The sequence below is a fragment of the Streptomyces sp. PsTaAH-124 genome (genome assembly GCF_000373685.1).
Lineage (GTDB): Bacteria > Actinomycetota > Actinomycetes > Streptomycetales > Streptomycetaceae > Streptomyces > Streptomyces andamanensis.
Map to the genome: position 1 here is coordinate 1 of NZ_KB892207.1, position 55,975 is coordinate 55,975.

A 55,975-nucleotide genomic window follows, 5' to 3' on the forward strand; every position below is an offset into this window, starting at 1 on the left:
GGGCGGGGCTGGCCCTTGACAACGCCCGGCTGTACGCGCTCCAGCAGTACACCGCCGAGCAGCTCCAGCTCTCGCTGCTGCCCGACCTGACCGGTCTGGCCCGCCTCCAGCTCGCCGCCCGCTACGTGGCCGCCCGCGAACGCGCCGAGGTCGGCGGGGACTGGTACGACGCCTTCCCGCTCCCCGACGGCTCGGCGGTGCTCGCCATCGGCGACGTCGTCGGCCACGACCTGGCCGCCGCCGTCCGCATGGGCCAGCTGCGCAACATGCTCCGCGCCCTCGCCTACGACAGCGGCGACGACCCCGCCGGAGTGATGAGCCGCCTCGACCGCGTCATGCAGGGCCTGACCGGCATCGAACTCGTCACCGCCGTCATCGCCCGCCTCGAAACCCCCACCACCGACACCACCCCCACCACGCCCTGGCGACTCCACTGGACCAACGCCGGTCATCCGCCGCCGCTGCTGGCCCGGCCCGACGGGCGTACCGTCCTGCTGGAGGAGGCGAGCGCCCCGGTCCTCGGCGTGGACCCGGCCCTCGTCCGCACCACCGCGACCTGTGAACTGCCTTCCGGATCCACCGTGCTCCTCTACACGGACGGCCTGGTGGAACGGCCCGGCGAGGACATCGGACGCGGGCTGACCCGGCTGCGCCAGCACGCCACCGCGCTGGCCCGCGAGCCCCTGCCGGTCTTCCTCGACGAACTGCTCACCCGGATGAGCGACCGGCAGCAGGACGACGTGGCGGCGCTGGCGCTGCGGGTGCCCTGAGCGGCGGCCCCGGCCCGCCCACCGGCAACGCACCGCGCCGGGGCACCCGTTTGCCCCATGCGCTGCCCCATTCACCTGTGCGGTCGCCACACGTGACCTTCGCTCGCGCAAGGCCGATACTGCCGGTAGGAGTGCTTCGGCCCACCACGCCCGCCAGATCACCGGGAGATGCTCATGAGGATGTTGATCAACGTAGCCGAAACCGTCGTCGCGGACGCGCTGCGCGGTATGGCGGCCGCCCATCCCGAGCTGACGGTCGATGTGGACAACCGGGTGATCGTACGGCGGGACGCCCCCGTGGCCGGGAAGGTCGCGCTGGTGTCCGGCGGCGGATCGGGGCACGAGCCGCTGCACGGCGGGTTCGTGGGTCCCGGCATGCTGTCAGCGGCCTGTCCCGGAGAGGTGTTCACCTCGCCGGTGCCCGACCAGATGGTACGGGCGGCGGCCGCCGTGGACAGCGGCGCCGGTGTGCTGTTCGTCGTGAAGAACTACACCGGCGACGTGCTCAACTTCGACATGGCCGCCGAACTCGCCGAGGACGAGGGCATCCGGATCGCGAAGGTGCTGGTCGATGACGATGTGGCGGTGACCGACAGCCTCTTCACCGCGGGCCGGCGCGGCACCGGCGCCACCCTGTTCGTGGAGAAGATCGCGGGCGCGGCGGCCGACGAGGGCCAGCCGCTGGAGCGGGTCGAGGCCGTCGCCCGGCAGGTGGACGACAGCTCCCGCAGCTTCGGTGTCGCGCTGAGCGCCGTCACCACCCCGGCCAAGGGCAGCCCCACCTTCGACCTGCCCGACGGGGAGCTGGAGCTGGGCATCGGCATCCACGGCGAGCCGGGGCGGGAGCGGCGGCCGATGATGACCTCCGGCGAGATCGCGGACTTCGCGGTGAACGCGATCCTGGAGGACATGAACCCGCGCAATCCCGTGCTGCTGCTGGTCAACGGGATGGGCGCGACCCCGCTGCTGGAGCTGTACGGGTTCAACGCCGAGGTGCACCGGGTGCTCGCCGAGCGCGGGGTGGCCGTCGCCCGCACACTGGTCGGCAACTATGTCACCTCCCTCGACATGGCGGGCGCCTCGGTCACCCTGTGCCAGATCGACGAGGAACTGCTGCGGTTGTGGGACGCTCCCGTGAACACGCCGGGCCTGCGCTGGGGCCTGTGACCCGCGCCGGCACGTCGACCGTATCCGCCACGCGTATCCACCACGCAAGGGAGTACCAGTGCTCGACGCCGATTTCTTCCGCCGCTGGATGACGGCGACCGCCGTGTCCGTCGACCGTGAGGCCCAGCGGCTCACCGACCTCGACTCGGCCATCGGGGACGCCGACCACGGCAGCAACCTCCAGCGCGGGTTCACTGCCGTCCGCCAGGAGCTGGAGCAGGAGAGGCCCGGCACTCCGGGCGAGGTGCTGGCCCTCGCCGGGAAGCAGCTCATCTCGAAGGTCGGCGGCGCGTCGGGGCCGCTGTACGGGACCCTGCTGCGCCGTACCGGCAAGGCGCTGGGCGACGCCCCCGAGGTGACGGTGGCCCAGCTCGCCGAGGCGCTGCGGTCCGGGGTCGACGGGGTGATGAAGCTGGGCGGCGCGGCGCCGGGCGACAAGACGATGATCGACGCGCTGGTACCGGCCGTGGACGCGCTCGCCGACGGGTTCGCGGCGGCGAGCGCCGCCGCCGAGCAGGGCGCCCGGGACACCATCCCGCTCCAGGCCCGCAAGGGCCGGGCCAGCTATCTCGGGGAACGCAGCATCGGGCACCAGGATCCCGGTGCCACCTCGTCGGCGTTGCTGATCGCCGCCCTCGCCGAGGCGGCCGAAGGGGCGGAGGGCTGACGTGAGCGACGACAAGCCGGTGGGGATCGTACTGGTGTCGCACAGCGCCGAGGTCGCCGCCTCGGTGGCGGAGCTGGCGCGGGGGCTCGCGGGCGGGGCGGACAACGTCCCGGTGGCTCCCGCGGGCGGCCGGGAGGGCGGTGGCCTCGGCACCAGCGCCGAACTGGTCGCCGCGGCGGCGGCGTCCGTGGACCGGGGGGCGGGGGTCGCCGTCCTGACCGACCTCGGCAGCGCCGTCCTCACCGTCAAGGCGCTGCTGGCCGAGGGCGACGAGCTGCCGGAGGACACCCGGCTGGTGGACGCCCCCTTCGTGGAGGGCGCGGTGGCCGCCGTCGTCACCGCGGCCACCGGAGCCGACCTGGACGCGGTGGAGGCGGCGGCGGCGGACGCGTACGCCTACCGGAAGGTGTGAGGCCGGGGGCGGGACGGGACCGCGGCGGGCGGGGGCTCCCCGTCCCGGATCCGTCGTGCCCGTGCGGGCGGTCCGGCCTGCCCGGGGATCATCTGACCCGCGCGCTCGCGCCCACCAGCCGCCGGACCAGGCGCTCGCCCTGCCGCACGGCCTCCGCGTGGTCCTCGATGCGGTCGACCCGGGAGTTCTCGAAGACGATGTACGTCACTCCCGAGCGCACCCCGCCGCCGCGCGGGTCCGCGGGGATGCCGAGCCGTCGCGCGGCGGCGTAGGACGCCTCGCCGATGACGTCCCGGGGGCCGGTGTCGCCGACGACCGCGTACCGCACCCGGCCCCGGTAGACGACCGCGGCGACCGATCCGCCGCGCAGTCCGTGGTCGCGGTGGTCCCAGACGCGGCTGGGGGCGGGCAGGACGATGTAGGGCAGGTGTTCGGCGTCGAGGCGCCGGCCATCGGACTGGGCGTAGGCGGCGGCCGGGGAGAACTGCGGGTCGGTGCGCCGGTTGCAGCGGCGGGTGGGCCGTCCGTCGCAGTCGATGTCCAGGTCCGCCTTCCAGTACACCGCGCCGGGCAGTGCGCAGACCGGGATCGTGGCGCGCACGCCCGCGTCGGAGCGGTAGCGGCCGTGGGAGATCTGCGCGCAGTGGCGCGTACGGGCCAGCAGCCCGGCGGCGGTGCCGCTCTCGCCGTGGGCCGCGGGTTCCGGGTGCGGCCGGTGGGACACGGGAACGACGGGCAGTGTCGTCGGAGCCAGCAGGGCGGCGCTCGCCGCGACGAGGGTCAGCGACTGGACACGCACGATGAGGAACCCTCTCCTCGGGGACATTGACAGACATTCATCTCATCAGTGATGAATTCGATCGTGCGGCACACGTTAGGGGACCGGACGGCCCACGGCCCGTAACACCTGCCGGGCGGCCGGGGGCCGGGCCGCGGGGCCTCGGATCCCCCGGCCGCCCGCACCGGCGCGGGAACAGCGACGACAGCGGTCCGCGCCGCGGCACGAACTCCCCTGGATCGACCGGGCAGTTCGGCTGGGGTGTCCCTCAGCATACGCAATCGCGCAGGGAGCAGGACCGGCCCGGCCCTCTTGATGCGGCCCCGTCAACACGGCATATTGGTCCGGACCATTGTTCACAGCGGTGTCCGGGCCCTCCGCGCCGCAGTTGACGGGGAGGCACACCTCGTGCGACGCGTTCGGCAGCCCGATTCCCGCCGGTCCCGCCTCCCCGGGCGTGTCGCCGCGGTGTGCGCGGCGCTCGCGCTCCTCGCGGCCTGCGGGCGGGGCGCCGCGGACGACGGGGAGGGCGGCGGCCCCGGGGCACCGGCCGGTGTCACCGCGGCGGCCGGCAGCGCCACCAGTGTGCACGTCATGTGGAACGCGGTGACCTCCGGCACCGGCGTCAAGGCGTACCAGGTGTTCCGCGGCACCGAGAAGGTGAAGGACGTGCCCGCCTCGGAGCACATGGTGGACGTCACCCGGCTCAGCCCGTCGACCACGTATGTGTTCACCGTGCGGGCCCTGGACACCGCCGGGCGGCTCGGACCGCGCAGCCGGGAGGTGCGGGCGACGACACCCGCGGCCGTCGCGGCGGACCGCTCCGCTCCGACCCGGCCGCTCGACCCGCGCGGCCGGGTGGTCGGCAGCCGGGCCGTCCAGCTCTCCTGGTCGGCCGCCCGGGACGACCGGCGGGTGGTCTCCTACGACGTCTACCAGGGCGGCACGAAGATCCACAGCGTGGGCGGCGGCCAGACGGCGACCGTGGTCACCGGGCTGCGGCCCGGCACCCGGTACTCCTTCACCGTGCGGGCCCGGGACGCCGCCGACAACCTCTCCCCCGCCAGCGCGTCCGTCGCCCTCACCACCCCGGGATCCGACGACGGACGGGGCACCGCGCCGACCTCTTTCCACGCCGCGACCCACCGCGCGGACGGCGCGTACTACCTCGACCTCGACTGGGTCGCGCCGCGCACCGACGGCGTGGTGACGGAGTACCAGATCCAGCTCGACGGGCAGCCGGCCACCTCCCTGGTGTGGGGCGGCGCTCCCCCGCGCGGGAAGGCCACCTACAGCTTCTACCTGGGCCGGGACGCGGGAGCGCACCACCGGGTGCGGCTGCGGGCGAAGCTCCCGGACGGCACCTGGGGCGGCTTCTCCGCCGAGCGGGCGGTGACCACGGGGACGGACGGCGGCTAGGACCTGTCACCCGAGCGGGTGCGCCGCGGGTGCGGGCGGCGCCGGGCGGGCGTTGGCTGCCCCTGAGGAGACGGCACGGGCGATCCCGCGTCTCCGGCGGCCCATGGGACGGCCCGCCGACCGTGCCGCCGGAGGACTGCCCCATGCGCCACACCCAGCCACTCGCGCACATCGCCCCGGCGGCGGCCGCCGCCGTGACGCTCGCCCTCGCCGCTCAGCCGGCCGCCGCGGGACCGGGCATCTCGGTGAGCACCAACGGCTCCACCGTGTCGGTCAGCACCAGCGCGTGCACCCTGGTCGAGGGCGGCTGGGGCACGGCGTCGCTGCTCGCCCCCGGGCAGACGAGCTTCGCCCAGGGCCGCCGGTCCGCCCTGGCCGGGACGACGGCGAGCCAGACGGCGGCCTGGCAGAGCGTACGGCCGGGCACGTACACCGTGATCGTGGTGTGCGCGAACAACATCACGGCCGGCACCCAGTCCGTCGTGGTCTCCGCCGCGTCCCGGCCGACGATCTCGGCCACCTCCGCACCGGCCGCCTCCGCCGCGCCCTCGCGCGGGGTGATGGGCGGGCTCGGCGGGGCCGTCCGGGACTACGGCACCCTCACGGTCGCGGTGGGCGGGACGCTGGTCGGGGCCGCCCTGATCGCCACCGGCTGGGTGCTGCGCCGCCGCCGCTCCGGTCCGTACCGGCTCTGACCGGCCGCGGCCGGGGGCAACCGCCCTCAGCCGCCGTCGGGCAGCTCGGCGAACTCCTCCAGGGCGTGCCCGAGCCACTGGGTCCAGAAGGTCTCCAGGTCGATCCCGGCGCGCAGCACCAGATGCCGCAGCCGGTCCTGGGAGCTGTCCCTGCCGGGCGGGAAGTCACGCTCCTCGATCTCCCGGTACTCCGCCAACTGCCGCTCGTGCAGCGCCAGATGGCGTCTGAGATCGTCCTCGACGCCCGCCGTGCCGACCACCGCGGCGGCGCGCAGCCGCAGCAGCAGGGCGTCCCGCTGCGGTCTGGGCTCCTGGGCCGCCGCCGTCCAGCGGGCCAGTTCGGCGCGGCCGGCCGGGAGCACCTCGTAGCTCTTCTTCTGCCCGCGGACCGGCTGGGCGGACGGCAGGGCGCGGATCAGGCCGTCCGCCTCCAGCTTTCCCAGTTCGCGGTAGATCTGCTGGTGCGTCGCCGACCAGAAGTAGCCGATCGACCGGTCGAAGCGGCGCGTCAGCTCCAGCCCCGACGACGGCTTCTCCAGCAGGGCGGTGAGGATGGCGTGCGGCAGTGACATGCGGTCATCCTAGGGACGCGGTACGGGCGTCCTACAGGGCCGCGGCCAGTTCGGTGCCCTGCTTGACGGCGCGCTTGGCGTCCAGTTCGGCGGCCACGTCGGCGCCGCCGATCAGGTGCGCGGCACGCCCGGCGGCGAGCAGTTCCTCGTACAGGTCGCGGCGCGGCTCCTGCCCGGTGCACAGCACGATCGTGTCGACCTCCAGGACACGGCTCGCGCCGTCGACGGTGAGATGCAGCCCGGCGTCGTCGATCCGGTCGTAGCGCACGCCCGGCACCATGGTGACGCCGCGGTGGCGCAGTTCGGTGCGGTGGATCCAGCCCGTGGTGCGCCCCAGGCCCGCGCCGACCTTGGTGGTCTTGCGCTGGAGCAGGTGGACGGTGCGCGGCGCCTTCGGCCGGGCGGGCGCGGTGAGGCCGCCGGGTGCGCGGTAGTCCGTGTCGACGCCCCAGGCACGGAAGTACGCCGCCGGGTCCTCGTGCGTCCGCTCGCCGCCGTCCGTCAGGAACTCGGCGACGTCGAAGCCGATGCCGCCGGCGCCGAGGACCGCCACCCGCTCGCCGACCGGGACGAGGCCCCGGAGCACGTCGAGGTAGCCGACCACACTGGGGTGGTCGATGCCGGGGATGTCGGGGGTGCGCGGGGTGACCCCGGTGGCCACGGCGATCTCGTCGTACCCGGCGAGGTCGGCCGCGCGCACCCGGGTGTCCAGCCGTACGTCGACGCCGAGCGCGGCGAGCCGGTGGCGGAAGTAGCGCAGGGTCTCGTCGAACTCCTGCTTGCCGGGGACCCTGCGGGCGACGTCGAGCTGGCCGCCGATCGCGCTCGCCGCGTCGAACAGGGTGACCCCGTGGCCGCGTTCGGCCGCCGCCACCGCGCAGGCCAGGCCCGCGGGTCCGGCGCCGACGACGGCGACGCGCTTGCGCAGCCGGGTCGGGGCGAGCACGAGTTCCGTCTCGTGGCAGGCGCGCGGGTTGACCAGGCAGGAGGTGATCTGCCCGCTGAAGGTGTGGTCGAGGCAGGCTTGATTGCAGCCGATGCAGGTGTTGATGGCCTCGGGCGTCCCGGCGGCGGCCTTGGCGACGAAGTCCGGGTCGGCGAGCATCGGGCGGGCCATGGACACCATGTCGGCCGTCCCCTCGGCGAGCAGCCGCTCGGCGAGTTCGGGGGTGCTGATGCGGTTGGTGGTGACGAGCGGGACGGAGACCGCGCCCATCAGCTTCTTCGTCACCCAGGTGTAGGCCCCGCGCGGCACGGAGGTGGCGATGGTGGGGATGCGGGCCTCGTGCCAGCCGATGCCGGTGTTGATGAGGGTGGCGCCGGCCGCCTCGACGGCCTTCGCCAGGGCGATCACCTCGTCCAGGGACGAGCCGTCCGGCACCAGGTCCAGCATGGACAGCCGGTAGACGACGATGAAGTCCTCGCCGACCGCCTCGCGCACCCGGCGGACGATCTCGACCGGGAAGCGCATGCGGTTCTCGTGGGTGCCGCCCCAGCGGTCGGTGCGGTGGTTGGTGCGGGCGGCGACGAACTCGTTGACGAGATAGCCCTCGGAGCCCATGATCTCCACGCCGTCGTACCCGGCCCGGCGGGCCAGGAGCGCGGTGCGGACGTAGTCGTCGACGGTCCGCTCGACGTCGGCGTCGCTCAGCTCGCGGGGCACGTACGGGCTGATGGGCGCCTGGAGGGGGCTGGGCGCGACCAGGTCGCGGTGGTAGGCGTACCGGCCGAAGTGCAGGATCTGGAGGGCGATCCGGCCGCCCTCGCGGTGCACGGCGGCGGTCACCTCGGTGTGCCGGTCGGCCTCCGCCTCGGTGGTGAGCGTGGCGCCGCCCTCGTAGGGCCGTCCCTCGTCGTTGGGCGCGATGCCGCCGGTGACGATGAGCCCGACCCCGCCGCGCGCGCGGGCGGCGTAGAACTCCGCCATCCGCGCGAAGCCGCCCTCGGCCTCCTCCAGGCCGATGTGCATGGACCCCATGAGGACGCGGTTGGGCAGAGTGGTGAAGCCCAGGTCCAGCGGGCTCAGCAGGTGCGGGTAACGGCTCATCGGGCCCTCCGTGCGTGGTGGCGTACCCGCTAGTTGTAGAGGACCCCGAGCGCTTTATGCAACTAGTTGCAAAAGGAAGCGGCGTACGGCACCCGCCGGGGCACCCTCACCCGGACGGGTGCAGGACCGTCGCCTTCTCCGCCTTGTTTCTGGTCTCTCTGGTCTCCCTGTCCTCGGACCGGGCGCCCTCAGCGGCTCTCCAGCCGCACGTGCAGCTCCCGCTCCTGGTCACCGGAGGCCGTGGCCAGGTCCTGGACCGTGAACAGGGAGTCCAGCGTCATACGGAAGTGGTCGATCGCCCGGTAGCCGCCCTGCGCGTCCGCCGTGACGGACGCATCGAGATGTGTGGGAGCGCACTCCGCCTTGGTGGTCCCGGCCACCTCGAAGGTGCCGAGCCACACCGTCGGGCGTACCTCGTGGAACTCACGGGGCACGTCGTCCGCGCACCGGTCGGACGTGTAGCAGGCGCACAGGGCGTCGAACACGGTCCGGGCGTCCTCCTTGCTGCACCCGCTCAGCTCCAGCGAGACGGATTCGGGGTGCTCTCGCTCGGTGTCCATCGTGATCGCTCCTCTCGTGGCCGCGCCGCTTCACGGCACCGGAGTTCCCCGCGAGCGGCGCTCCACCCGCCCTCCTTGCGGCGGATTCGGCGGGACGACCTGCCAGGTGTTGAGAGATGGTGGAGGGTAGCGACGGACCCTCTCGGACGGGAGCGGGAGCGCGGTACAACGGGGTGAGCCGGCACCGGGACGGCGGGCCGCGTGAACGGGCGAAGGCGGTGCGTGGGATGACGGGAGCCGGGGTCCCCCTGGCCGAGGGCGACGAGCCGGTCTCCGGCCCGGTGCAGCCGAGCGGGCTGCTGGACGTGCTGCGCGTGGCCTCGGTCGTGCTGGACGCCGAGGGGCGCATCGTGCTGTGGAGCCCGCAGGCCGAGGAGCTGTTCGGCTACTCCGCACAGGAGGCGCTGGGCCAGTACGCCGCCCGGATCATGGTCCACGAGGAGCACCTGGAGGTGGTCGTCAAGCTCTTCGCCGACGTGCTGCGCACCGGCCGGAGCTGGGCGGGTGCCTTCCCCGTCCGGCACAAGGACGGCAGCACCCGTCTGGTGGAGTTCCGCAACATGCGTCTGCTGGACGACCGGGGGGACGTCTACGCGCTGGGGCTCGCGGCCGACCAGTCGACCGTACGGCGCCTGGAGCGGGACGTGGCGCTGTCGGCGCGGATCGTCTCCCAGTCCCCGATCGGCCTGGCGGTCCTGGACACCCGGCTGCGCTATGTGTCGGTCAACCCGGCCCTGGAGCAGATCGACGGCGTCAGCGCCGAGGAGCACATCGGCCGGCGGGTCCCCGAGGTCCTGGCGGAGGTGGACGCCGAGGCGGTCGAGTCGGCGGCGCGGCAGGTGCTGGAGACGGGGCAGTCCCTCGTCGACGTCTTCGCGGTCGGCCGGACACCGGCGGACCCGGACACCGACCACGCCTGGTCGGTGTCGATGTACCGGCTGGAGGACGCGGTGGGCACCGTGCTGGGCGTGGCGGTGTCCGTGGTGGACGTCACCGAGCAGCACCGGGCCGGCATCGAGGCGGAGGCGGCCCGGCGGCGCCTCGCCCTGATCGCCGACGCCTCGGCCCGGATCGGCACCACCCTGGACCTGGACCGCACGGCACGGGAGCTGGCCGACGTCGCCGTACCGGCACTGGCGGACGTCGCCGCCGTCGACCTGCTGGAAGCGGTCGTCGCGGGCCGGCACAGCAAGCTGGGGCCCGCCGAGGCCGCGGTGATCCGCGCCCTGGCGGTGCGGGCCGATCACGCAGCGGACGCCCTGGAGGCCGCCGACCCGCCCGGCCAGATCGCCCGCTACGGCCCCGACCGCCTGGTCACCCGGTGCGTGCGCACCGGAGAGCCGGTGCTGGTGGCCGAGGTCAAGGACGAGGACCTGGCGTACATCGCCCGCTCCCCCGAGGCCGCCGTGCTGCTGAGCCGGGCCGGTGTGCACTCCTACCTGGCCGTGCCGCTGATCGCGCGCGGTGAGGTGCTGGGCGCCCTGGACCTCAAACGCACCCGCGATCCGCACCCCTTCAGCGCGGACGACGTCCTGCTGGCCCGGGAACTGGCCGCGCGTGCGGCCGTGCAGATCGACAACGCGCGCTGGTACCAGAACGCCCGCGACACCGCCCTGACTCTCCAGCGCAGCCTGCTGCCCCACCACCCGTCCGTCACCGGCGGCCTGGAGGTCGCCTCCCGCTACCAGCCGGCCGGGGCCACCACCGAGGTCGGCGGCGACTGGTTCGACGTGATCCCCCTGGAGGACGACAAGACGGCCCTGGTCGTCGGTGACGTCATGGGCAGCGGCATCGGCGCGGCGGCGACGATGGGGCGGCTGCGCACCGCCACCAAGGCCCTGGCCTCCCTCGACCTCGATCCGGCGCGCCTGCTGGAGCACCTGGACCGCATCACCGACGGCCTGGACCACTCCATCGCCACCTGTCTGTACGCCGTCCACGACCCCCGGCTGCGCCAGTGCCGGATCGCCAACGCCGGACACCTGCCGCCCGCCCGCATCCGGCCGGGCCGCGCACCGGAACTGCTGGAGCTGCCCACCGGGGTACCGCTCGGTGTCGGGGACATCGCCTTCTCCACCACCACCGTCGGCCTCGAACCCGGCGATCTCCTGGTCCTCTACACCGACGGGCTGGTCGAGACCCGCCGCCACCCCCTGGACGAGCGGCTGGACCTCCTCCTGTCCCTCCTCGACGACACCCCGCGCCCCCTGGAGGAACTGTGCGACCTCCTCCTGCGCGAACTCCGCCAGCCGGACAACCACGACGACGTGGCCCTGCTCGTCGCCCGCGCCCAGACGCCGGGGCAGGCTTGACCTGGACCCCGGATCCGGCTTCCGCGCACCGCCGGGCGCCGGGCGCCGGGTTCAGCGCTGCCGCGTGCCCACCACCACGTGGGCGTACAACTCCTCGGACGTGGCCAGGCGCGGGGTGAGGCCGGCGGTGGTGAACGCGGCCAGGGCGGCGGGGACCTGGCGTTCGCTCGTCTCGACCAGGAGGCAGCCGCCGGGGGCCAGCCAGTCCGGGGCCCCGGCGGCGACCCGGCGCAGGACGTCGAGGCCGTCGGCGCCGCCGTCGAGCGCGGCCGGGGGTTCGTGGTCACGGGCCTCGGACGGGAGCAGGGGCACCTCGCCGGTGGGGACGTAGGGCACATTGGCGGCGAGGACGTCCACACGTCCGCGCAGGTCAGCGGGGAGTGCCGCGTACAGGTCGCCGTGGTGCACCCGGCCGCCCGCCGGGCCGACGTTGCGGCGGGCGCAGCGCACCGCCGCGGGGTCGATGTCGGCGGCGTGCAGTTCGACGGGGCCGAGCAGACCGGCCAGCGCGGTGCCCACCGCGCCCGAGCCGCAGCACAGGTCCACCACGACGGACGCGTCCGGCACCTGGGCCACGGCCTCGTCGACCAGGAACTCGGTACGGCGGCGGGGCACGAAGACCCCGGGTTCCACGGCGACACGCAGACCGTGGAAGAGCGCCCAGCCCAGGACGTGTTCGAGCGGCAGTCCGGCGGCGCGCCGTTCGACGAGCGCGGCGGTCTCGCCCGGGGTGCGGGCGGCGGTGAGGATCAACTCCGCCTCGTCCTCGGCGAACACACAGCCGGCCGCGCGCAACGCGGCGACCACCGCGGCGCGTCGATGCGGCGGCGCGGGCAACGGGTCGGACGGAAGGGGAAGTTCAGGCATGGAGAGCCGAGACCTTTCGGGAGCCGAAGGGTGCTCCCGCGGTCACCTACCGGCGGTGATCCGCGCCCCGGTGGGAGGAGAGCACCCGACCTGACAGAGCGGTAATGGGTCTCACCTCCTCGGTCTCCCACGGCCGGGAACGTCCACGGCCGCAGTCACCCTACCCCACGCCTCAGACGGCGACCGTCTCCTCGGCCTCTTCCTCCGCCTCGTCCTCGGCCTCCGCCTCGACGGCGTCCGCGGCGGTCTCCCGGCCCGTGGGTGCGGCGGCCGCGGCGGCGCCGTGGGGGCCGCCGGCCGCGTGGGCGCCCCGGGAGCCGGGCGCGGTCAGCCGCTCGTACGCCGCGGCGAGCGCGGTGACCGCCAGGCCGAGCAGCAGCCAGCCCGCCAGTGTCCACAGATGGCGGCCGAGGCCGTCGCCGCCGAAGTAGAGCAGGCCGCGGGCGCCCTCCACGAATCCGGCGCCGTTCCAGAAGGCGTGCAGCGTACCGAAGAAGCCGTTCTGCAACTCGGGCCGGAACAGGCCGCCGGAGCTGGTGAAGTTGAGCATCACGAACAGCACCATCATGGTGAGCGTGGTCCAGCGCTTGAGGAACGTGTGCAGGCCGACGCCGATGAAGAGGATGCCCGCGGAGTAGAGCCAGGCCATGCCCCAGACCCCGGCGAGGCCGTGCGGCACGAGGTGGAAGACGGGGCCCGCCAGCAGGGCGCCGAGACCGGCGACCACCGCGGACACCGCGACGGTGAGCAGGGCGCGGACCCGCATCGGGAGGGCGGCGCCCGCGGCGCCGAGGGCGGCGACGGAGGCGTACGAGCCGATGCTCAGCGCGACCAGCAGGAAGAACAGGCCCTGGCCCGTGGGATCGTGCGGGGCGGGCGGCACCACGTCGGTCACCTTCAGCGGCAGTCCCTGCCGTGCGGCGACGGGAGTGAAGACCTTCTCCACGGCGGTGGCGCTCATGTCGGACCCGGCGCTCGCCACGATCAGCTCCGGGGCACCGGCGCCGCTGGTGCCGGTGCCGGGCACATAGGCGCCGTCGACGTCGCGTGACGTGAGCAGGGCGACGGCCTGTTCGCGGCTGCCGACCGTGCGGACGTCGAGCCGGTCGCCCGCCGCGTCCTTGACCGTCTGGGCGAACACCTTGGCCTGCGCGCCGGTGCCGACGACCGCGACGGGCAGGTGGTGGGGCTCCGGGGTCACGAAGGCGCCCAGGTAGGCGAGCCCCATGCCCAGGCACATCAGCAGCGGGGTGACCAGGTGGATGAGCACATGGCGCAGCGCGGGCGACCTCATCGCTCCCGTCCTCCCATGGTTGGCAATGACAACTCTTATTTCAGTTGTACTATACAACCAGAGTCGGACGGGGAGGAATTCCGTGACAGCAGCACAGGAGCCGGAGTGCGCGGTGGAGACCATCCAGCGCGAGATGACCGTGTTCGCCCGGCGGGCCAGGGCGTCGGCGGGCCGTATGCACCCGGAGCTGTCCCTGGTGTCGTACACGCTGCTCGGGCATCTGGAGGAGCGCGGCGGCTGCCGCGCCACGGATCTGGCCGCCCACTACGCCCTGGACAAGTCCACCGTCAGCCGCCAGGTCGCCGCGCTGGAACGCACCGGGCTGATCGAACGGCTCCTGGACCCCGAGGACCACCGGGTCCAGGTGCTTCAGCTCACGGACGCCGGACGGCAGCTCCTCCTCCAGGTGACCGACAGCCGCCGGGCGGCGTTCAAGGAGCGGCTGGCCGACTGGCCGGAGGAGGATCTGCGGCGGTTCGCGGACTATCTCACCCGCTACAACGACTGGACCCCGCCCGCCGCCGACTGAACCGGCGGCGGGACCACGGCGGCGGGCAGACCTAACCCACCGGCACGGCCGCCCTGCCCTCGCCCAGCCGCTCCGGGGTGCGGGCCGCGAGGAAGGCGGTGCGCCGCCGCAGCCGGAAGCCCAGGGACTCGTACAGCCGGATGGCGCCGGTGTTCTGCGCGCCCGTGTGCAGGAAGGGGATGTCGCCGCGTTCGCGGATGCCGTGGGCGACGGCCAGGACCAGCCGGCTCGCCAGGCCCTGGCCCCGGTGCGCGGGGTCCGTGCACACCGCGCTGATCTCCGTGTACCCGGGCGGGCGCAGCCGCTCCCCCGCCATCGCGACGAGCGCACCGTCCCGGCGTATGCCCAGATAGGTGCCGAGCTCGATGGTCCGCGGCAGGAACGGGCCCGGCTCGGTGCGGGCGATCAGGCCGAGCATCTCCGGTACGTCGGCGGGGCCGAGGCGGACCGCCTCCGGGTCGGGGGCGGCGGCCAGGCCGTCGTCCACCAGCTGCACGCCCTCGACCTGGAAGGTGATCTCCCAGTCGGCCGGGACCTCGCCCCGGAACCCGGGCAGCGGGACCTCGGCGCCGGGCCCGGCCAGCGCGGCGAGGTCGGCCCAGTCGGCGTCGTCGGGCTCGTCGGGCAGCGCCAGCCAGGGCGAGACGTCCACGGGATAGCGCAGCACCCGGCCGCGCCGTTCGGCCAGGTGCGCGTGCGGTCCGGTCAGGGCGGCCAGGGCCGGGTTGTCCAGGACGTGTCCGCCGCCCCCGCCGGGTGCCGCGCCGCCGTGCGCGCTCACGCGGCGACCTCGATCACGACCTTGCCGCGGGCGTGCCCGTCCTCCACGGCGCGCAGCGCCTCCTCGGCCCGCTCCAGCGGGAAGGTCCGGATGACGTGCGGGTCCAGGGTGCCGCGGACCACGAGGCCCGCCAGCTCGTCCAGGACGGTGGCGGTCCGGGCGCGCCGCACCCACTCCCCGCCCAGCGCCTCGACCTCCTGCGGCGGCGCCCCGGCGGTGATCAGCTTGCGGCGGTCGGCCAGGAGGCCCGCCGCGTCCTTGAGCACCTCGCCGCCGATCAGGTCGTAGACGGCGTCGATCCCGTCCGGCACGGCCGTCCGCGCGCGCTCGGCCCAGCCGGTACCGGAGGCCACGTGCACCGCGCCGAGCGACTCGACGAAGTCCTTCTTGCCCTCGCTCGCCACGCCCACGGCACGCAGGCCGAAGGCGCGGGCGATCTGGAGGGCCGCCGAGCCGACTCCGCCGCCCGCGCCGGTGACCAGCACGGTCGCCCCGGCAGGCAGGGCGAGCTGGCGCAGGCCGTCGTAGGCCGTGGCCGCCGCGACGGGCAGTGTGGCCGCGTCGGTGAAGGAGAGTCCGGCGGGCTTGTGCGCGGTCACCGCGGCGGACAGCAGGGTGTACTGGGCGTAGCCGCCCGCCGCCGCGTTGCCGAAGACCTCGTCCCCGGGGGCGAAGCCGGTGACGCCCTCGCCGACCTCCTCGACCACGCCGGACGCCTCACTGCCGAAGACGATCGGGAAGACCGGCTCGCCGGTGTCGCCGGGGCGGCGGAATCCGTCGCGCAGCTTCCAGTCGACCGGGTTCACCCCCGCCGCGCGCACCGCGACCAGGATCTGGCCGGGACCGGGCCGGGGCCGGTCGATGTCCACCAGCGCCTCGGTCTCCGGGCCGCCGTACCGGGTGAAGACGTACGCCTTCGCCATCGCTCCCACTCTCCTTCGCCGTCTGCACGTCCACCGGCCGCGGAGGCGACCGCGACCGGCACGCCACCTGCAAGGAGGATCACCGGACGGCTATTCCCGGCGGCGCGGGTCCGGGCGCAGAGTTCACACGGCCGTCACGATGGGCGGCGTGCTCCCGGACGGGCGGCGTGCTCCCGGTGGACGGGCGGGCCGCCCCGCGGGCACCGGGGGAGGCCGGACCCTCCCGATCCGGCCGCCGCGCCCGCCGCGGATCCGAACAGAGCACCCCCGTGAGCGAGTTCGGATCCCTGTGCGCCGATGGCGCGATCCTGCCCGCGGGGGCTTCCGGCCCGCCCCGTAGGCTGTGATCATCGTTTGTACGTCTCTTCCCCCCGGCGGCGCCGATGTCATGGTTCGACCCCCCGCTCGACGAACTCCGCACGCCCGGCCCCGGCGTCCGCCGCGGTCCGGCCGGCGCGGGGCCGGACACGGCGAGGGCGTACGGCGCCGCCTTCGTGGCGGACGCGCGCGGCCAGCACCGGAGGACCGACCCGCCGAACCGGCCGCGGACCGGCGCATGAGCGGGCCGGACACACCCGAGCGCGCCCTGCCCAGGGCCCGCCGGGGCGACGATAAAGGGTCGGCGTGGGCGGATTTCGGTCGAACTGCGCGAACCATCTTCCGACTGGTTTAGACCAATGGTAGATGTGGTGGCGCAATGAGCCCACACGGCTACCGTACGTCATCAACAGGAGGCGCGGCATGGCCCGCACCACCCCCCACCACCGGCCCACGACCGAAGGAGCGAGCGAGGGACGGCCCCTTTACTGGAGAATCGCCACCCAACTGCTCGGCGAACTGCGCGCCGGCACCATTCCGCCCGGCGAACGGCTGCCGAGCGAACGGCACTTGGCCGCGCACTTCCGGGTCAGCCGGGAGACCGTGCGCCAGGCGCTGGAGGTGCTGCGGCGCGACGGGCTCGTCAGCACCGACCGGCGCGGCACCCATGCCACCCTGACCGGACTGCCCGTCGAGTCGTCCACGTACCTGGACTTCCCGGTGGGGGCCCGTTCCGCCGCCCCCGACGCCTGTGACCGGGCCACCGTGGCCTGGGAGACCCCGCCGCCGGAGCACGCGGCGGAACTGGGCATCGCACCGCTGCGCCCGACCCTCGTGCACCGCTACCGCTCGGCGACGGCGGACGGCTCCGGACTGCGTACGGCGGTGACATCGTTTTCCGCCGTGGCGCTCGCCGAGGTGGACGAACTGGCCCGCTACCGCGACCGCGCCGACGGCTCGTGCGCCGCCCAACTGCGCCGGACCTACGACTGGATGCGCCGGGCCGGCCTGACGCTGCACCACCGGGACACGATCACCCGGCTCGCGGACGGCCCCTCGGTGCGCGTGACCCGCCGTGTGCACGACCAGTACGCCCGCATCCTGGAGATCACCGACCTCGTGGTGGACGCCCGACAGGACGCGCTCGTCTACGAGTTCACGCTGCCGGCGGCGGGCTGAGCCACCCCGGCGCCACGCCCCGCGCCGTCAGCCGTGACGCGTCCGCCCAGAGGAAACCTTCCGCCTCGGGGCAGCCGCCCGTCCCGGGGCGGCCATCCGTCTCAGGGCAGCCGACGGGCCGCGATCAACCGCGCCCGTGGGCTGCCGTCGGCGCGCCGGCCGAATCCGGGCAGCGCGTGCAGTTCCGGACGGAGCCCGGCCCGCTCCAACTCGCGCAGCACGTCGCCGAAGCGGAACGCGCGGTAGTACATCACGAACGGCGGCCGCCACACCGCGTTGCGCACCCGCATCACCGCGTCGAACCCGAGCAGCGTCCAGAACGCCCGCGAACACGGCGGGGGCGGCGCGAACACCGGCAGCGCGAAGACCCCGCCCGGCCGCAGCACGGCGCTCACCCGCCCGAAGAGCAGGGGCAGTTCGGCCGGGACGAAGTGGCCGAGCGCGCCCAGGCTGACGACGAGGTCGAAGGCCGCGGTGAACGGCAGGGCACGCGCGTCACCGCGCACCCAGGAGACCCGGGGCCCGGTGTCCCCCGCGCCGCTGTCCCCCGTGCCGGTGGCCGCTGCTTCGGTGGCCCGCCCAGGGCGCCGCCGCGCGACGTCCAGCATGCCCGCGCTGAAGTCGACGCCGGTCACCGAGGTGCGGCACACCCGCCGCAGCACGTCGAGCCCGGCGCCGGTGCCGCAGCACAGGTCCAGTCCGTCGGTGTACGGCCCGGTCCGCTCCAGTACGGATCCCACGGCGTCCAGCACCGCGTCCGGGGTGCGGAAGGGGGTGTGGTCGAACTTGGGCGCGAGCAGGTCGTAGCCCCGCTCGACGGAGGACAGCGCCTGCACGGCGAGTTCACGGACCGTGGGACCTTCCGGGCTGAACATCCACGTCAGCCTAGCCCCCCCGATCCCCGGGCCCCGAGCACGCCACCGGCCCGGCGCCGGGCAGGACCCGCACCCGGCGCCGTCATGTGTGCGGCGCAGGGGGTGGCCAGGCCGGGGCGGGCGTGTTACCTTGCGAGAAGCACCTGAGTCTCGCCCCCGTTCGTGGGCGCCGGTGCGCTCTCTCCACCTTTCTTCTCTCAGCTGATGCTCCGACGCGTGACGCCGTAGCGGCCGACGTGTCCGGCTCCTCAGCTTCCCGCCGCCATCCCGTGGGCCACCGGGCAGCGCGTAGCGCGCCGGCCGGGCCCCGCACCGGGGTGGTGGTTCCGCCCGCGGTGTCCGGGCCGTGCCCGGCATCTCCCCGCGTGGCTCTTCTCCTTCCCGCACCTCCCTTGCTTCCCGCACCTTCCGTGCCCTCAGTCCCCGTCCGTGAAAGGACCACCGCCCATGACCGTCACCCTCGACCATCCCCCGGTGGACGAGCGGCCCGCAGCGGCCGCCCGGCTCGTCACCGGTGTCCTGGACATCGAGTCCGGCGGAAAGGGCCGTCTGCGCGGCCCCGACCTCCTGCCCCTGCCCGCCGATCCCCAGCTCCCCGCCGCTCTGATCCGCCGCCACGGCCTGCGCAAGGGCGATCTGGTCGACGCCGTACAGGGGGCGCAGCACACCGTCACCGGCGTCGCCCGCGTGAACGGCCGCGCCCCCGGTGAGCTGCGCGGCCGCCGCGGATTCCACGACCTGACGCCTCTGCACCCGCGCGAGCGGCTCCGCTTCGAACACCCGGCCGCCGGTCTCACCGGGCGGGTGGCGGACCTGATCGCACCCGTGGGCAAGGGGCAGCGCGGACTGATCGTGGCCCCGCCGAAAACCGGCAAGACCGTGCTGCTCCAGCAGGTCGCCGCCGCCGTCGCCGGCAACCACCCGGAGTGCCGGCTGATGGTCCTCCTCCTGGACGAACGGCCCGAGGAGGTCACCGACATGGTGCGCTCGGTGCACGGCGAGGTCTACGCCTCCACCTTCGACCGGACGCCCAAGCAGCACATCGCGCTCGCCGAACTCGTCGTGGAGCGGGCCAAGCGCCTGGTGGAGGCCGGTGAGGACGTCGTCCTCCTGCTCGACTCCCTGACCCGGCTGTGCCGGGCCCACAACAACGCCGCCGCCTCGGGCGGCCGCACCCTCAGCGGCGGCGTGGACGCGAGCGCGCTGCACGGGCCCAAGCGGCTGTTCGGGGCCGCGCGGCTGGCGGAGGAGGGCGGTTCGCTCACCATTGTGGCCACCGCGCTGGTGGAGACGGGTTCCCGCGCCGACGAGTTCTTCTTCGAGGAGCTGAAGAGCACCGGCAACATGGAGCTGCGGCTGAACCGCGAACTCGCCTCCCGCCGGATCCATCCGGCCGTCGACATCCAGGCGTCCGGCACCCGCCGGGAGGAACTCCTCCTGAATTCGGGCGAGCTGACGGCCACCCGGGGGCTGCGCCGTGCCCTGCTGAGCCGCGAGGGGCAGTCGGGTCTGGAGACCCTGCTGGAGCGGCTGCGCCGGACACCGGACAACGCCGCGTTCCTGCGCCAGGTCCAGCCGACTCTGCCGCACGACTGAACGACTGAACGGCTGGAGGGCCCGACGACTCGTCGGCTCAGCGGCCGGACGGCCCCCGCCCGCCGTGCGGCCCCGACCCGAACGGCCGTGGCAGCTAGGGCATCCGAGTGCTCGTCGCCCCGTTCGGCCCCCGGCAAGGTCACGCCTGTGCCGAACCGTCCCTACGTTTGCGATATGACGATCGGATTCTCTCTTCGGGCTGCCGTATCGACCTGCGCTGTCTGTGCGGCGGGCATGCTCATAGTGACCTCGCCGGTCGCGGCGGAAGGCCGGTCCGGCACGGATCCCGGGGCGCAGGGGCGGCCGAGCGCGACGGTGCCGCAGCCCGCCCTGCTGCGGCGCGAGGGCACGCAGGTCCGCCTCCGCTCCGGCGCGCCGGAGACGCCCGACGTCTCCGCGCTGTCCTGGGTGGTGGCCGACGCGGGCACCGGCGAAGTCCTCGCCGCGCACAACGCCCACGAGCAACTCCCGCCCGCCAGCACGCTGAAGACGCTGTTCGCGCTGACCGTGCTGCCCTCCTTCCCCAGCGGCATCCAGCACACCGTCAGCGCCAGGGAGCTGGCCGGGATCGGCGAGGGCAGCAGCCTGGTCGGGGTGGTCGAGGGCCACACCTACCGGGTGTCCGACCTGTGGCACGGTGTCTTCCTCAACTCCGGCAACGACGCCGTGCACGTGCTCGCCGCGCTCAACGGCGGCTGGACCCAGACCGCCCGGCAGATGCAGGCCAAGGCCCGCACGCTGGGCGCCATGGACACCTATGTCGTCTCTCCCGACGGCTACGACGCCGACGGCCAGGTCTCCTCCGCGTACGACCTGGCGGTGTTCGGACGCGCCGGGCTGCGCAACCCGGACTTCGCCCGCTACTGCTCCACGGTGGAGACCGCCTTCCCCGGCAACGGCGGCAGCACCTTCGAGATCGCCAACACCAACCGGCTGCTCACCGGCGCCGACGGGGTGGAACCGTACCCCGGCCTCATCGGCGTCAAGAACGGCTACACCACCAACGCGGGCAACACCCTGGTCGCCGCGGCCCACCACGGCCGGCGCACCCTGATCGTGACGGTGATGAACTCTCAGGAGGGCGAGGGCTTCGAGGTGTACGAGGAGGCGCGCGCCCTGCTCGACTGGGGCTTCGACGCCGCCGGGCACGTCGACCCGGTCGGTTCGCTCGACGGGCTGCGCCCGGTGGCGCACGAGGCGCGGAGCGTACTCCCCCACCCGGCCGCCGCCCCGCCGCCGGCGGCCCCCGCCGCCGCCGAGGAGGACTGGGCGCGCGACGGCGCCATCGCGGGAGCCGCGGGCCTCGGCGCGGGAGCGGTCCTGCTGGGCCTGCGCCGCAGGGCCCGGCGGCTCGTACGCGGCTGACGGGGACCGGTGGAACCGGCCGGACGACCGGCCCGGCGACCGCCGGGCACGCATCCCGCCGGGCGCAACCGGGTGAGCGAGCGGCGCGGACGGACCGCCCGCGCCCACCGCGTCCCGGCGCCCTCGTGCGGCCCCCTCTTGCCGTGCCCGCGTACCGTCCCCGCAGACCTCCGGCCGGTCCGGCCGGTCCGGGTCAGGCGCAGGCCGTGAGCGGGTCGGGAGCCGGGTCCGGGTCCAGCGCCCGTACGGGGCGCACCCGGCCCACCGGCACACCGCCGCCGAGCAGGGTCTCGCCCGCGAACTCGGTGAGCAGGGCCGGGTCGACACCGGCCCGGACGAGGGCGGTGGCGGCGACCGGTATCCGGGCCCGGTTCGCGCCGTCGGCGATCTTCACGGCGACGGCCCGGCCGTCGGGCAGCGCGGCGACCTGGACGCCCTCGAAACCGTCCTTGGCGAGCAGGCCGGGCACGGCCCGCATCAGCGCGGCCACGTCCCGGCCCGAGCCCGACGCCATCTCGGCGTGCTCGCGCATCGCGTCGGCCACACGCGCCTCGGGGGTGTCCGCGACCGCGGTGGTGATCCGGGCGGCGGCGCGGGCCAGGCCCTCCAGCGAGACCGCGAACAGCGGGGCGCCGCAGCCGTCGACGGTGACCCGGGCGACGCGCTGCCCGGTCAGGTCCTCGACGATCTCGGCAATGGCCTGCTGGAGCGGGTGGGCCGGGTCCAGGTAGTCGTCGAGCGACCAGCCGTTGAGGCGGCAGGTGTAGAGCATGGCCGCGTGCTTGCCCGAGCAGTTCTGGGCGAGCCGGGAGGGCAGCCGGCCCTCGCGCACCCAGGCGTCCCGGACGACCGGGTCGAAGGGCAGGTCGGGGACGTTGCGCAGATCGTCCTCGGTGAGTCCGGCCAGTTCCAGGATCCGCCGGGTCCCGGCGAGGTGGCGTTCCTCGCCGGAGTGGCTGGCGGCGGCCAGCGAGAGCAGTTCGCCCTCCAGCGGGAGCCCGGCGCGCACCATGGCGACGGCCTGGACGGGCTTGATCGCCGAACGCGGGTAGAAGGCCGCCCCGGGATCGCCGAGCTCGAAGGAGACCCGGCCGTGGGCGTCGAGGACGACGACGGAGCCGTGGTGGACGCCCTCGATCACTCCGCCGCGCACGAGGTGGGCGACGGGGACGTGGCGGGGTTCGCGGACGAGGGGTGCCTCGGCGGGGAAGCTGCTGTACATCACTGCCTGGATCACTGGTGGGTGGAGGGCGCGGCCTGCGTGGGGTTCACGCGTCGGCCCCGGTGGGCGTGGGTGCGGAGCGCACGATGTCGGTGAGGGTCGTCTCGACGCGGTCGAGGTGGTGGGACATGGCCCGCACCGCGGCCTCCTCGCTGCCCTCGGCCAGGGCCTCGACCAGGGCGCGGTGCTCGCGGTCGGAGTGTTCGCGGCGCCCGCCCAGTTCGTTGAGGAAGGCCGACTGGCGGGCCAGGGCGTCCCGGATCTCCTCGATGACGCGCCGGAAGACGGGATTGCGGGCGGCCTGCGCGACGGACAGGTGGAACAGGGTGTCCAGCGCGACCCACGCGGTCGTGTCGGTCTCCCGCTCCATGCGCTCCAGCAGGCCGGTCAGGCGCTCGACGTCCTCGGGGGTGCGCCGCCGGGCGGCGTACCCGGCGACGGGGATCTCGATGTGCCGGCGCACCTCCATGAGGTCGCTGGCCGCGTAGTCGCCGAAGGTGGGGTCCTCCACCGAGCGGGCGACGACGAAGGTGCCCCTGCCGGTCCGTGACACGGTCAGACCCATCGTCTGCAAGGCGCGCAGGGCCTCACGCAGCACGGGCCGGGAGACGCCGAGCGTGCGGCACAGCTCCGCCTCGGAGGGGAGCTTGTCGCCGACGGCGTAGCTGCCGCGCTCGATGGCGCCGCGCAGGTGGGTGAGCACCGCCTCCATGGCGCTGACGCGCCGGGGCACCGACCCACCTGTCTGGCTGTCTGACAGGTTCACCCTGCGATGGTCCGGCGCGCGGTACGGGGCTGTCAAGCCGCCGCCCGCGCACCCGCGCCGCCGCGGACGGCTCAGGCGTTCAGGACGCCCGCGCCCAGCAGGCCGAAGAGGAGCACGCCGATGACGATGCGGTAGAGGACGAAGGCGTTGAAGGAGTGCTTGGCGACGAACTTGAGCAGCCAGGCGATGGAGGCGTAGGCGACGACGAAGGAGACGACCGTGCCGACGGCCAGCGGCGCCGCGCCCACCCCGGCGCCCAGGGCGTCCTTCAGCTCGTAGATCCCGGCGCCGGTCAGCGCGGGGATGCCCAGGAAGAAGGAGAGCCGGGTGGCGGCGACCCGGTCCAGGTCGAGGATGAGCGCGGTGGACATGGTGGCGCCGGAGCGGGAGAAGCCGGGGAAGAGCAGGGCGAGGATCTGGGAGGCGCCGACCAGCATCGCGTCCTTGAAGGAGGTGTCGTCCTCGCCGCGCTTGTGCCGTCCCATCTGGTCGGCGCACCACATCACAGCGCTGCCGGCGATCAGCGAGCCCGCGACCACCCACAGCGAGCCGAGCGGCCCGTCGATCAGCGGCTTGGCGGCCAGGCCGACCACGACGATCGGGATGGTCGCGTAGATCACCCACCAGGCGAACTTGTAGTCGTGGTGGTAGCGCTCCTCGCGGTCGGTCAGGCCGCGGAACCAGGCGGAGACGATCCGCACGATGTCCTTGAAGAAGTACACGAGCACGGCGGCGATGGCGCCGACCTGGATGACGGCCGAGAACCCGACGACGGAGCTGTCGTCCACCGGGATGTCCATGAGCCCCTCGGCGATCTTGAGGTGGCCGGTGGAGGACACGGGGAGGAACTCGGTCACCCCCTCGACGACTCCGAGGACGACGGCCTGACCGACGGAGATGGCGCTCATGGGATCCAGTTCTGGGAAAGGGTTGGTCGACAGTGCTGTAGACGCTCGCGCGTCGCAGACACTCTTACTACGCCAAGGTGAAATCCCGGTGACGTACGGCCCCGGAGCTTCCCAAATCGAGCCGTTCGCGCGCGGCGGCGGTGCGGACGGGGCCCGCACCGGCCGGAAGAGGCCGGGCCTCACCCTAGCGCCCCGGCCCGCGCGGACCCGTCAGCGTTCCGGCCCGGGCACATCCGTCCGGGACGCCGCGGTCACCAGCCCGTCTCGAACAGCCGGGCCACCTCGGCGATCCGGGCCTCGTCCCGCCGGTAGTACGTGCGGCGGCCGGCCCGCCGGGTGCACAGCAGGCCGAGGTCGGCGAGGAGGGCGAGGTGCGCCTCGGCGGTGCGCCGGGGGACACCGAGGGCGGCGGCGACCGAGCGCGCGGTCGCCCCGTGCTCCGCCGGGGCCTTCAGCCACTCCAGGACCAGCAGCCGGGTCGCCCGGCCGGCGGGAGTCCGCAGCATCTCCGCCTCCTGTCGGTCGGCCGGTCCCGTCACCGGCGTCTCCCACTGTGGCGCGGGCCCGCCCGCCGCGTCCGGGAGTCGGGGGCCCTTGGCCGGTACCGGCTGGTGCGCGGGGGGTGCGAGGACGGCGCGAGAAGGGGGGCGGGTCGCGCGGACGCGGCGTGCGGGGGCGCGGACGCGCGGATGCGGCGCATACGGCACACGCGGGGCGCGCGCGAGGTGTACAAGGCGTGACGGGAGCATGTGTGCGCGCCCGGAGCAACCGGTCAGGATCCGAGAAGTCGTGCGCGCTCCCCCGCCCTACGGTGGAACCACCGCCGCACCCGCCGGGTCCGGCCGACACCGAGGAGCACACCATGACCGAAGGACTCAGGACGATCGTCTACCCCGTCAAGGACCTCGACCGGACCAAGCCGCTGTTCCGCGCGCTGCTGGGGGTCGAGCCGTACGCCGACGAGCCCTACTACGTCGGTTTCAAGGCGGCCGGCCAGGACGTCGGTCTCGATCCGAGCGGCCACGCCAAGGGCATGACGGGTCCGGTGCCGTACTGGCACGTGGACGACATCCGGGAGCGGCTCGCGGCCCTGCTGGCGGCGGGCGGCGAGCTGCTCCAGGACGTGCAGGAGGTGGGCGGCGGCCGGAGCATCGCCTCGGTCAAGGACCCCGACGGCAATCTCGTCGGACTCGTCCAGGACGCGTGAGCGCCGGCCGCCGGGCCCCCGGGGGTCAGGCCCGGGTGCCCAGCAGGGTGCGCACCCCCTCCGAGGTGAGCGTCAGACCGTGCGGCGAGCTGGCGTCTATGGTCAGCGACAGGTCGTCGGCGGGCCACTGGGACGCGAGGGCGCCCAGGGGCACCAGCCGGTAGCGGGAGATGAAGGGCAGCAGCTCGGACATCTCCAGTTCCGAGGTGAAGACCGGGACCACGGGCACCCCGCCCGGCTGTTCCAGGACGGGCAGCGCCACCGCCGAGGGATCGGTGGCGTCCTCGTCGCTCACGTCGTCCGGCACGGGAACCAGCACGTCGCTGCCGGCCAGTGTGTCCAGTGCCCCGGTGTCCTCGGCGTTCTCGGCGAGCACGTCCAGCGCCTGCTGGGCGGGCGTGGCGGTGTTGTCGTTCGCGGGTGTCTCCATGGCGGGTTCCCTGGTCGCGGCGGTGATCGGTCGTGGGGGCCGGCGGGGCGCGGCGGCCCCGGCACGGTTCTGCTCGCGTACCCGACCACATCCCGCGCAACCGTCCCGCCCCGCCCTTCTCACCTCCCATCCGCACGGCGACTCCCGCACGGCACGCAGGAGGGCTCTCCGCGAGCTGTGGCGCGGAGAGCCCGAGGGGGCTCACTTCCGAACCCCGGAGCCTCCGGGTAACCACGCGCGGCGTGCCGATGCGCCGCGCGTTAGGCGGGGACCGGTTCCGGCGGGCGGGCCGGGCGGGTCAGCGGGTGTCGCCGCGGGGGCGGACCCAGTCGAGGGACCGCTCGACGGCCCGCTGCCAGCTCTCGTACTCAAAGGCGCGCCGCTCGGGGTCCATGGCCGGCAGCCACTGACCGGCCCGGTGCCAGTTGTCGCGCAGGACCTCCAGGTCGGACCAGTAGCCGACGGCGAGCCCGGCGGCGTAGGCCGCGCCGAGCGAGACCGTCTCGGCCACCAGGGGCCGCACCACCGGCACGTCGAGCACATCGGCGAGCAGCTGCATCAGCAGATGGTCGGAGGTCATGCCGCCGTCCACCTTGAGCCGGCGCAGCGCGAGCCCGGAGTCGGCGTTCATGGCGTCGACGACCTCCCGGGTCTGCCAGGCGGTCGCCTCCAGCACGGCGCGGGCCAGATGGCCCTTGGTGATGTACGACGTGAGGCCGACGACGACTCCCCGGGCGTCGCTGCGCCAGTGGGGTGCGAACAGGCCGGAGAACGCGGGGACGATGTAGCAGCCGCCGTTGTCCTCCACCGTGCGGGCCAGCGTCTCGATCTCGGGGGCGCTGCCGATCAGGCCGAGCCGGTCGCGGAACCACTGCACCAGGGAGCCGGTGACGGCCATGGGCCCTTCGAGGGCGTAGACGGTGGGCTCGCCCGCGATCTTGTAGGCGACGGTGGTGAGCAGGCCGTGGCGGGAGCGCACCAGGTCGGTGCCGGTGTTCATGAGCAGGAAGCTGCCGGTGCCGTAGGTGCACTTGGCCTCGCCGGGCGAGAAGCACGTCTGGCCGAACAGGGCGGCCTGCTGGTCGCCGAGCGCGGCGGTGATGCGGACGCCGGGGAGCAGCGCGCGGGCCTCGCCGTAGCTCTCGGCGGAGGAGCGGATCTCGGGCAGCAGGGCGCGCGGGACGCCGAAGAAGTCGAGCAGTTCCGGGTCCCAGGTCAGGGTGCGGATGTTGACGAGCATGGTGCGCCCGGCGTTGGTGGGGTCGGTGATGTGCAGGCCGCCGTCGGTGCCGCCGGTGAGGTTCCAGATCAGCCAGCTCTCCATCGTGCCGAACAGCACCTCGCCGCTGCGGGCGCGCTCCTCCAGGCCCTCCGTGTGGTCGAAGAGCCAGCGGATGCGGGGCGCGGAGAAGTAGGTGGAGGGGGGCAGGCCGCAGCGGTCGAGGAAGAACTCGTCGCCGGGCCGGTCGCGGAGCGCGTCGACCAGCGGTGCGGTGCGGGTGTCCTGCCAGACGACGGCCCGGCCCAGCGGCTCCCCGGTCCCGCGGTCCCACAGCACCGTCGTCTCCCGCTGGTTGGCGATGCCGATGGCGGCGATCATGCCCGCGTCCGCCCCGGCGCTCTCCAGCGCCTCGGGGACGACGCGCTGGACGTTGCGCCAGATCTCCACGGCGTCGTGCTCGACCCAGCCGGGCCGCGGGAAGTACTGCTGGTGCTCCCGCTGGGCGACCGAGCACAGCCGTCCGCGGCGGTCGAACAGGATGCACCGTGTGGACGTGGTGCCCTGGTCGATGGACATCACATACCGGTCAACCATGGTCGGGCCTGCCTTCCGATGCGTCGCGCGGGTGCGGGTCCTGCCGGGCTGTCTGCGGCGGCCTCGCACGGGAGACCTGCCCGGATCTACCAGCGGGCCGCCCCCAGGTCCCGGGAGATCGCCCGCGCGGCCTCCCGGAGCAGGGCGACCAGCGCGGGCTGCGGTGTGCCCCTGGGGTCGCAGATCCGTTCGACCGGACCGGAGAGGCAGACGGCGCCCACCACGAGGCCGCCGTGCCCGCGGATGGGCGCGGCGATCCCGGCGTCCCCCATGGCCATCTCCTGCACCTCGGCCCCCCAGCCGACCTCGCGGATCGCGGCGAGCGCCCGGTCCAGGTCCGCGCGGTCCACGAGGGTGTGCCGGGTGTAGGCGGCCGGTCCGTCCGCGGTCGGCGGGCCGAGGGTGGCCGCGCCGTAGGCCAGCAGGACCTTGCCCAGCGAGGAGGCGTGCAGCGGCAGCAGCGCGCCCACGTCCAGGGTCTGGAGGGTGTCGTCGGGCCGGAACACATGGTGGATGATCAGGACCTGGCCCTCCAGCGGGGTGCCCAGCCGGACCGCCTCGCCGCTGCGGGCGGCCAGTGCGTCGGCCCAGTTGATGGCGCGCGAGCGGAGTTCGTTGACGTCGAGGTAACTGGTACCCAGATGCAGCAGTGCCGCCCCGAGCTGGTATTTTCCGGTGGTCTCGTCCTGCTCGACGAAGTCCACGTGCTGAAGGGTGCGCAGGATGCCGTGAGCGGTTCCCTTGGCCAGCCCGAGGGAGGACGCCACTTCGCCGAGCCCCAGCCTGCGGGGCCCGCCGGCGAGGAGGCGCAGGATCGCCGCGGCTCGTTCGATCGACTGGACGGGTCCGGCCATGGGGCGATATTAGTCCTGTTTGCCCCGCTCAGGACTGTCGTTCGGCAATGCCGACCGCCGTTCATTGACCTGCGGGGCATTCGTTCCTTAGCGTGACATGTCGCGTCGGGTCGGATCGAAGCCCGGGGCAGGTCCGAGGAGGAGGGCACATGACCGTAGCGCAGCTCGACGCAGCGCCCCACGGGGAGGTCGACCACGCCTTCCCCCTGCTGCACACGCCCGGTGCCGTGTCGGCGGTACGCCGCCGTGTGCACCGGCTGCTGGGCGGCTGGAACCTGCCCGCCGAGGCCGCCGACGACGTGCTCCTGGTCGTGTCGGAGCTGGTCACCAACGCGCTCGTGCACGCCAGGCCGCCCGCGACGCTGCGGCTGTGGCGCGTCCCGGTCGACGGCCACGGCGCCGTCCACGTCGAGGTGAGCGACCTCGGCCCGGCGGCTCCGCCCACCCCCGGCGCGGCGCCCGACCCCGACGAGCACGGCCGCGGTCTCGGCATCGTCACCGCGCTCTCCGCCCGCTGCGGCGTCCGGGCCGACCGGACCGGGACCAGCCGCTGGGCCGAGGTCCTCGCCGGCTGAGGTCCGCCCGGCCCGGGACCCACTCGGTCCGAGACCCACTCGGTCCTGGACCCGCGCGCCTCCGGATCCGCACCGCCCGCACCCCGTGCCCGGCACGGGCCCGTCCCGGGTCAGCCGGCCGTCAGATCGGTCCGCGGGTCGATCACCCAGTGGTTGCCGCGCAGCACCCGGCCCGCGAACGGCACGTCGCACGCGCCGAGCAGCCTGAAGCCGAGGGAACGGCAGATGCCGTTCGAGGGCGCGTTGTCCGTCGCGGGGAACGCGTGCACCGCACCCCAGCGGTCCTCGTCGCGCGCCCGTTCGAGCAGTAGCCGGGCCGCGCGCCCGCCCAGGCCGCGCCCCTGGAACTCGGGCAGCACCATCCAGCCGATCTCGGAGACCGGGCCGTCCCCCGTGTCGTGGGACCAGATGGTCACCGACCCGGCGACCGCCTCCGGACTCCGGGAGCCGGGGACGATCATCTTGATCCACGCGGTGTCCGCCGCTGCCTCCGCGGCGTCCCGGCGCACCTTGTCCGCCATACCGGCGGCCAGCAGCGGTCCGCCGAGCCCGGCCGTCATCTCCGGGTCGCACCGCATACGGAGATACGCGCCGACGTCGTCCTCCCTCACATCGCGCAGGTACACGAAGCCCTCCCCGGTGGTGGCCGTAGCGGGGCACCCTGCCGCAGGGCGGGTACCGCCGTCCGTGTCATGCTGCCCCGTGTCCGTCCCGCGCGCACCCGGTTCCCGGTACGGGGCCGGCCGGCGCGGCGCGGAGCGAGAGCGAGGCACAGACCGAGGGAAGGCGTCCGTTGAACACCGGCAGCACGGCACCCGACAGCTACTACGTCCGCACCGACGAGCACCGTTTCAAGCCGACCGCCCACGCGAGCGGGGCCTGGGACGAGACGGAGCTGCACTTCAGTCCGCTCGGGGGCCTCGTGGTGCACGCGATCGAGGGGTATCTGGCGGACCGGGGGCCGGGCGGGCTGCTGCTGTCGCGGATCAGCTACGACATCCTGGGCCGGCTGGCCCTGGAGGAGTGCGAGATCCGGGTGGAGACCGTCCGGCCGGGGCGGACCATCGAGCTGCTGGAGGCCGTGGTGCGTGTCGCCGGGCGCCCGGTGGTTCGGGCGCGGGCCTGGCTGCTCGCGCCGCAGGACACCACGGGCGTCGAGGGCGGCGCCGACGACCGGCTCACCCCGCCCGAGCGGCTCGCCCCGTGGCCGATGGCCGACCACTGGCCCGGCGGCTACATCGCCTCCCTCGACGTCCGCCCGCTCGCCCCGCCGCGGCCGGGCCGCGCCACCGCCTGGGTCTCCACCCCGCTGGCCCTGGTGGCCGCCGAGCCCAGCTCCCCGCTCGCCTCCTACCTGGCCCTGGTCGACACGGCGAACGGCATCGCCGTACGGGAGTCGCCCAAGGAGTGGATCTTCCCCAACGTCGACCTGACCGTGCATCTGCACCGCCGTCCCGAGGGCCGCTGGACCGGTCTGGACACCACCGTCGTCTTCGGTCCCACGGGCCAGGGCGTCACCAGCACGGTCCTGCACGATGTGCACGGGCCGGTCGGGCACGCCCAGCAGATCCTGACCGTGCGGCCGGTGCCGGGCGCCTGACCATGGACCCCGGGCACGTGCCCGTCCGTCCGTCAGCGCGACGGCACGAGCGGCAGGTCGTCCGTGTAGCCGTTGACCGGCCGGTCGATCGTCCGGACCGCGCGGGCGTCGAGCGCGGCCGCGGCCGACGCGGTGCCCAGGGTGCCGCCCGGGTGCCAGGTGCCGGTCACCGAGACCCAGGTGTTCGCGGGCGGCGCGGCCCCCTGGACGCGCACCTTCACGGACTGGGCGTCCGCCGCGCAGCAGTTCAGGATGATCCGGGTGAGGTACCAGCTGTCCCGGTGTCCCTTGTCCGGCGTGACGAACCCGGTCAGCAGGACCGTACGGCCGCGGACGGCCTGGGTACGGTCCTGCTGCACCCGGCGGGTGAAGTCGCTGAGCGTCAGCGGGAGCGGTGAGGTCGCGGGCAGCGGGTCGAAGCTGCTCTGCCGGTCGACGGCCCGGGGCGCCTCGCGGGAGGCGGTGTACGCGCCGAGGGCGGGCGGGGCCCAGAAGAGCAGGCTCAGGGCGGGCAGGAACAGCAGCCAGGCGACGCGCGGCGCCCGGGAGTGGTCGTGTCCGTGCCCGCTCCCGGCCCCGTGCTCGGGCTTGTGCTCGGGCTCGTGCTCGGGCTCGTGCTCGGGCTCGTGCTCGTCGTGCGTCGCCCCGTCATGTCCCGTACGCCGCTTCGACGGCCACGCCTCCGCGACGCCCAGCAGGAGCAGCAGCACCCCGGAGGCGATCAGCAGGGGCCGCATGCCCTCCTTCACATAGCGCAGGAAGAGGTCGGTGAAGAGCGAGGCGTGCAGCAGGCCGAGGCCGCTGAGGACGAGCAGGGCCACCTGGAACGGGCGTTTCACAGCAGGAATCCTCCGACGAGCGTGCTGCACACGACGGCGACGACGGCGGTCGCGGTGGAGAAGCGCGCCGCGAACGCCTTTCCGAAGGTGCCCGCCTGAAGCGCGATCAGCTTGAGGTCGACCATCGGGCCGACCACCATGAACGTCAGCCGGGCCAGCGGCGAGAAGCCGGTGAGCGAGGCCGCGACGAACGCGTCGGCCTCCGAGCAGACCGCGAGCAGCACGGCGAGCCCGGCGAGGAACAGCACCGAGAGCCAGGGCGAGCCGGAGAACGTGTCGAGCACGGTGCGCGGCACCGCCACGTTGAAGGTGGCCGCGGCCATGGCGCCGAGCACCAGGAAGCCGCCCGCGTGCAGGAAGTCGTGCTGGAAGCCGCGCCGGAACTCCGTCCAGCGGCTGTGTCCCGGCCGGTGGCCGGTGTGCCGGGCCGTCGGCCGCAGCCACTCCTCGCGGCCCAGGAAGAGCCAGAGCCAGCCCATCGCGGCGGCGGTGACCAGGGAGGCGACCAGCCGGGCCAGCACCATGGCGGGGTTGCCGGGGAAGGCGATCGCGGTGGCGGTCAGCACGACCGGGTTGACCGCCGGGGCGGAGAGCAGGAAGGCGAAGGCGGCGGCCGGGGTCACGCCCCGGCTGATCAGGCTGCCCGCGACCGGTACGGAGGCGCATTCGCAGCCCGGCAGGACGACACCGGCGATCCCGGCCACCGGGACGGCCAGCGCGGGGCGCCGGGGCAGTACGCGGCTGAACACGCGGTCCGGCACGAAGGCGTTGATGGCACCGGACAGGACGGTGCCGAGCAGCAGGAAGGGCGTGGCCTGCACGGTGACGGCGAGGCAGACGGTCCGCCAGGCCTCCAGCGCCTGCCCGTCCGACCAGCGGCCCACGGCGAAGACCATCACACCGGGCAGGACGGCGGCGCCCAGCAGCAGGAGCGGCCAGGACCGGGGCAGGCCGCGCGCGGCCCGTTCCCCGGCGGCCGGCGGCGCCGGTGGCGCCTGCGCCTCCGCATCCCGTACGTCTGTGTTCTGCATCCCCGGCTCCGAACCTCGCTGTGTGCGCACGAACATAGCGGGCTCCGGCCCCCGCCCCGGGTGCGGGACGCGCCGGGAGACGGGTCGACGGCGGCCCGGTCGTCCGTGCGGCGAGGCCGGGCCGAAGGACGCACTCCCCCGGCGACGGGGCCGCCGTCACCCGGATCCCACCGACCGCCCCCGACCCCAGGGGCTACTTCACGGATTCTTCACTTTGCCACCATGACTCCGTCACGCCTTGTGTATGCTCCTGACGCTTCATCCGCATCACCGAGGGGGGAACCTCATGCGCATACGCTCCGTGCTGGCCGTCGCCGCCACGGCCGGCACCGTCGCCGCCGTCGTCGTCGCCGCTCCGGCACAGGCCACCGAGTACTCCTCCGCCCTGAAGATCAAGGGCGTCCAGTACGACGCCCCCGGGCGGGACTCCAACAGCTGCACCAAGGGCAACGCCAAGAATGAGTATCTGACGATCAAGAACTACTCCCGCAGCACCCGGGTCAACCTCAAGGGATACGTCGTCAAGGACGCGTCCGGCAACCGGTTCCGGTTCTCCGCCGACCACTACCTGGAGCCCGGGGACTACGTGACGCTGCGCGGCGGCAAGGGCACCGAGTCCGACGCCAGGAACGTGGCCTACCGCCAGAACTGCAACTTCATCTGGAACAACGACAAGGACACCATCTACCTGTACCTGCCCTCCGGCGCGCGGGCCGACGTGCACGCGTACACCAAGGCGCGCGACGACCGCGACGGCAACGGGTACATCACCTACCACGGCTGACCCGGGCCCCGTGGCCCGGCGCAGGCGCGGCGTCCGCGGCGGCCGGACCGCCGCGGACGCCGTGCCGCGCGCCCGGCTACTCCTCGTCCGAGGCGGAACCCCGGGTGCGGCCGACCTCGGGGAGTTCGTCCTGCTGGGCGCGGATGTGCAGGATGTCGCCGATGAACAGGTCGTAGACGAGGACGCCCACCACGCCGCCGACCAGCGGCCCGACGATGGGCACCCACCAGTAGGCGCTGTACGAGCCCGGTTCGGTGCCCGGCAGCGCCAGGTCTCCCCACCCGGCGAAGAACGTGAACAGCCGGGGCCCGAAGTCGCGGGCCGGGTTGATGGCGTAGCCGGCGTTGGCCCCGTAGGACATGCCGACCGCCGCCACGGCGAAGCCGATCACGAGCGGGCCGAGGTTCGCCTTCACCGCGGTGTTGCGCAGGTCGACGATGGCCACGATCAGCATGACCAGCAGCGACGTGCCGACGATCTGGTCCACCAGCGGCCCCCAGTAGCCGCCGTGGAAGTAGGGCGCCGGGAACGTGCCGAAGATGGAGAAGGACGCGACGGTGTGCCCGTGCGTCTTCGGCCCCTTCATGGCCTGGTCGAAGGTGTTGATGGCGTCGTGGTAGACCGCGTACACCAGGGCGGCGCCGACGAAGGCGCCCACCACCTGCGAGAGCCAGTACGGCAGCACCTTGGACCAGGGGAACTTCCGCCGGACCGCGAACGCCAGCGTCACCGCCGGGTTGAGGTGGGCGCCACTGACCCCGCCCGCCACGTACACACCGAAGACCACGGCGAACGCCCAGCCCCAGGTGATGAGGAGCCAGTCGCCCGCGCCCAGGAAGAAGGTCGTGGGCCCTTCGGTGCGGCCGGAGCCGGGCAGCGCGGCGACCGCCATCGCGACCACACCGCAGCCGAAGGCGATGAGCACCAGCGTCCCCAGGAACTCCGCCAGGCACTCGCCCCACAGGCCCCCGCGGCGCCTCAGGCGGGAGGGCGCGACCAGGGGCGGGATCTCTACGGCCATATCGGCCCCCTCGACGAACGGTCCGGCACGGTCCAGCAGCGGCCCCGACCGCGCTGCTGCCCGGTCACGGCCCCGCGTCTCCGCTCAGTCTGCGCGTCCGCACCCCCAAGGGCCACTCGACTTCCGGCGCGGCGCACGGCCCCGGCGTCCGCCACCGTCCCGGAGACCGCGCGCCGCCCCCATACGGGTGATCCTTTCGGTGCCCCACGGCGCGCCTGAGCCGCCTGAACACCGGCGCGTGGGCCGTCGGCCGGGGCATCGGCGCGCCGGATCCGAGTGGCAGGCCCGCGCCCACCGCACAAGACTGATCCATGGTTTCGTGATCAGGCGAAAACGCACGGTCTCGGGGACCGGCCATCCCTGGCCGATGGTTTTCGACCTTTCCTCAGGGAGCTCGCATGGTGGAGAAGTCTGCCGACATATTGGTGCCCGGTCCTGATGAATCCGCGCTCACCCGGCACGGAAAAGCAGAACCGGACACCGCAGACACCGCAGACACCGCAGACACCGCAGACACCGAAAGGGAACTCGCGGGCATCCTCGCGGACGTCGTGCACGCCGACCGAATACACGCCGAGAGCCACTTCTTCACCGACCTCGGCGCCAACTCGCTCGTCATGGCGCAGTTCTGCGCGCGGGTGCGGAAACACCCTCAGCTGCCGTCGGTGTCCATGAAGGACATCTACCGGCACCCCACCCTCCGCGAACTGGCCGCTGCGCTGGTCGCGGCGGCGCCCGCGCCCACCGCCACGACGGCCCCGGGCCCGGACCCGTCGTCCGCCGCACCGGCCGCGCATCCCGCGCCCGCGGCGCCCGCCGTGCCCGCGCTCCCGCGCGCACCGGGTCCCGCGCTGTGCGGCACACTCCAGACGCTGATATTCCTCGGCTATTCCTTCGTCATCGGCATGGTCACCGCCCAGGCCTACGAATGGGTGGCCGCCGCTTCGGGCCTCGCCCACATCTATCTGCGGTCGTTCCTGTGCGGCACGATCGGATTCCTCGCCCTGTGCGCCTTCCCCGTCCTGGTGAAATGGGTTCTCGTCGGCCGGTGGAAACCACAGGAGTTCCCGGTCTGGAGCATGGCGTACCTGCGTTTCTGGCTCGTCAAATCACTGCTCCACGCCAATCCGATGGTGCTCTTCGTCGGCAATCCGCTGTACGTCATGTATCTGCGGGCGCTCGGCGCGCGCATCGGGAAGGACGTCACGATCCTCTCCCGGTCCGTGCCGGTCTGCACCGACCTGCTCACCGTCGGCGCCGGCACGGTGATCCGCAACGACGCCGTCTTCCTCGGCTACCGGGCGCACGCGGGCCGCATCCGCACCGGCAGCGTCACCCTGGGCCGGGACGTCTTCGTCGGCGAGAAGACCGTGCTCGACATCGACACGGTCATGGGCGACGGCTCCCAGCTCGGCCACGCCTCCGCGCTCTACCCGGGCCAGCACGTCCCGGCCGGGGAGCGGCGGCACGGCTCCCCGGCCCAGCCGACCGACGTCGACCACATACGGGTCCCGCCCGCCCGCTGCGGCACCCTGCGCCGGGCCGGGTTCGCGACCACCACCCTGCTCCAGCTCTTCCTGCTCTATCTGCCGCTCGCGGTGGGCGGCGTCTACATGCTCTTCGCCGAGGTGCCGGTGCTCAGCAAGCGCCTGGCCGCGGAGACCCGGGGCACGACGGCCGGGGAGATCGTCGCCGACACCCTGCTCGTGTCCACGGTGCTGTACTGCGGCGGCATCGTCCTGGGCGTGCTCGCCCTGTGCACCGTGCCGCGGCTGCTGCGCCGGCTGGTCAGACCGGACCGGGTCTACCCGCTCTACGGCTTCCACTACGCGGCGCACCGGATGATGGCGACCTTCACCAACATCAGGTTCTTCACCTGGCTGTTCGGGGACAGCTCCTACATCGTCCCCTATCTGCGCGGCATCGGGTACGACCTCTCCCGGGTGGAGCAGACCGGCTCGAACTTCGGCACCGAGGTGCAGCACCAGTCGCCGTTCCTGGTGTCCGTGGGCAGCGGCACGATGGTCGCCGACGGCCTGTCCGTGCTCAACGCCGACTACTCCAGCACGTCCTTCCGGACCAGCCGGGCCACGATCGGCGCGCACAACTTCCTCGGCAACAACATCGCCTTCCCGGCCGGTGCCCGCACCGGCGACAACTGCCTGCTGGCGACGAAGGTGATGGTCCCGCTCGACGGGGAGGTCCGGGAGGGCGTCGGCCTGCTCGGCTCGCCCTGCTTCGAGATCCCGAGGACGGTGGAGCGCGACGCGCGGTTCGACCATCTGCGCACCGGTGACGCGCTGCACCGCAGCCTCGCCGCCAAGAACCGCTACAACCTGCGCTCCATGGTGCTGCACCTGGTGCTGCGCTGGGTGCAGACGGCGGTGCTCACGGCCGTCGGGCTGGTCTCGGTCGGCCTGTACGGCACGCTGGGTCACCTTGTGATCGGCGCGTACCTGGCGCTCACGCTCCTCGTCACCACCGCGCACAACATCCTGCTGGAGCGCTGCCTGACCCGGTTCCGCCCGCTGCGCCCGCAGCTGTGCTCCATCTACGACCCGTACTTCTGGTGGCACGAGCGGCTGTGGAAGGTCCCGGACCACTATCTGGAGGTGTACAACGGCACCCCCTACAAGGCGCTGGTCTGGCGGCTGACCGGGGTGCGCATCGGGCGGCGGGTCTTCGACGACGGCTGCTTCATCACCGAGCGGACGCTGACCGCCATCGGCGACGACTGCACGCTCAACGCCGGCTGCAAGATCCAGTGCCACTCGCAGGAGGACGGCACCTTCAAGTCCGAGCACACCACGCTCGGCGCGGGCGTCACCCTCGGCATCGGCGCCCATGTGCACTACGGCGTGACGCTGGGCGACGGGGCCGTGCTGGCGCCCGACTCCTTCCTGATGAAGGGCGAGGAAGTCCCCGCGCACGCGGAGTGGGGCGGGAATCCCGCCGCGCCGACGGCGAACTGAGGAAGGGTCATTCGATGGGAGCGCTCGTGGCAGCGGACAGGGACTTCTGGACCGAGGTGCTGACCGCCGGTGGGTTCACCGCCGTCCCGCGGTGGGCGCCGCGGCCCCGGCCCGGCACGGCCGGGCACGAGGAGCCGGTGCCGGACCGGGTGGCGCGCGCCGTGCACGCCCTGGCCGCCGAACTCGGCGTGCCGGTCGGCGCGGTGCTGCTGGCCGCCCACGCCAAGGTGCTGGCCGCGCTCAGCGGCGAGCAGGACGTGGTGACCGGGCGCGCCACCGGCGCGGGCGAACCGCTCCCCTGCCGGCTGACGGTCGCACCGCGGACCTGGCGCGGCGTGGTGCGCGCCGCCCGCCGGGTCGAGGCCGACCTGCTGGCCCACCGCGACTTCCCGGTGCACGGGCTGCGCAGCGAACTGGGGCTGACCGGTCCGGCGTACGAAGTGGTCTTCGACCCGGAGGACGCCCGCGGAGAGAGCCTGCCCCGGGACGCGGTGCTCGCGGTCGGCTGCGCCGACCGTGCGGGACATATGGTGCTGCGGCTGCGGTACCGCACCGAGGTGCTGGACGCGGCGGCGGCGGCCCGGATCTGCGGCTACCACCTGACGGCGCTGCGGCTGATGGCCGCCGACGCGGACGCCGAGCACGCGCGGCAGAGCCTGCTGCCGGAGGCGGAGGTGCGCGAGCAGCTCGAAGGGCTCGCGGGGGCGGAGCGCGCCCTGCCCGACGCGCGGGCGCACGAGCTGTTCGAGCAGCGGGCACGGGAGCGGCCCGAGGCCGTGGCCGCCGTGCACGGTAACGAATCGTGGACGTACGCCGAGCTGAACTCCCGCGCGAACCGGCTGGCGCGGGCCCTGCTCGCCCGCGACCCGGGGCCCGAGGGCGTGGTCGCGGTGGTCACCGAACGCACCCTGGACTGGCTGGCGTCGGTGCTCGCGGTGTTCAAGGCCGGCTGTGTCTATCTGCCCGTCGAGCCGCACTTCCCGGCCGGACGGATCGCGGCGACGCTGTCCCGGGCCGGCTGCCGGCTCGTGCTGGCCGAGCCGGGCAGCACCGCCACCCTGGACGAGGCCCTGGCCGCCCTGCCGGACCCGGCCGAGAGGCTGCTGCTGCCGGACGCGTACGCGGAGGGCCACGACGACGGCGACCCCGGCCTGGACATCGCGCCCGGCCGGCTGGCCTACATCTACTTCACCTCCGGTTCCACGGGTGAGCCGAAGGGCGCGATGTGCGAGCACGCGGGCATGCTCAACCACCTGTTCGCCAAGATCGACGACCTGGAGATCGGGCCGGACTCGGTGGTGGCGCAGACCGCCCCGCAGTGCTTCGACATCTCGCTGTGGCAGTTGCTGGCCGCGCTGCTGACCGGCGGGCGGACCCTGCTGGTGGGGCAGGAGGCGGTCCTGGACGTCGAGCGGTTCGTCGACACGCTGGAGCGCGGCCGGGTCGCGGTCGTCCAGGTCGTGCCCTCCTATCTGGAGGTGGTGGCGTCCTATCTGGAGCGGCGGCCGCGCGAACTGCCCCGCCTGGCCTATGTGTCGGTGACCGGCGAGGCGCTCAAGCGCGAACTGGTCCAGCGCTGGTTCGCCCTGAAGCCGGACATCCCACTGGTCAACGCGTACGGCCTGACCGAGACGTCGGACGACACCAACCACGAGATCCTGCGGGCGGTGCCGGAGCGGGTGCTGCTGGGCCGGCCGGTGCACAACGTGCGGGTCCTCGTCGTCGACGAGCACCTGGCGCCGGTGCCGCTGGGCGCGCCCGGCCTGATCGCCTTCTCCGGGGTGTGCGTGGGCCGCGGCTACGTCAACGATCCCGAGCGCACCCGCGAGGCGTACCACAAGGACCCGTACCGGCCCGGCGAGCGGCTCTATCTGGCCGGTGACTGGGGGCGCTGGCACCCCGGCGGCACACTGGAGTTCCTCGGCCGCCGGGACAGCCAGGTCAAGATCCGCGGTTTCCGCATCGAGATCGGGGAGATCGAGAACACACTGCTGCGCGCCCCCGGGGTGCGCGACGGCGCGGTCGTCGTCACCGAACTGCCCGGCCGGGGCACGCATCTGGTCGCCTTCTACAGCGGACAGCCGCTGGCGGCGGCGGAGTTGCGGCACACGCTCGGGGCCGCGCTGCCGGCGTACATGGTGCCCTCGGCCTTCCACTGGCAGGACGCCCTGCCGCTGACCGCCAACGGCAAGACCGACCGCAAGGCGCTCACCGCGCTGGCCGCGCGGCTGGCCGAGAAGGACACGGCGGACGGCGGACCGAAGGACGCGCCGCGCACCGCCACCGAGCGCGGACTCGCCGACACCTGGGCGCAGTTGCTGGGCCTGCCGCGCGAACGGATCGGCCGCGGCGACCACTTCTTCGACTCCGGCGGCACCTCGCTGTCGGCGGTGAAGCTGACCATCGCCCTGGACCGGGCCGTGTCCCTCAAGGACATCACCCGCCATCCCGTGCTCGCCGACCTCGCCGCGCTGCTGGACGGCGCCGGTCAGCGGCGCACGGAGCTGCTGCAACCGCTGTCGGCGGCCGGTGACACCGACGCGTGCGCGCTGGTCTGCTTCCCCTACGCGGGCGGCAACGCGGTGAACTTCCGGCCGCTGGCGAGCGCGCTGGCGGGCCGCGGTCCCGCGGTGTACGCGGTCGAGCTGCCCGGCCACGACCTGGCCGCCGCCGACGAGCCGTTCGCCCCGCTGGAGGAGGTCGCCGGGCAGGTGGCGGCGGAGATCCGCGGGCGCGGCACGCGCCGGGTCATGCTGTGGGGCCACTCCTCCGGGGCGGCCCTGGCCGTCGAGACGGCGCGGCGGCTGCACGAGGACGGCACGGTGGAGGTGGTGCGGGTGTTCCTGGGCGCGCAGTTGCCGGGCACCGCCGCCGCCCGCACCGCCGCCGTCGAGGAGCTGTCCGGACGGAGCAACGCCGAGATCGCCGCGCACCTGAGCGCGGACGGCGGCTACTCCGAGCTGGGTGAACTCGACGCGGACCACGCCGAGCACATCGGCGCGGCCTACCGGCACGACTGCGTCGCGGCGCACCGCTACTTCGCGGCCGCGCTGGACTCCCCCGAGGCCGCCCGGCTGCCCGTGCCGGTGACGGTGGTCCTCGCCGCCGACGACCCGCACACCGCCGGGCCCGCCGAACGCCACCGGGACTGGATGTTCCTGGCCGACCTGGTCGACCTGCACGAACTCCCCGACGGGGGCCACTACTTCCCGCGCACCCGGCCGGACGCGGCGGCGCGGGCCGTCCTGGGCGCCGCCGAACTGCTGGCGTCCTCCTGATCCCGGCACCAGCCCGACGAAAGGAAACCGAGATGTCGTTCTCGTCCCCGGCGTCACTGCTGGAGGTGGAGTCGCGGCCGGACCGGCCGCCGGTCCTGCGCGTGGAGCCGCCGGCCGACCCGGCCGCCTGGGCCTCCGCATACCGCGAGGCCGTGCGCGCGCAGGTCACCGAGCACGGCGCGCTCGTGGTGCGGGGTCTGGCGCTCGGGGAACCGGAGCGGGTGCGGGCGGTGTTCACCGCGCTGGCCGGTGAACCCATGGCGGAACGCGAGGCGTTCGCCCCCCGCCAGTCCTACGGAGGCGGGCTGTACTCGTCCACCGCCTGGCCGGACAACCAGCCGATGTGCATGCACCACGAGCTGAGCTACGCGCAGCGGGTCCCCTCGCTGATGCTGTTCGCCTGCCTCGCCGCGCCCGACCGGGGCGGGGCGACCGCGGTGGCGGACGCCGAGGAGGTGCTGCGGGCGCTGCCCGCCGCGCTGACCGAGCGGTTCGAGCGCGAGGGCTGGCTCCTCACCCGCAGCTACAACGACGAGATCGGGGCCTCGCTCGCCGAGTCGTTCGGCACCGAGGACCGCGAGACCGTGGAGAACTACTGCCGCGCCCACGGCATCGAGTTCGAGTGGCGCGACGACGGCTCGCTGCGCACCCGGCAGCGCCGCAGCGCCGTCGTACGGCATCCGGTCACCGGCCGCCGCTGCTGGTTCAACCAGATCGCCTTCCTCAACGAGTGGACACTCGCGCCGGAGGTGCGCGAGTACCTGGTCGACGAGTACGGCGCCGACGGGCTGCCGTTCAACACCCGCTACGGCGACGGCAGTCCGGTCGGCGAGGACGTCGTCCGGACGCTCAACGCCGTCTACGAGGAGCACACCCGCCGCGAGCCGTGGCAGGCCGGCGATCTGCTGCTCGTCGACAACATCCGCACCGCGCACAGCCGGGAGCCGTTCACCGGCGAGCGGCAGGTGCTGGTGGCGATGGCCGAGCCGCGGCTGCTGGCCGACGGCGCCCCGACCCCGGAAGGAACACGGCGATGACCTCCGTGACGTCCCCCGCCACCGACTCCCCCACCGCCCGGCCGGGCCGTGTGCCGTCCTTCGCGGTGATCTCCGGCGCCCAGGTGCGGCAGGCGCTCCAGGGCCGCGAGCAGGAGATCACGGACCTGGTCGAGGCCACCTACCGGCTGCACGGCGAAGGACAGACGGTCAACCCGCCGTCGTACTTCCTGCGCTTCCCGGACCGGCCCGCCTCCCGGATCATCGCGCTGCCCGCCTCGGTCGGCGGGCGGGTGCGGGTGGACGGGCTCAAGTGGATCTCCAGCTTCCCGGAGAACGTCGCGGCCGGGGTGCCCCGGGCATCGGCGGTGCTGATCCTCAACGACCACGACACGGGCTATCCGTTCGCGTGCCTGGAGAGCTCCATCATCAGCGCCACCCGGACGGCGGCCTCGGCGGCGCTGGCCGCGGACCGGCTCACGCGCACCAGGCCCCGGCCCGCCCGGGTCGGTTTCTTCGGCACCGGACTGATCGCCCGGTACATCCACACCTTCCTCGCGGGCACCGGCTGGAGCTTCGACACGGTCGGCGTGTACGACGTGTCGGCCGACAGCGCGGCGGGCTTCTGCGGCTATCTGCGCCAGGCCGCGGCGGACGCGCCGGGCGGACGGGACGCGCGGATCACCGTGCACGACAGCCCGGAGGAGCTGATCCGCTCCAGCGACCTGGTGGTCTTCGCGACCGTGGCGGGCGAACCGCATGTCACCGACCCGTCCTGGTTCGCGCACCATCCGGTGGTCCTGCATGTGTCGCTGCGCGACCTGGATCCCCGGATCCTGCTGGAGGCGGCCAACTTCGTCGACGACGTCGAGCACTGCCTGAAGGCGGACACCTCGCCGCATCTGGCCGAACAGCTCACCGGTGGGCGGGACTTCCTGGACGGCACGCTCGACGACGTGCTGACCGGCCGGGCGGAGCCGCCGGGCGACCGGACCGTGGTCTTCTCCCCGTTCGGTCTCGGTGTCCTCGACCTCGCCGTCGGCGGTTACGTCCACGACGAGGTGGCTCGGGCCGGGAATCTCCATGTCGTCGACGACTTCTTCCACGAGCTGCGCCGGTACGGCTGATCGCTGATCGTCCCGTCCCCCGGCCCAGGCATCAGGAGGTTAGCGTGCCCGTCATTACCGCTCCCCACGCTTTCAACGAAGGCCAGCTCTACGTCGACCTCCGGCCGATCTTCGGGCGCTCGCTCTTCCTGAAGTGCGAGGGCTTCAACTTCGCGGGCTCGATCAAGCTGAAGGCCGCGGTCGAGATGGTGGAGGCCGCGGAGCAGGACGGGCTGCTGAGCAAGGACTCGGTCCTGATCGAGTCCTCGTCCGGCAACCTGGGTGTCGCGCTCAGCATGATCGCGGCCAGCAAGGGCTACCGGTTCCTGTGCGTCACCGACTCCCGCTGCAATCTGTCGACCAGGCTGCTGATGGAGGCGCTGGGCAGCGAGGTCCATGTCATCGCCGACCTGGACGCCAACGGCGGGTTCCTGGGCGCCCGGATCGACTACGTGCGCGCCCTGTGCGCCTCGGACCAGCGGTACGTGTGGCTCAGCCAGTACACGAACCCCGGCAACTGGGGTGCGCACTACCGCCGTACGGCACCGGAGATAGCCCGTCAGTTCCCGCGCCTGGACGTGCTGTTCGTGGGCGCGGGCACGACCGGGACGCTGATGGGGTGCGCGCGCTACTTCCGCGAGTGGCACCGGCCGGTGCGGATCGTCGCGGTGGACACCGTCGGCTCGGTGGCCTTCGGCGGTGCGCCGGGCCGCCGGATGATCCCCGGTCTCGGCATGAGCATGCGTCCCCCGCTGCTGGACGAGTCCTTCGTCGACGAGGTGATCCGGGTGGAGGAGGCGGACACGATCCGCGCCTGCCACCGGCTGGCCCGGCGCGGGTTCCTGTTCGGCGGCTCCACCGGCACGGTGGTCAGCGGGGCCATGTCCTGGCTGGCCGAGCACGACGAGCGCGACCTGACGGCGGTGGCCATCGCCCCCGACCTCGGCGAGCGCTATCTCGACACGATCTACCAGTCGACCTGGCTGGAGGATCTCTACGGCGACCAGGTGCTCGATCCCAAGGCGAAGACCGCCCCCGAGGGGCTGACCACCGCCACCCGCGACGCGGAGCCGGTGCCCCGCACTCCGGACGGGCGCCGCAAGCCGTAGCCCCGGTGTGCGCGGCCCACGCGGGCCCGGCGGACGACTGTGCCGGGCCCGCGTGGACCGTCCGCTCCGCTCCGTCCTTGTCGGTCCTGTCGGTCCCGTCGGTCCCGTCAGTCCTGTCCCGCCTGCTGCCCGGCCGCGACCAGGCCCGACTCGTAGGCGGCGATGACCGCCTGCGCCCGGTCCCGGACGCCGAGTTTGTCGAAGATGCTGGTGATGTAGTTCTTGACGGTGGAGACGCTGATCTCCAGGGTCTGCGCGATCTCGGTGTTGTCCAGGCCGGTGGCCAGCAGCCGCCAGACCTCCACCTCGCGCGGGGTGAGCGCCGCGGTGCTCTCGGCGGCGGGCCGCTCCCGGCCCTGCGGCGCCGCCCGCCCGGTCCTGACGTAGGCGCGGATGAGCCGGGTCAGCAGCCGGGGCGCGACGACGGCCTCCCCCGTGCGGACGGTGCGGATCGCGGCCACCAGTTCCTCGGGTGAGCTGTCCTTGGGCAGGAAGCCGTACGCGCCGGCGCGCAGGGCGGCGACCACGTACTCGTCCATGTCGAAGGTGCTCAGGGCGAGCACCCGGCACTCGGGCAGGTCCCGGACGAGCCGCTCGGTGGCGGCCACCCCGTCGAGGACGGGCATCCGGATGTCCATGACCACGACGTCGGGGCGGTGCTTCCCGGCCAGCACGAGGGCCTGCTCGCCGTTCTCGGCCTCGGCGACCACGGTGATGTCCGGGGCGGGCCCGAGGATCAGCGCGAGACCGCGGCGCACCAGCGGCTGGTCGTCGGCGATCAACACCCGGACCGCCCGCTCCCCCGCGTCCCGCGCGGCGTCCTCGGCGGTGCCGCGCACGGCCCCGTCCACGGCGTCGGTCTCGCTCACCCGTCAGCTCTCCTCGTCCGCGCCCGCCGGCGCCTCCAGCGGCAGGCTCGCCGCGACCCGGAAGCCGCCCTCGGGCAGCGGGCCGGACTCCAGTGTGCCGCCGTGCAGGGCGACCCGTTCGCGCATGCCGATCAGACCGTATCCGCTGCCGGGGCCGGGCGCCGGGGCGGGCTCGGCGGACTCCGTCTCGGCCCGGTCGGTGACGGTCACGCGCACGCTCCCGGGCAGGCAGGTCAGGCGGACCTCCACCGGGACGGCGGGCCCGGCGTGCTTGCGGGCGTTGGTCAGCGCCTCCTGGACGATCCGGTAGAGGGTGAGGCCGACCACCTGGGGCAGCGGCGCCGGATCACCGTCCACGGTCAGCACGGCGGGCTGCCCGGCCTGCCGGGACTCCTTGATCAGACGGTCCAGGTCGTCGAGGCCGGGCTGCGGCGCCTCCGGGGTGCCGTCGGGGCCGGTCGCGGTGTCCTCGTCGGCCCGCAGCACGTCCAGGAGCTGGCGCATCTCGCGCAGCGCGAGCCGTCCCGACTCCTCCAGGGTGATCAGGGCCTCGCGGACGACACCGGTGTCGTGGTCGAGGTTGGCGCGGGCGCCGCCCGCCATCAGCTGCATGGTGGTGATGCGGTGGGCGACGATGTCGTGCAGCTCCCGGGCGATTCGGCGGCGTTCCTCGGCCACCGCCCGGTCGGCGAGCAGGCGCCGGTTGGCCTCCGTCTCGCGCTGCCAGCGGTTGACCACCAGAGCGGCGCCGACGATGAGCACGGCGGCCACACAGGCACTGGTCAGGTTCAGGACGCCGCCCGGGACGGCGGTGCCGGGGGTGAGCAGGGTGATGCCGACGGCCCCGGCGGCCGCGGCGGCCGTCGCCCAGGGGCGGCCGGTGCGGGCGGCCGTGTAGAGGGCGACCGCCAGGGTGGCGCCGAAGTGCTGCTCCATCGGCACCGACAGGTTCAGCGCCGCGCCGAGGACCAGGACGGCCGTCACGACGGTGAGCGGGAACAGCCGCCGCACCAGCAGCGGCAGTGCGGACAGCGTCAGCAGGAGGACGCCGACACCCGACACCGGTATGCCGGTGAGCTGCGGGAACGCGGTGTATCCGACGATGTCGACGGCGGCGGCGCCGACGGTCAGCAGCGCGTCGTTGCGGGTCCACGGCAGGGCGTCGGTGCCCGGCGGGAACAGGCGTCCGCGCAGGCCGCGGCGGTTCGGCGCGATGCTGCGGCGCGTCACCATGGTGGTCCTCTCCGCGCTGCTCCGCGCCGTGGTCGCCGGGTGCCCGCGGGCACCGGTGTGTGCTGTCCTCCGCCCGTCCATTGTCGCAGCGGGCCGCGCCGCCGGGCTCCGACCTGCGGCCGAGACCGGACCGGGACCAGGGTCCTGGTCCAACGCCCGGGCGGTCCCGGGGCCCCCTGCCGCTTCTCATCCCGCGCTCGGACGATCTCCGCGCATTCCGGTGATTCGCTGGAAGGGCACTGTCCGAGAACGTCCCGAACGGGAGCCCCCGTGATTCGCGCCCTGACCGGATTCTCCACGAGAAATCCATGGAAAGTCATCACCCTATGGGTACTGCTGGGAATAGGACTGACCATGGTGGGTCAGGCCCTGATGTACCGCGTCACCGAGAGTCAGCTGGGTGACTTCCTGCCCGACAAGTACGACTCGGCGGCGGCCCTGCACATCGCCGAGGACAAGTTCGGGATCAAGCCGGACGCCAACTCCGTGATCATGCTGGTCAAGCGGGACGACGGCAAGCCGCTCGGGGCGGCCGACCAGCGGCACGCCGAGTCGGTGGCCGCGGCGCTCGGCAGGCAGCGGGTGGCCATGCCGGAATCGGAGGACGCGCCGCCTTTCCTGGCGAAGGACTATTCGCAGACGCCGAAGATCACCCCGGGTACGGTCGCACCGCACCGTACTTTCGTGCTCTTCTCGGTCGGACTCTCCGGAAATTCGACCGACCCGGGTCTTCAGAATGTCTTCAAGGAATTCCGGAAGAGCGCTTCCAGCCGGTACGCGCAGGACGGTCTGCGCACCGGATTCACCGGCGGACTGGCCGACACCGTCGACAGCCAGGACGCGGAGAAGACGACGAGCACGGTGGCCGGCGTGCTCACCGTCGCGCTGATCGTGCTGCTGAACGTCCTGGTGTTCCGCAGTGTCTTCGCGGCGCTGCTGCCGCTGCTGGCGGTCGCCATCGTCGGCGGGGCCGCCTCGGGTGCCGTGGTCGGCGCGGCCCTGCTCAGCGGGATCCGGCTGGACCCGAGCACACCACAGCTGATCAGCGTGGTGCTGCTGGGCATCGGCATCGACTACTTCCTGTTCCTGCTGTTCCGCTTCCGTGAACGGCTGCGCGCCCAGCCGGACCGTGCGCCGCGCGAGATCGCGGGCGAGGTCACGGGCCGGGTGGGTTCCGCGATCACCTCGGCCGCGCTGACCATCGTGGCCGCCTTCGCCACCCTGGGCATCGCGAGCTTCGGCCAGTTCCGGGTGCTGGGCCCGGCCATCGCGATCTCCGTCCTGGTGATGCTGCTGGCCAGCCTGACCTTCATGCCCGCCCTGCTGGCGGTCACCGGCCGCAAGATGTTCTGGCCCTCACGCGCCCTGAAGCGCGCGCCGCGCGAGGGCACGGCCGGGCGCTTCGGCGCCGCCGTCGCCCGCCGCCCGCTGGCCGTCGCGGCCGGTGCCGTCGTCCTGCTGGGCGCACTGGCCGCCGGGACGATCGGCATGAAGATGGACTACGGCACCGGCAGCGGCGGCGGTGACACCCCGGCCGCCGCCACCGCGGCCGAGATCTCCCGCGCACTGCCCGCGGGCGTCTCCGACCCGACCGACGTCTACGTCACCAGGGACGGCGGCGCCCTCGACCGGCGCGGCGTGGACGCCCTGGCCACGGCGCTCGGCCGCACCAAGGGGGTGGGCCAGGTGAGCCCCGCCGTCTACGACAAGGGGGGCGATGCGGCCCGGATCAGCCTCTACCTGACCGCCGACCCGCAGAGCCAGAAGGCGCGCGACCTGGTCTCCGGCCCGGTGCGGGCGGCCGTCGCCGCGCACACGCCCGCGGGCGCCGAGGCCCATGTCGGCGGCACCGCGGCGATCTTCGCGGACATCTCCACCGCCGTCTCCGAGGACCTCGAACTGGTCTTCCCCGTGGCCGCCGCGCTCATCGCGCTGATCCTGCTCGTCCTGCTGCGCAGCGTGCTGGCGCCCGCGGTGCTGATGATCTCCGTCGGGCTCGGCTTCGCCGCCACGCTCGGCGCCTCGACGCTGGTGTTCCAGCATCTGCGCGGCGAGCCCGGTGTCGCCTTCACCCTGCCGCTGGTGCTCTTCCTGTTCGTGGTGGCGCTGGGCACCGACTACAACATCCTCATCAGCGACCGCGTACGGGAGGAGATGGAGCGGCCCGGACCGGCCCGTGCGGCGGTGGCCCGCGCCGTGCGGCACACGGCTCCGGCCGTGGCCACCGCGGGGCTGGTGCTGGCCGGTTCCTTCGGCAGCCTCGCGGTGAACCCGGACGCGGGCACCCAGCAGATCGGCTTCGCGACGGCCCTCGGCATCCTGCTGTCGGCGTTCGTCCTGTCGATCGCGCTGGTCCCGGCGCTCGCCGCACTGCTCGGCCGCTCCCTGTGGTGGCCCGTCCGCCCGCGCCGCGCCGCACGGCCGCGGCCGTCCTCCCCGTACGAGCCCGACGAGCGCCCCGGTCCGGGGGCGGGGCAGCCGTTCGGCCACCGGCCCGGGGTCCCGGGCCAGGACCCCGCACCCGGCCCGTACGACCACATCGGCACGAACTGACCGACGCGCCGCCTGCCCAGGACCGCCGCCGCTTCCCAGCGGCGGCGGTCCTCGTCGGCTTCCGCGGCCCCCGCCCCGAGACGCCGATCACTTTCCCCGGATGTGGTCTGGACTACATACCGACTAGTCAGCATGATGGTCGGGATCCGATGCCGACCCCGCCCCCAGGAGCGCTGGATGAGCCCCGACCACCCGCCCGGACTCGATCTCGACCGGCTGCGCGACCTGCTCGACCGCGAGCGCCCCGGCCTGGTACGGGGCCCCCTGACCGGCCGGCTGATCGAGGGCGGCCGGTCCAACCTGACGTACACCGTCTCCGACGGCACCGGCCGGTGGGTCGTACGGCGGCCGCCGCTCGGGCATGTGCTGGCCACCGCGCACGACATGCGGCGCGAGCACCGGGTGATCAGCGCGCTGCGGCCGACGGACGTGCCGGTGCCGGGCACCGTGCTGCTGTGCGAGGACGAGGAGGTGCTGGGCGCGCCGTTCTATGTGATGGAGTTCGTCGAGGGCACCCCGTACCGCACGGCCGGCCAGCTCGCCCCGCTCGGCCCGGAGCGCACCCGCGGCGCGGTGCTGTCCCTGGTCGACACCCTCGTCGCCCTGCACGCGGTCGACCCCGCCGAGGTGGGCCTCGCCGACTTCGGGCGGCCGGAGGGCTTCCTGGACCGGCAGCTGCGCCGCTGGGGCAAGCAGCTCGACGCCTCCCGCGACCGCGACCTGCCCGGCATCGACGAGCTGCACGCCGCCCTCGGACGCGAGCTGCCCGCCTCCCCCGCGCCCGCCGTGGTGCACGGCGACTACCGCCTGGACAATGCGCTGATCGGGCCGGACGACCGGATCCGGGCCGTGCTCGACTGGGAGATGTCCACGCTCGGCGACCCGCTCACCGACCTGGGCCTGCTGGTCATGTACTGCACTCCGCTGGGCATGCCGGACTCCCCCGTGTCCACCACCGCCGAGGCGCCGGGCCACCCCTCGCCCGCCGAGCTGATCGCGCGGTACGCCGCGCGCTCGGGACGCGATGTGTCCGCCGTCTCCTGGTACACCGCGTTCGCCTGGTTCAAGCTCGCGGTGATCCTGGAGGGCATCCACTACCGGTACACGCTCGGCCGGACGGTCGGCGGCGGCTTCGACCGCATCGGCGACCTCGTCCCCGTCTTCATCCAGCACGGCCTGACCACGTTGCACGACGGCCCCCAGGGCCTCCAGGAGGGCTGATCCCCATGGACTTCGCGTTCGACGCGCGCACCGAGGAACTGCGCGCCCGGCTCCTCGCCTTCATGGACGAGTACGTGTACCCGGCCGAGGAGACCGCGCACGAGCAGCGCGCCCGCCTCGCCTCGCCGTGGGAGAACCCCCCGGTGGTGGAGGAGCTGAAGGCCGAGGCGCGGCGGCAGGGCCTGTGGAACCTGTTCCTGCCGGACGCCGAGCACGGCGCCGGTCTGACCAACCTCCAGTACGCCCCGCTGGCCGAGATCACCGGCCGCTCGCCACAACTGGCGCCCACCGCGACCAACTGCGCCGCGCCGGACACGGGCAACATGGAGGTGCTCGCGCAGTTCGGCGACGAACGGCAGCGGAAGCAGTGGCTCCAGCCGCTGCTGGCGGGCGAGATCCGCTCGGCGTTCGCGATGACCGAGCCGGAGGTGGCCTCCTCGGACGCCACCAACATCACCACGCACATCGAGCGGGCGGACGACGGCTCGGACGAGTACGTGATCACCGGCCGCAAGTGGTACATCTCCGGGGCGATGCACCCCGACTGCAAGATCTTCATCGTGATGGGCAAGACCGACCCGGACGGCGCGGACGTGCGCCGACAGCAGTCCATGGTGCTGGTGCCGCGCGACACACCGGGCGTCACCGTGAAGCGGGCCATGCAGGTCTTCGGGTACGAGGACCACTACCACGGCGGGCACGCCGAGGTGGTCTTCGACCACGCGCGCGTGCCGGTGTCGAACCTCATCGGCGAGGAGGGCGGCGGCTTCGCCATCGCCCAGGCCCGGCTGGGTCCGGGCCGGATCCACCACTGCATGCGGCTGATCGGCATGGCCGAGCGCGCCATCGAGCTGATGTGCCGCCGGGCGGTCTCCCGTACGGCGTTCGGCAAGGCGCTGGCCCAGCAGGGCGTGGTGCAGAACTGGATCGCGGACGCCCGGGTCCAGGTCGAGCAGGTGCGGCTGCTGGTGCTGAAGACGGCCTGGCTGATGGACACGGTCGGCAACAAGGGCGCCCACACCGAGATCCAGGCCATCAAGATCGCCACCCCGCGCGCGGTGGTCGGCATCCTGGACCGGGCGATCCAGCTCTACGGCGCGGGCGGGGTCAGCCAGGACTTCCCGCTGGCCGAGCTGTACGCGGGCGCGCGCACCCTGATGCTCGCCGACGGCCCCGACGAGGTGCACCAGCGCTCGCTGGCGCGGCGGGAGCTGAAGCAGTACCTGTAGGCGCCGCCGGTGCGGGACCGCCGTCCCGCACCGGGTCCGCGCCGCTCGGTGTCCGGTCGTAGCTCGGTGTCCCGTGGCCGCTCGGCCTCGGGCCGCCGCCTCAGCGCCCGGACGGCACCGCGCCCCGTTCGCGCCGCAGCCGACGGACGACGACCGCCACATCGGCCGCGGCCAGCAGCGCGAGCACCGCGCAGACGGCGGCGGCGATGACGAGCGGGCCGCGTGCCGGGTTCTCGCCCGGCACGGCCTGCGCCGCCCACACCGCGAAGAAGGCGGCGGCCCCGGCGAACAGCGGCAGGAAGACCCCCGACAGCAGCAGCCGCAGTCCCAGGGGGCTCTGCGCGGTCATCGGCTCGGTGCCGGTCCGGGGGTGTCTGCGGCCGAACGCGCCGGAGCGCGCACGCGGCACCGGCTCCCTCCCGCGTTCCGGGTCGTTCTGGCTCATGGCACCTGTCTCCTCCGCCCCCGGCCGCCGCCTGCGCTTCGGCACGCTCACGGCCGGTTCGCGGCCGCGTCGCGGTGGGTCCGCGGGGCTCATGGCGGGTCCGCGGGGCTCGTGGTGGATCCGTCCCGGGCCGCGTAGCCCGTGTGCCCGGAGGTAAACCGCGTGCCGGGATGCCGGGGCACCGGAGTCCCGGTCCACCCGGCGGGTGCGCACCGGCCCGGTGGCGCGTCAGCCGTCGAGCAGGGCCAGATGATGGCGGACGGCGGCGCTCGCGCGGGGCTCGTCGTCGGTGGCGAGGAGATCGAGCAGGGCGCCGCGGAGCACCGCGAGCGCCAGGGTCCTGCGGGTGGTGCCGGATCCGGTGTCCCGCTCGGCGGGCGGCTGGCAGGCGGCCAGCACCGCGAGCCAGTCCTCGACGGTGGCACGGGCGAACCCGGCCCACGGCCCGTCCGGCTCGACCAGGGAGCGGGCGTACGCCTCGGCCCACAGCCGCAGCAGCGGGCGGTGCCCGGCGGCGGCGAGCCAGGCCCAGACCCGCTCGGTGGCCGCGGTCAGGCCGATGGGTCCGCCGGGGCCGCGCAGGGGGTCCAGGATCGCCAGTTCGTCCGCGCGGGCGCGCGCCAGCAGGGCCCGTACGAGACCGTCCTTGCTGCCGAAGAGGAACAGCAGGACCCGGGGGCTGGAACCGATGGCCGTGGCCAGCGGGCGCAGCGACAGATCTGCCAGACCGTGTGCGAGGACGTACCGGTAGGCGGCCTCCAGCAGCTCGGTCTGGCGTGCGGAGGGGGCTGCCGCTGACGGGGACATGGGGCTAGCCTAGCGGTACTGAAACAGTCGTGTCAGTGCCCGGCGGGGAAGCGGTGATCCGCCCTGCCGCCGGGCGCGGACGACGGAGCCACCGGAGGGACACGCCATGTCGGAGCAGCGCGGAGAGGCCGTGATCGCGCGGCCCGGGGACCGGCCGCGGATCACCGTGCGGCGCGCCGACCGCCCCGGCGACCTGGGCTGGACGGTGATGGCCCACGGTGAGATCTACGCCCGGCAGTTCGGCTGGAACACCGACTTCGAGGCCCTGGTCGCCGGGATCGTCGCCGCGTACGCGGCGGGGCACGACCCGGACCGGGAGGCGGGCTGGATCGCCGAGGCCGACGGAGAGCGGGTGGGCTGTGTCTTCCTGGTCGCCGGTGACACACCGGAGGTGGCGCGGCTGCGCATCCTGCTCGTCACCGAGGCGGCCCGGGGGCTGGGCGCGGGCGGCCGCCTGGTCGGGACCTGTCTGGAGTTCGCCCGCGAGGCCGGCTACCGGCGGGTCACGCTGTGGACCAACGACGTGCTGGAGTCCGCGCGCCGGATCTACCAGGGGTACGGTTTCACGCTCGCCGACGAGGAACCCCATCACAGCTTCGGCCGCGACCTCGTCGGGCAGAACTGGACGCTCGACCTGGCCCCGGGCCCGCATACGGCCCCTCCGGGCACACGGTAGGCTGGCCGTGCGACGCACCCGGAGTGCGTCGTGCGGCGGTGGGGCCCGCCGCACCCAACCGCGGCGACGGCGCCGACAACGGTCCCTGCTTGCGACTTCAGTGTGCCCGGGGACGTACCGGGCGCCGTGCGAGTAGGAGAACCCGCGTATGGAAGAGGCTCGACCTCAGGTGCTTGGTGAACCCATCGACCCCGATGTCGAACTGCACGGGCCCACCCCGCGGCGCGAGCCGTTCGCCGGGCAGGGCCCCGTCGTGGCGGTGGTCGCGGCGGGCGGCGCGATCGGCGCGGTGGCCCGTTACGGCGCGGGGCTGCTGTGGCCCACGGGCGACGGCACCTTTCCCTTGACGACGTTCCTGGTCAATGTGATCGGCTGCGGTGTCATCGGCGTCTTCATGGTGCTGATCACCGATGTGTGGGCCGCGCACCGGCTCGTCCGGCCGTTCTTCGGCACCGGTGTGCTGGGCGGTTTCACCACCTTCTCCACCTATGCGGTCGACATCCAGCGGCTCGTCGACCAGGGCCGCGCCGCCACGGGACTCGTGTACCTGGCCGCGACCATGCTGGCGGCGCTGGCGTCGGTGTGGACCACGGCGAACCTGACCCGCCGGGTGATCGAGTGGAGGACGCGATGAACGCCCCGGCCGTCACTTCGCCCGCCGTCCGCTCCGAGGGGGAGAACGCGTGAACTGGCTTCTCGTCGTGCTCGGCGCCGTGGTCGGCGCCCCGATGCGCTATCTGACCGACCGCGCGGTGCAGTCCCGGCACGACACCGTGTTCCCCTGGGGCACCTTCACCGTCAACATGGTCGGCTGCCTCACCCTCGGCCTGATCACCGGCGCGGTCCTCGCGGGCGGTGCCTCCTCGCAGGTCCAGCTCCTGCTGGGCACCGGACTGTGCGGGGCGCTCACCACCTACTCGACCCTGTCGTACGAGACCCTGCGGCTGGCGGAGGAGGGCGCGCGCTTCTTCGCCGCGGCCAACGCGGTCGCGAGCATCGTCGGCGGTCTCGGCGCGGCCTTCACCGGGGCGGCGCTCGCCCAGGCGATCTGGGCCTGACCTCGTCCGCTGCCCGCTGTCCCCTGAGGGCCCGCGCCGGTCCGGCCTCGCCGGTCTGACCTCGCGGGCCCGGTCTCGTCGGACCGGTCTCAGCGGACCGGTCTCGTCGGACCGGTCTCAGCGGTCGTCGTCGGTCAGGAGGATGCGGCAGGTCTCGCCCGGTTCGACGCCGAGGGCGCGGTCGGGCAGGCGTACGTCGATCGGGGCGCAGACGGAACGGGGCACGGCGATCTCCATGCGGCCGTGCTCCATCCGCAGCCGTACGCCCCAGTGGCCCCGGTAGCGCAGGGTGAGACCGTAGGAGGACAGCTCGGGCAGCGGGACCGGGTCGAGCCACAGCGCGTCCTCGCGGGTCTCCAGGCCGGTCAGTCCGCGCTGCACGAGATCCAGGGTGCCCGCCATGGCGCCCAGGTGGATGCCCTCGCCGGTGGTGCCGCCCTGCACATCGGCGATGTCGCCGCGCAGCGCCTCGCGGACGAACCCCCACGCGTCGGCGCGGCGGGCGCGGGCCAGGATCCAGCCGTGCACCAGACCGCTGAGGGTGGAGCCGTGGCTGGTGCGGGCCAGGTAGTAGTCGACGGTACGGGCCCACTGGTCCTCGTCGAGCCGGTGCCCCAGCCGGCCGAACAGGGACCGCAGTTCGGCGGGGGCGAAGAGATGGCCGAGCATCAGCGCGTCGGCCTGCTTGGACGCCTTGTAGCGGTTGGCGGTGTCGCCCTCGGCCTCCAGGATCCGGTCCAGGCGGCGGATGTCGCCGTAGCGGCGGCGGTAGCCGGCCCAGTCGAGTTCGGCGAGGTCCGCGTACCCCTCGAACTGGCTGATGACGCCGTCGTGGAAGGGCACGTGCAGGGTGCGGGACACCTCCTCCCACCGCTCGGGCTCGCCGTCCTCCACCCGCAGGTGCGCGAGGAGTTCACGGCGGCGCGGTTCGGGCAGGGTGCGCAGGGTGTCCAGGGCGCGGGCGAGGACCCAGGCGGCGGTGACATTGGTGTAGGCGTTGTCGTCCAGGCCCGGCCGGTCCGCGTCCGGGTAGGCGTCGTGGTACTCGTCGGGGCCCATCACGCCGAGGATGCGGTGCCGTCCCAGCCGGGCGTCCCAGGTGGCCGAGTCCGCCCAGAACCGGGCGATCTGGAGCAGCGTCTCGGCGCCCTCGGTGTGCAGGAACTCGGTGTCGCCGCTGGCCTGGGCGTACTGCCACACGTTGTAGGCGACGGCGGAGCCGACATGCCGCTGGAGGTGCGAGTGGTCGGGCAGCCAGCGCCCCGAACGGGGGTTGAGGTGCAGGCGCTGGGTCTCCTCCCGGCCGTCGCTGCCGCTCTGCCACGGGTACATCGCCCCGCGGCGGCCCACCGCGCGCGCCGCCGCGCAGGCCGGTCCGAGCCGCCGGTGGCGGTAGCGCAGCAGGGCCCGGGAGACCTCGGGGAAGTGCAGGTTCAGGAAGGGCAGCACGAACAGTTCGTCCCAGAAGACATGGCCGCGGTAGGCCTCGCCGTGCAGCCCCCGGGCGGGCACGCCGACGTCCAGGTCGGCGGTGTGCGGGGAGAGGGTCTGGAGGACGTGGAAGAGGTGCAGGCGCAGGATGCGTCCGGCCTCCGCGGGCACGTCGATGTCGGCGCGGCGCCACACCTGCTCCCAGGCCGCGCGGTGTTCCTCCAGCAGCGCGGCGAAGCCGGGTGCCGCGCGCACCCGGTCGACGGCGGCGTGCACCGGGTCGCCGATGGCCGGGTCGCGGGAGGTGTGCAGCGCGGCGGTCTTGTCGACGGTGACGGTGCGGCCGGGCGCCAGCCGCAGCCGCAGTTCCTGCACCGCGCGCAGGTGCTCGTGCCGGCCGGGGACCGGAGCGGCGGGCCCGTCGCAGGCCAGCCGGGTCGCCGTGCCGATACGGATGTCCGAGGTGCGGGTGCGGCAGCGCAGCCAGACGGTGTCCGGCGCCGCCGTGCCGGTGTGCACATGGGTGAGGTGCCGACCGGCCAGGTCCCGGTAGCGGGGTACGCCCGCGTTGGTGACACCGCCGTCGATGGCCGCCTCGATCTCGACGTCCGCCGTGAACCCCTCGGCGGTGAACTCGGTGCGCAGGGCGGCGAGACAAGGGTCCCCCATGTGCACGATGCGCTGCTGGCGCACGGTCAGCGAGCGCCCGGACCCGAGCCCGTACCGGGTACGGCGTTCCAGCAGCCCGGCGTCGAGACGGAGGACCTGCCGGTGGTCGAGGACCGTGGCGGTGTCCGGGGTCAGCCAGGAGCCG

At 73.8% G+C, this 55,975-nt stretch carries 51 protein-coding genes (1 of these 51 cut by a window edge); 26 read left to right on the forward strand and 25 right to left on the reverse strand.

What is annotated here, in order from left to right; translation table 11 throughout:
* From B086_RS0133655 to B086_RS0133670, 4 genes are all read left to right on the forward strand, one after another.
* The coding region (locus B086_RS0133655; protein WP_018570838.1) for a PP2C family protein-serine/threonine phosphatase at positions 1–770 on the forward strand (770 nt) is incomplete at its 5' end.
* Positions 771–944: 174 nt separating this feature from the next.
* Positions 945–1,937 (forward strand): dihydroxyacetone kinase subunit DhaK, encoded by a 993-nt coding sequence (dhaK, locus tag B086_RS0133660; RefSeq protein WP_018570839.1) that lies wholly within the window; start codon positions 945–947, stop codon positions 1,935–1,937.
* 58 nt (positions 1,938–1,995) lie between these two features.
* Positions 1,996–2,604 (forward strand): dihydroxyacetone kinase subunit DhaL, encoded by a 609-nt coding sequence (gene dhaL / locus B086_RS0133665; RefSeq protein ID WP_018570840.1) that lies wholly within the window; start codon positions 1,996–1,998, stop codon positions 2,602–2,604.
* A 1-nt stretch (position 2,605) separates the two neighbouring features.
* On the forward strand, positions 2,606–3,016 hold the full coding sequence (locus tag B086_RS0133670; protein WP_018570841.1) for a PTS-dependent dihydroxyacetone kinase phosphotransferase subunit DhaM: 411 nt from the start codon (positions 2,606–2,608) through the stop codon (positions 3,014–3,016).
* Between the two features lie 88 nt (positions 3,017–3,104).
* Here B086_RS0133670 and B086_RS0133675 read toward each other — a convergent pair whose 3' ends face one another.
* Positions 3,105–3,815, reverse strand: coding sequence for a glycoside hydrolase family 75 protein (locus B086_RS0133675; RefSeq protein WP_018570842.1), 711 nt, complete (start codon positions 3,813–3,815; stop codon positions 3,105–3,107).
* A gap of 447 nt (positions 3,816–4,262) precedes the next feature.
* Here B086_RS0133675 and B086_RS0133680 point away from each other — a divergent pair, with 447 nt between their 5' ends.
* A complete protein-coding gene (locus B086_RS0133680; RefSeq protein WP_018570843.1) occupies positions 4,263–5,213 on the forward strand; it encodes a fibronectin type III domain-containing protein in 951 nt (316 codons plus the stop codon).
* A 143-nt stretch (positions 5,214–5,356) separates the two neighbouring features.
* Positions 5,357–5,908, forward strand: coding sequence for a hypothetical protein (locus B086_RS0133685; protein ID WP_018570844.1), 552 nt, complete (start codon positions 5,357–5,359; stop codon positions 5,906–5,908).
* Between the two features lie 26 nt (positions 5,909–5,934).
* Here the strand turns inward: B086_RS0133685 and B086_RS0133690 are convergent, their stop codons facing one another.
* The 3 genes from B086_RS0133690 to B086_RS0133700 form a co-directional block, all read right to left on the reverse strand.
* Positions 5,935–6,480 carry a PadR family transcriptional regulator gene (locus B086_RS0133690; RefSeq protein ID WP_018570845.1) on the reverse strand — a complete coding sequence of 182 codons (546 nt, stop codon included), beginning with the start codon at positions 6,478–6,480 and terminating at the stop codon, positions 5,935–5,937.
* Between the two features lie 31 nt (positions 6,481–6,511).
* Positions 6,512–8,527: an NADPH-dependent 2,4-dienoyl-CoA reductase gene (locus B086_RS0133695; protein ID WP_018570846.1), complete on the reverse strand. Its 2,016-nt coding sequence runs from the start codon at positions 8,525–8,527 to the stop codon at positions 6,512–6,514.
* Positions 8,528–8,715: 188 nt separating this feature from the next.
* The gene (locus tag B086_RS0133700; protein ID WP_018570847.1) at positions 8,716–9,087 is read right to left on the reverse strand and encodes a hypothetical protein; all 372 of its coding nucleotides are present in this window, start codon (positions 9,085–9,087) and stop codon (positions 8,716–8,718) included.
* A 227-nt stretch (positions 9,088–9,314) separates the two neighbouring features.
* On the opposite strand from B086_RS0133700, the gene B086_RS0133705 reads away from it, so the two are divergent.
* Positions 9,315–11,399, forward strand: coding sequence for a SpoIIE family protein phosphatase (locus B086_RS0133705; RefSeq protein WP_018570848.1), 2,085 nt, complete (start codon positions 9,315–9,317; stop codon positions 11,397–11,399).
* Between the two features lie 51 nt (positions 11,400–11,450).
* Here the strand turns inward: B086_RS0133705 and B086_RS0133710 are convergent, their stop codons facing one another.
* Together B086_RS0133710 and B086_RS0133715 are read right to left on the reverse strand one after the other, a co-directional pair.
* The gene (locus B086_RS0133710) at positions 11,451–12,266 is read right to left on the reverse strand and encodes a putative protein N(5)-glutamine methyltransferase (RefSeq protein ID WP_086024360.1); all 816 of its coding nucleotides are present in this window, start codon (positions 12,264–12,266) and stop codon (positions 11,451–11,453) included.
* Between the two features lie 172 nt (positions 12,267–12,438).
* Positions 12,439–13,560: a hypothetical protein gene (locus B086_RS0133715; RefSeq protein WP_018570850.1), complete on the reverse strand. Its 1,122-nt coding sequence runs from the start codon at positions 13,558–13,560 to the stop codon at positions 12,439–12,441.
* A 133-nt stretch (positions 13,561–13,693) separates the two neighbouring features.
* Between B086_RS0133715 and B086_RS0133720 the strand changes: the two genes are divergently transcribed.
* Positions 13,694–14,089, forward strand: coding sequence for a MarR family winged helix-turn-helix transcriptional regulator (locus tag B086_RS0133720; RefSeq protein WP_051115974.1), 396 nt, complete (start codon positions 13,694–13,696; stop codon positions 14,087–14,089).
* A gap of 31 nt (positions 14,090–14,120) precedes the next feature.
* On the opposite strand, the gene B086_RS0133725 is transcribed toward B086_RS0133720, so the two are convergent.
* Complete coding sequence (locus B086_RS0133725) at positions 14,121–14,870, reverse strand: GNAT family N-acetyltransferase (RefSeq protein ID WP_018570852.1); 750 nt, start codon at positions 14,868–14,870, stop codon at positions 14,121–14,123.
* Complete coding sequence (locus tag B086_RS0133730) at positions 14,867–15,793, reverse strand: NADP-dependent oxidoreductase (RefSeq protein ID WP_018570853.1); 927 nt, start codon at positions 15,791–15,793, stop codon at positions 14,867–14,869. Before B086_RS0133730 ends, B086_RS0133725 begins: the two co-directional genes overlap by 4 nt.
* Positions 15,794–16,534: 741 nt before the next feature.
* On the opposite strand from B086_RS0133730, the gene B086_RS0133740 reads away from it, so the two are divergent.
* Complete coding sequence (locus B086_RS0133740) at positions 16,535–17,290, forward strand: GntR family transcriptional regulator (RefSeq protein ID WP_018570855.1); 756 nt, start codon at positions 16,535–16,537, stop codon at positions 17,288–17,290.
* Between the two features lie 101 nt (positions 17,291–17,391).
* On the opposite strand, the gene B086_RS0133745 is transcribed toward B086_RS0133740, so the two are convergent.
* A complete protein-coding gene (locus tag B086_RS0133745; protein ID WP_018570856.1) occupies positions 17,392–18,165 on the reverse strand; it encodes a class I SAM-dependent methyltransferase in 774 nt (257 codons plus the stop codon).
* Positions 18,166–18,612: 447 nt separating this feature from the next.
* On the opposite strand from B086_RS0133745, the gene rho reads away from it, so the two are divergent.
* Together rho and B086_RS0133755 are read left to right on the forward strand one after the other, a co-directional pair.
* Positions 18,613–19,761, forward strand: a complete 1,149-nt coding sequence (gene rho / locus B086_RS0133750) for a transcription termination factor Rho (protein ID WP_018570857.1) — start codon at positions 18,613–18,615, stop codon at positions 19,759–19,761.
* A gap of 174 nt (positions 19,762–19,935) precedes the next feature.
* On the forward strand, positions 19,936–21,126 hold the full coding sequence (locus B086_RS0133755; protein WP_037874367.1) for a D-alanyl-D-alanine carboxypeptidase family protein: 1,191 nt from the start codon (positions 19,936–19,938) through the stop codon (positions 21,124–21,126).
* Between the two features lie 193 nt (positions 21,127–21,319).
* Here B086_RS0133755 and B086_RS0133760 read toward each other — a convergent pair whose 3' ends face one another.
* The 4 genes from B086_RS0133760 to B086_RS0133775 all read right to left on the reverse strand — a co-directional run bounded on the left by B086_RS0133760 (position 21,320) and on the right by B086_RS0133775 (position 24,528).
* The gene (locus tag B086_RS0133760) at positions 21,320–22,348 is read right to left on the reverse strand and encodes an asparaginase (protein ID WP_018570859.1); all 1,029 of its coding nucleotides are present in this window, start codon (positions 22,346–22,348) and stop codon (positions 21,320–21,322) included.
* Positions 22,349–22,394: 46 nt separating this feature from the next.
* Positions 22,395–23,114 carry a FadR/GntR family transcriptional regulator gene (locus tag B086_RS0133765; protein WP_078531274.1) on the reverse strand — a complete coding sequence of 240 codons (720 nt, stop codon included), beginning with the start codon at positions 23,112–23,114 and terminating at the stop codon, positions 22,395–22,397.
* Positions 23,115–23,185: 71 nt separating this feature from the next.
* On the reverse strand, positions 23,186–24,022 hold the full coding sequence (locus tag B086_RS0133770; protein ID WP_018570861.1) for an undecaprenyl-diphosphate phosphatase: 837 nt from the start codon (positions 24,020–24,022) through the stop codon (positions 23,186–23,188).
* 251 nt (positions 24,023–24,273) lie between these two features.
* A complete protein-coding gene (locus B086_RS0133775) occupies positions 24,274–24,528 on the reverse strand; it encodes a hypothetical protein (RefSeq protein WP_018570862.1) in 255 nt (84 codons plus the stop codon).
* A 356-nt stretch (positions 24,529–24,884) separates the two neighbouring features.
* On the opposite strand from B086_RS0133775, the gene B086_RS0133780 reads away from it, so the two are divergent.
* Positions 24,885–25,229: a VOC family protein gene (locus B086_RS0133780; RefSeq protein WP_026253045.1), complete on the forward strand. Its 345-nt coding sequence runs from the start codon at positions 24,885–24,887 to the stop codon at positions 25,227–25,229.
* A 25-nt stretch (positions 25,230–25,254) separates the two neighbouring features.
* On the opposite strand, the gene B086_RS0133785 is transcribed toward B086_RS0133780, so the two are convergent.
* The 3 genes from B086_RS0133785 to B086_RS0133795 all read right to left on the reverse strand — a co-directional run bounded on the left by B086_RS0133785 (position 25,255) and on the right by B086_RS0133795 (position 28,329).
* Positions 25,255–25,659, reverse strand: a complete 405-nt coding sequence (locus B086_RS0133785; RefSeq protein WP_018570864.1) for an SseB family protein — start codon at positions 25,657–25,659, stop codon at positions 25,255–25,257.
* Between the two features lie 298 nt (positions 25,660–25,957).
* On the reverse strand, positions 25,958–27,475 hold the full coding sequence (gene glpK / locus B086_RS0133790) for a glycerol kinase GlpK (RefSeq protein ID WP_026253046.1): 1,518 nt from the start codon (positions 27,473–27,475) through the stop codon (positions 25,958–25,960).
* A gap of 86 nt (positions 27,476–27,561) precedes the next feature.
* Positions 27,562–28,329: an IclR family transcriptional regulator gene (locus tag B086_RS0133795; protein WP_018570866.1), complete on the reverse strand. Its 768-nt coding sequence runs from the start codon at positions 28,327–28,329 to the stop codon at positions 27,562–27,564.
* 149 nt (positions 28,330–28,478) lie between these two features.
* On the opposite strand from B086_RS0133795, the gene B086_RS0133800 reads away from it, so the two are divergent.
* Positions 28,479–28,904, forward strand: coding sequence for an ATP-binding protein (locus B086_RS0133800; RefSeq protein WP_018570867.1), 426 nt, complete (start codon positions 28,479–28,481; stop codon positions 28,902–28,904).
* A gap of 110 nt (positions 28,905–29,014) precedes the next feature.
* Here B086_RS0133800 and B086_RS0133805 read toward each other — a convergent pair whose 3' ends face one another.
* Positions 29,015–29,530, reverse strand: a complete 516-nt coding sequence (locus B086_RS0133805; protein ID WP_018570868.1) for a GNAT family N-acetyltransferase — start codon at positions 29,528–29,530, stop codon at positions 29,015–29,017.
* 167 nt (positions 29,531–29,697) lie between these two features.
* Between B086_RS0133805 and B086_RS0133810 the strand changes: the two genes are divergently transcribed.
* The gene (locus B086_RS0133810) at positions 29,698–30,504 is read left to right on the forward strand and encodes a thioesterase family protein (protein ID WP_018570869.1); all 807 of its coding nucleotides are present in this window, start codon (positions 29,698–29,700) and stop codon (positions 30,502–30,504) included.
* Positions 30,505–30,536: 32 nt separating this feature from the next.
* On the opposite strand, the gene B086_RS0133815 is transcribed toward B086_RS0133810, so the two are convergent.
* The gene (locus B086_RS0133815) at positions 30,537–31,343 is read right to left on the reverse strand and encodes a TIGR03943 family putative permease subunit (RefSeq protein WP_018570870.1); all 807 of its coding nucleotides are present in this window, start codon (positions 31,341–31,343) and stop codon (positions 30,537–30,539) included.
* On the reverse strand, positions 31,340–32,374 hold the full coding sequence (locus B086_RS0133820) for a permease (RefSeq protein WP_018570871.1): 1,035 nt from the start codon (positions 32,372–32,374) through the stop codon (positions 31,340–31,342). Before B086_RS0133820 ends, B086_RS0133815 begins: the two co-directional genes overlap by 4 nt.
* 286 nt (positions 32,375–32,660) lie before the next feature.
* On the opposite strand from B086_RS0133820, the gene B086_RS0133825 reads away from it, so the two are divergent.
* Positions 32,661–33,158, forward strand: coding sequence for a lamin tail domain-containing protein (locus tag B086_RS0133825; protein ID WP_018570872.1), 498 nt, complete (start codon positions 32,661–32,663; stop codon positions 33,156–33,158).
* Positions 33,159–33,234: 76 nt separating this feature from the next.
* On the opposite strand, the gene B086_RS0133830 is transcribed toward B086_RS0133825, so the two are convergent.
* Entirely contained in the window at positions 33,235–34,179 is a 945-nt protein-coding gene (locus tag B086_RS0133830; RefSeq protein WP_018570873.1) for an MIP/aquaporin family protein, read from the reverse strand.
* A 398-nt stretch (positions 34,180–34,577) separates the two neighbouring features.
* Here B086_RS0133830 and B086_RS0133835 point away from each other — a divergent pair, with 398 nt between their 5' ends.
* Genes B086_RS0133835 through sbnA form a run of 5 tightly spaced genes read left to right on the forward strand, consistent with a single transcriptional unit; the run spans position 34,578 to position 43,639 of the window.
* Entirely contained in the window at positions 34,578–37,151 is a 2,574-nt protein-coding gene (locus B086_RS0133835; protein ID WP_026253048.1) for a Pls/PosA family non-ribosomal peptide synthetase, read from the forward strand.
* Positions 37,152–37,165: 14 nt separating this feature from the next.
* Positions 37,166–40,429: a non-ribosomal peptide synthetase gene (locus B086_RS0133840; RefSeq protein ID WP_026253049.1), complete on the forward strand. Its 3,264-nt coding sequence runs from the start codon at positions 37,166–37,168 to the stop codon at positions 40,427–40,429.
* Positions 40,430–40,461: 32 nt separating this feature from the next.
* Positions 40,462–41,466 (forward strand): TauD/TfdA family dioxygenase, encoded by a 1,005-nt coding sequence (locus B086_RS0133845; RefSeq protein ID WP_018570876.1) that lies wholly within the window; start codon positions 40,462–40,464, stop codon positions 41,464–41,466.
* Positions 41,463–42,551, forward strand: a complete 1,089-nt coding sequence (gene sbnB / locus B086_RS0133850) for a 2,3-diaminopropionate biosynthesis protein SbnB (RefSeq protein ID WP_018570877.1) — start codon at positions 41,463–41,465, stop codon at positions 42,549–42,551. Before B086_RS0133845 ends, sbnB begins: the two co-directional genes overlap by 4 nt.
* 44 nt (positions 42,552–42,595) lie before the next feature.
* Positions 42,596–43,639, forward strand: coding sequence for a 2,3-diaminopropionate biosynthesis protein SbnA (gene sbnA, locus B086_RS0133855; RefSeq protein ID WP_018570878.1), 1,044 nt, complete (start codon positions 42,596–42,598; stop codon positions 43,637–43,639).
* A 107-nt stretch (positions 43,640–43,746) separates the two neighbouring features.
* On the opposite strand, the gene B086_RS0133860 is transcribed toward sbnA, so the two are convergent.
* Both B086_RS0133860 and B086_RS0133865 read right to left on the reverse strand, forming a co-directional pair.
* Positions 43,747–44,508, reverse strand: coding sequence for a response regulator (locus tag B086_RS0133860; RefSeq protein WP_018570879.1), 762 nt, complete (start codon positions 44,506–44,508; stop codon positions 43,747–43,749).
* 3 nt (positions 44,509–44,511) lie between these two features.
* Positions 44,512–45,741, reverse strand: a complete 1,230-nt coding sequence (locus tag B086_RS0133865; protein ID WP_018570880.1) for a sensor histidine kinase — start codon at positions 45,739–45,741, stop codon at positions 44,512–44,514.
* Positions 45,742–46,095: 354 nt separating this feature from the next.
* Here B086_RS0133865 and B086_RS41440 point away from each other — a divergent pair, with 354 nt between their 5' ends.
* From B086_RS41440 to B086_RS0133880, 3 genes are all read left to right on the forward strand, one after another.
* A complete protein-coding gene (locus tag B086_RS41440) occupies positions 46,096–48,294 on the forward strand; it encodes an MMPL family transporter (RefSeq protein WP_018570881.1) in 2,199 nt (732 codons plus the stop codon).
* 177 nt (positions 48,295–48,471) lie between these two features.
* On the forward strand, positions 48,472–49,515 hold the full coding sequence (locus B086_RS0133875) for a phosphotransferase family protein (protein ID WP_018570882.1): 1,044 nt from the start codon (positions 48,472–48,474) through the stop codon (positions 49,513–49,515).
* 5 nt (positions 49,516–49,520) lie between these two features.
* Positions 49,521–50,744, forward strand: coding sequence for an acyl-CoA dehydrogenase family protein (locus tag B086_RS0133880; RefSeq protein WP_018570883.1), 1,224 nt, complete (start codon positions 49,521–49,523; stop codon positions 50,742–50,744).
* A gap of 100 nt (positions 50,745–50,844) precedes the next feature.
* On the opposite strand, the gene B086_RS0133885 is transcribed toward B086_RS0133880, so the two are convergent.
* Together B086_RS0133885 and B086_RS0133890 are read right to left on the reverse strand one after the other, a co-directional pair.
* Positions 50,845–51,189: a DUF6343 family protein gene (locus tag B086_RS0133885; protein WP_018570884.1), complete on the reverse strand. Its 345-nt coding sequence runs from the start codon at positions 51,187–51,189 to the stop codon at positions 50,845–50,847.
* Between the two features lie 228 nt (positions 51,190–51,417).
* Positions 51,418–51,996, reverse strand: coding sequence for a TetR/AcrR family transcriptional regulator (locus B086_RS0133890; RefSeq protein WP_018570885.1), 579 nt, complete (start codon positions 51,994–51,996; stop codon positions 51,418–51,420).
* Positions 51,997–52,102: 106 nt separating this feature from the next.
* Here B086_RS0133890 and B086_RS0133895 point away from each other — a divergent pair, with 106 nt between their 5' ends.
* From B086_RS0133895 to crcB (B086_RS0133905), 3 genes are all read left to right on the forward strand, one after another.
* Complete coding sequence (locus tag B086_RS0133895) at positions 52,103–52,672, forward strand: GNAT family N-acetyltransferase (RefSeq protein ID WP_018570886.1); 570 nt, start codon at positions 52,103–52,105, stop codon at positions 52,670–52,672.
* Positions 52,673–52,820: 148 nt separating this feature from the next.
* Positions 52,821–53,306: a fluoride efflux transporter CrcB gene (crcB, locus tag B086_RS0133900; protein WP_026253051.1), complete on the forward strand. Its 486-nt coding sequence runs from the start codon at positions 52,821–52,823 to the stop codon at positions 53,304–53,306.
* A 49-nt stretch (positions 53,307–53,355) separates the two neighbouring features.
* A complete protein-coding gene (crcB, locus tag B086_RS0133905; RefSeq protein ID WP_018570888.1) occupies positions 53,356–53,730 on the forward strand; it encodes a fluoride efflux transporter CrcB in 375 nt (124 codons plus the stop codon).
* A gap of 117 nt (positions 53,731–53,847) precedes the next feature.
* On the opposite strand, the gene B086_RS0133910 is transcribed toward crcB (B086_RS0133905), so the two are convergent.
* Positions 53,848–55,975, reverse strand: partial view of a glycoside hydrolase family 65 protein gene (locus B086_RS0133910; RefSeq protein WP_018570889.1) — the 3' portion only. 260 nt of this gene lie beyond the right edge of the window; 2,128 of the gene's 2,388 nt are visible here — the last part of the coding sequence; its start codon lies beyond the right edge, outside the window; its stop codon occupies positions 53,848–53,850.

What these genes read in the sequence shown, in the direction of transcription:
- dhaK (WP_018570839.1), top strand. Translation starts at nt 945, where the DNA reads ATGAGGATGTTGATCAACGTAGCCGAAACCGTCGTCGCGGACGCGCTG.
- B086_RS0133685 (WP_018570844.1), top strand. Translation starts at nt 5,357, where the DNA reads ATGCGCCACACCCAGCCACTCGCGCACATCGCCCCGGCGGCGGCCGCC.
- B086_RS0133690 (WP_018570845.1), bottom strand. Translation starts at nt 6,480, where the DNA reads ATGTCACTGCCGCACGCCATCCTCACCGCCCTGCTGGAGAAGCCGTCG.
- B086_RS0133695 (WP_018570846.1), bottom strand. Translation starts at nt 8,527, where the DNA reads ATGAGCCGTTACCCGCACCTGCTGAGCCCGCTGGACCTGGGCTTCACC.
- B086_RS0133700 (WP_018570847.1), bottom strand. Translation starts at nt 9,087, where the DNA reads ATGGACACCGAGCGAGAGCACCCCGAATCCGTCTCGCTGGAGCTGAGC.
- B086_RS0133705 (WP_018570848.1), top strand. Translation starts at nt 9,315, where the DNA reads ATGACGGGAGCCGGGGTCCCCCTGGCCGAGGGCGACGAGCCGGTCTCC.
- B086_RS0133710 (WP_086024360.1), bottom strand. Translation starts at nt 12,266, where the DNA reads ATGCCTGAACTTCCCCTTCCGTCCGACCCGTTGCCCGCGCCGCCGCAT.
- B086_RS0133715 (WP_018570850.1), bottom strand. Translation starts at nt 13,560, where the DNA reads ATGAGGTCGCCCGCGCTGCGCCATGTGCTCATCCACCTGGTCACCCCG.
- B086_RS0133720 (WP_051115974.1), top strand. Translation starts at nt 13,694, where the DNA reads ATGACCGTGTTCGCCCGGCGGGCCAGGGCGTCGGCGGGCCGTATGCAC.
- B086_RS0133730 (WP_018570853.1), bottom strand. Translation starts at nt 15,793, where the DNA reads ATGGCGAAGGCGTACGTCTTCACCCGGTACGGCGGCCCGGAGACCGAG.
- B086_RS0133740 (WP_018570855.1), top strand. Translation starts at nt 16,535, where the DNA reads ATGGCCCGCACCACCCCCCACCACCGGCCCACGACCGAAGGAGCGAGC.
- B086_RS0133745 (WP_018570856.1), bottom strand. Translation starts at nt 18,165, where the DNA reads ATGTTCAGCCCGGAAGGTCCCACGGTCCGTGAACTCGCCGTGCAGGCG.
- rho (WP_018570857.1), top strand. Translation starts at nt 18,613, where the DNA reads ATGACCGTCACCCTCGACCATCCCCCGGTGGACGAGCGGCCCGCAGCG.
- B086_RS0133755 (WP_037874367.1), top strand. Translation starts at nt 19,936, where the DNA reads ATGACGATCGGATTCTCTCTTCGGGCTGCCGTATCGACCTGCGCTGTC.
- B086_RS0133760 (WP_018570859.1), bottom strand. Translation starts at nt 22,348, where the DNA reads ATGTACAGCAGCTTCCCCGCCGAGGCACCCCTCGTCCGCGAACCCCGC.
- B086_RS0133770 (WP_018570861.1), bottom strand. Translation starts at nt 24,022, where the DNA reads ATGAGCGCCATCTCCGTCGGTCAGGCCGTCGTCCTCGGAGTCGTCGAG.
- B086_RS0133775 (WP_018570862.1), bottom strand. Translation starts at nt 24,528, where the DNA reads ATGCTGCGGACTCCCGCCGGCCGGGCGACCCGGCTGCTGGTCCTGGAG.
- B086_RS0133780 (WP_026253045.1), top strand. Translation starts at nt 24,885, where the DNA reads ATGACCGAAGGACTCAGGACGATCGTCTACCCCGTCAAGGACCTCGAC.
- B086_RS0133785 (WP_018570864.1), bottom strand. Translation starts at nt 25,659, where the DNA reads ATGGAGACACCCGCGAACGACAACACCGCCACGCCCGCCCAGCAGGCG.
- glpK (WP_026253046.1), bottom strand. Translation starts at nt 27,475, where the DNA reads ATGGTTGACCGGTATGTGATGTCCATCGACCAGGGCACCACGTCCACA.
- B086_RS0133795 (WP_018570866.1), bottom strand. Translation starts at nt 28,329, where the DNA reads ATGGCCGGACCCGTCCAGTCGATCGAACGAGCCGCGGCGATCCTGCGC.
- B086_RS0133800 (WP_018570867.1), top strand. Translation starts at nt 28,479, where the DNA reads ATGACCGTAGCGCAGCTCGACGCAGCGCCCCACGGGGAGGTCGACCAC.
- B086_RS0133820 (WP_018570871.1), bottom strand. Translation starts at nt 32,374, where the DNA reads ATGCAGAACACAGACGTACGGGATGCGGAGGCGCAGGCGCCACCGGCG.
- B086_RS0133825 (WP_018570872.1), top strand. Translation starts at nt 32,661, where the DNA reads ATGCGCATACGCTCCGTGCTGGCCGTCGCCGCCACGGCCGGCACCGTC.
- B086_RS0133830 (WP_018570873.1), bottom strand. Translation starts at nt 34,179, where the DNA reads ATGGCCGTAGAGATCCCGCCCCTGGTCGCGCCCTCCCGCCTGAGGCGC.
- B086_RS0133835 (WP_026253048.1), top strand. Translation starts at nt 34,578, where the DNA reads ATGGTGGAGAAGTCTGCCGACATATTGGTGCCCGGTCCTGATGAATCC.
- B086_RS0133840 (WP_026253049.1), top strand. Translation starts at nt 37,166, where the DNA reads ATGGGAGCGCTCGTGGCAGCGGACAGGGACTTCTGGACCGAGGTGCTG.
- B086_RS0133845 (WP_018570876.1), top strand. Translation starts at nt 40,462, where the DNA reads ATGTCGTTCTCGTCCCCGGCGTCACTGCTGGAGGTGGAGTCGCGGCCG.
- sbnB (WP_018570877.1), top strand. Translation starts at nt 41,463, where the DNA reads ATGACCTCCGTGACGTCCCCCGCCACCGACTCCCCCACCGCCCGGCCG.
- B086_RS0133865 (WP_018570880.1), bottom strand. Translation starts at nt 45,741, where the DNA reads ATGGTGACGCGCCGCAGCATCGCGCCGAACCGCCGCGGCCTGCGCGGA.
- B086_RS41440 (WP_018570881.1), top strand. Translation starts at nt 46,096, where the DNA reads ATGGTGGGTCAGGCCCTGATGTACCGCGTCACCGAGAGTCAGCTGGGT.
- B086_RS0133875 (WP_018570882.1), top strand. Translation starts at nt 48,472, where the DNA reads ATGAGCCCCGACCACCCGCCCGGACTCGATCTCGACCGGCTGCGCGAC.
- B086_RS0133880 (WP_018570883.1), top strand. Translation starts at nt 49,521, where the DNA reads ATGGACTTCGCGTTCGACGCGCGCACCGAGGAACTGCGCGCCCGGCTC.
- B086_RS0133885 (WP_018570884.1), bottom strand. Translation starts at nt 51,189, where the DNA reads ATGAGCCAGAACGACCCGGAACGCGGGAGGGAGCCGGTGCCGCGTGCG.
- B086_RS0133890 (WP_018570885.1), bottom strand. Translation starts at nt 51,996, where the DNA reads ATGTCCCCGTCAGCGGCAGCCCCCTCCGCACGCCAGACCGAGCTGCTG.
- B086_RS0133895 (WP_018570886.1), top strand. Translation starts at nt 52,103, where the DNA reads ATGTCGGAGCAGCGCGGAGAGGCCGTGATCGCGCGGCCCGGGGACCGG.
- crcB (WP_026253051.1), top strand. Translation starts at nt 52,821, where the DNA reads ATGGAAGAGGCTCGACCTCAGGTGCTTGGTGAACCCATCGACCCCGAT.